This window comes from Pseudomonas extremorientalis (genome assembly GCF_001870465.1).
Taxonomy (GTDB): Bacteria; Pseudomonadota; Gammaproteobacteria; order Pseudomonadales; family Pseudomonadaceae; genus Aquipseudomonas; species Aquipseudomonas extremorientalis.
In genome coordinates this window covers 171907-229577 of the sequence record NZ_MDGK01000011.1, presented here as the reverse complement: position 1 = coordinate 229577, position 57671 = coordinate 171907, and the positions used below count along the sequence as shown (strand labels likewise).

At 59.2% G+C, this 57671-nt stretch carries 35 protein-coding genes and 1 pseudogene (2 of these 36 only partly in view); 13 read left to right on the top strand and 23 right to left on the bottom strand.

The features are described from left to right. A protein-coding gene (gene ligD / locus BFN10_RS03180) for a DNA ligase D (protein ID WP_071488430.1) crosses the window boundary here: on the bottom strand, positions 1 to 2372 show its 5' portion. The gene continues 94 nt to the left of window position 1, outside the view; 2372 of the gene's 2466 nt are visible here — the first part of the coding sequence; the start codon lies at positions 2370 to 2372; its stop codon lies off the left edge, out of view. A 3-nt stretch (positions 2373 to 2375) separates the two neighbouring features. Next, positions 2376 to 3209, bottom strand: a complete 834-nt coding sequence (gene ku, locus BFN10_RS03175) for a non-homologous end joining protein Ku (protein WP_071488429.1) — start codon at positions 3207 to 3209, stop codon at positions 2376 to 2378. 185 nt (positions 3210 to 3394) lie between these two features. On the opposite strand from ku, the gene BFN10_RS03170 reads away from it, so the two are divergent. Together BFN10_RS03170 and BFN10_RS03165 are read left to right on the top strand one after the other, a co-directional pair. Next, on the top strand, positions 3395 to 3709 hold the full coding sequence (locus BFN10_RS03170; protein ID WP_071488428.1) for a hypothetical protein: 315 nt from the start codon (positions 3395 to 3397) through the stop codon (positions 3707 to 3709). A 12-nt stretch (positions 3710 to 3721) separates the two neighbouring features. Next, positions 3722 to 4879: a PQQ-dependent sugar dehydrogenase gene (locus tag BFN10_RS03165; protein WP_071488427.1), complete on the top strand. Its 1158-nt coding sequence runs from the start codon at positions 3722 to 3724 to the stop codon at positions 4877 to 4879. Positions 4880 to 4950: 71 nt separating this feature from the next. Here BFN10_RS03165 and BFN10_RS03160 read toward each other — a convergent pair whose 3' ends face one another. Both BFN10_RS03160 and BFN10_RS03155 read right to left on the bottom strand, forming a co-directional pair. Next, positions 4951 to 5430, bottom strand: a complete 480-nt coding sequence (locus tag BFN10_RS03160) for a nuclear transport factor 2 family protein (protein WP_071488426.1) — start codon at positions 5428 to 5430, stop codon at positions 4951 to 4953. A 52-nt stretch (positions 5431 to 5482) separates the two neighbouring features. After that, positions 5483 to 6046, bottom strand: coding sequence for a TetR/AcrR family transcriptional regulator (locus tag BFN10_RS03155; protein ID WP_071488459.1), 564 nt, complete (start codon positions 6044 to 6046; stop codon positions 5483 to 5485). Positions 6047 to 6171: 125 nt separating this feature from the next. On the opposite strand from BFN10_RS03155, the gene pssA reads away from it, so the two are divergent. Both pssA and BFN10_RS03140 read left to right on the top strand, forming a co-directional pair. Continuing rightward, on the top strand, positions 6172 to 7515 hold the full coding sequence (pssA, locus tag BFN10_RS03150) for a CDP-diacylglycerol--serine O-phosphatidyltransferase (RefSeq protein WP_071488425.1): 1344 nt from the start codon (positions 6172 to 6174) through the stop codon (positions 7513 to 7515). A gap of 312 nt (positions 7516 to 7827) precedes the next feature. Further along, positions 7828 to 10836: a hypothetical protein gene (locus BFN10_RS03140; RefSeq protein ID WP_130898156.1), complete on the top strand. Its 3009-nt coding sequence runs from the start codon at positions 7828 to 7830 to the stop codon at positions 10834 to 10836. A 51-nt stretch (positions 10837 to 10887) separates the two neighbouring features. On the opposite strand, the gene efeO (BFN10_RS03135) is transcribed toward BFN10_RS03140, so the two are convergent. Genes efeO (BFN10_RS03135) through efeU form a run of 4 tightly spaced genes read right to left on the bottom strand, consistent with a single transcriptional unit; the run spans position 10888 to position 15112 of the window. Further along, positions 10888 to 11706, bottom strand: a complete 819-nt coding sequence (gene efeO / locus BFN10_RS03135; RefSeq protein WP_071488422.1) for an iron uptake system protein EfeO — start codon at positions 11704 to 11706, stop codon at positions 10888 to 10890. Positions 11707 to 11734: 28 nt separating this feature from the next. Next, positions 11735 to 13039, bottom strand: a complete 1305-nt coding sequence (gene efeB / locus BFN10_RS03130) for an iron uptake transporter deferrochelatase/peroxidase subunit (protein ID WP_071488458.1) — start codon at positions 13037 to 13039, stop codon at positions 11735 to 11737. A gap of 14 nt (positions 13040 to 13053) precedes the next feature. Next, a complete protein-coding gene (gene efeO, locus BFN10_RS03125) occupies positions 13054 to 14256 on the bottom strand; it encodes an iron uptake system protein EfeO (protein ID WP_071488421.1) in 1203 nt (400 codons plus the stop codon). Between the two features lie 10 nt (positions 14257 to 14266). Continuing rightward, positions 14267 to 15112, bottom strand: a complete 846-nt coding sequence (gene efeU, locus BFN10_RS03120) for an iron uptake transporter permease EfeU (protein WP_071488420.1) — start codon at positions 15110 to 15112, stop codon at positions 14267 to 14269. A 167-nt stretch (positions 15113 to 15279) separates the two neighbouring features. Here efeU and BFN10_RS03115 point away from each other — a divergent pair, with 167 nt between their 5' ends. Together BFN10_RS03115 and BFN10_RS03110 are read left to right on the top strand one after the other, a co-directional pair. Beyond that, positions 15280 to 16296 carry an AraC family transcriptional regulator gene (locus BFN10_RS03115; RefSeq protein WP_071488419.1) on the top strand — a complete coding sequence of 339 codons (1017 nt, stop codon included), beginning with the start codon at positions 15280 to 15282 and terminating at the stop codon, positions 16294 to 16296. Between the two features lie 96 nt (positions 16297 to 16392). Beyond that, positions 16393 to 21789 (top strand): hypothetical protein, encoded by a 5397-nt coding sequence (locus tag BFN10_RS03110; RefSeq protein WP_071488418.1) that lies wholly within the window; start codon positions 16393 to 16395, stop codon positions 21787 to 21789. Between the two features lie 102 nt (positions 21790 to 21891). On the opposite strand, the gene BFN10_RS03105 is transcribed toward BFN10_RS03110, so the two are convergent. Genes BFN10_RS03105 through mexE form a run of 3 tightly spaced genes read right to left on the bottom strand, consistent with a single transcriptional unit; the run spans position 21892 to position 27740 of the window. After that, positions 21892 to 23307 carry an efflux transporter outer membrane subunit gene (locus BFN10_RS03105; protein WP_071488417.1) on the bottom strand — a complete coding sequence of 472 codons (1416 nt, stop codon included), beginning with the start codon at positions 23305 to 23307 and terminating at the stop codon, positions 21892 to 21894. Then, positions 23304 to 26483 carry an efflux RND transporter permease subunit gene (locus tag BFN10_RS03100; protein WP_071488416.1) on the bottom strand — a complete coding sequence of 1060 codons (3180 nt, stop codon included), beginning with the start codon at positions 26481 to 26483 and terminating at the stop codon, positions 23304 to 23306. The genes BFN10_RS03105 and BFN10_RS03100 overlap by 4 nt, the downstream gene beginning before the upstream one ends. A 15-nt stretch (positions 26484 to 26498) precedes the next feature. Then, a complete protein-coding gene (gene mexE, locus BFN10_RS03095; RefSeq protein ID WP_071488457.1) occupies positions 26499 to 27740 on the bottom strand; it encodes a multidrug efflux RND transporter periplasmic adaptor subunit MexE in 1242 nt (413 codons plus the stop codon). 455 nt (positions 27741 to 28195) lie between these two features. On the opposite strand from mexE, the gene BFN10_RS03090 reads away from it, so the two are divergent. Then, positions 28196 to 31222 (top strand): glycosyltransferase, encoded by a 3027-nt coding sequence (locus tag BFN10_RS03090; RefSeq protein ID WP_071488415.1) that lies wholly within the window; start codon positions 28196 to 28198, stop codon positions 31220 to 31222. 27 nt (positions 31223 to 31249) lie between these two features. Here the strand turns inward: BFN10_RS03090 and BFN10_RS03085 are convergent, their stop codons facing one another. The 5 genes from BFN10_RS03085 to BFN10_RS03065 are packed head-to-tail and all read right to left on the bottom strand — an operon-like array spanning position 31250 to position 38785. Next, complete coding sequence (locus BFN10_RS03085; RefSeq protein WP_071488414.1) at positions 31250 to 32863, bottom strand: dipeptide ABC transporter ATP-binding protein; 1614 nt, start codon at positions 32861 to 32863, stop codon at positions 31250 to 31252. After that, positions 32860 to 33759 (bottom strand): ABC transporter permease, encoded by a 900-nt coding sequence (locus tag BFN10_RS03080; protein WP_071488413.1) that lies wholly within the window; start codon positions 33757 to 33759, stop codon positions 32860 to 32862. Before BFN10_RS03080 ends, BFN10_RS03085 begins: the two co-directional genes overlap by 4 nt. 3 nt (positions 33760 to 33762) lie before the next feature. Next, positions 33763 to 34713 carry an ABC transporter permease gene (locus BFN10_RS03075; protein ID WP_071488412.1) on the bottom strand — a complete coding sequence of 317 codons (951 nt, stop codon included), beginning with the start codon at positions 34711 to 34713 and terminating at the stop codon, positions 33763 to 33765. Further along, a complete protein-coding gene (locus BFN10_RS03070; protein WP_071488456.1) occupies positions 34710 to 36320 on the bottom strand; it encodes an ABC transporter substrate-binding protein in 1611 nt (536 codons plus the stop codon). The genes BFN10_RS03075 and BFN10_RS03070 overlap by 4 nt, the downstream gene beginning before the upstream one ends. Positions 36321 to 36364: 44 nt before the next feature. Then, positions 36365 to 38785, bottom strand: coding sequence for a TonB-dependent receptor plug domain-containing protein (locus BFN10_RS03065; RefSeq protein ID WP_071488411.1), 2421 nt, complete (start codon positions 38783 to 38785; stop codon positions 36365 to 36367). Between the two features lie 238 nt (positions 38786 to 39023). Here BFN10_RS03065 and BFN10_RS03060 point away from each other — a divergent pair, with 238 nt between their 5' ends. Then, positions 39024 to 39485, top strand: coding sequence for an anti-virulence regulator CigR family protein (locus tag BFN10_RS03060; RefSeq protein ID WP_071488410.1), 462 nt, complete (start codon positions 39024 to 39026; stop codon positions 39483 to 39485). Positions 39486 to 39610: 125 nt separating this feature from the next. Here BFN10_RS03060 and BFN10_RS03055 read toward each other — a convergent pair whose 3' ends face one another. Then, positions 39611 to 40027, bottom strand: coding sequence for a VOC family protein (locus BFN10_RS03055; protein WP_071488409.1), 417 nt, complete (start codon positions 40025 to 40027; stop codon positions 39611 to 39613). A gap of 206 nt (positions 40028 to 40233) precedes the next feature. On the opposite strand from BFN10_RS03055, the gene BFN10_RS29645 reads away from it, so the two are divergent. Both BFN10_RS29645 and BFN10_RS03045 read left to right on the top strand, forming a co-directional pair. Then, positions 40234 to 41076, top strand: coding sequence for a contact-dependent growth inhibition system immunity protein (locus BFN10_RS29645; protein ID WP_231999498.1), 843 nt, complete (start codon positions 40234 to 40236; stop codon positions 41074 to 41076). A gap of 229 nt (positions 41077 to 41305) precedes the next feature. After that, on the top strand, positions 41306 to 42166 hold the full coding sequence (locus BFN10_RS03045) for a LysR family transcriptional regulator (protein ID WP_071488408.1): 861 nt from the start codon (positions 41306 to 41308) through the stop codon (positions 42164 to 42166). 1 nt (position 42167) lies between these two features. Here BFN10_RS03045 and BFN10_RS03040 read toward each other — a convergent pair whose 3' ends face one another. Then, complete coding sequence (locus tag BFN10_RS03040; protein WP_071488407.1) at positions 42168 to 43625, bottom strand: MFS transporter; 1458 nt, start codon at positions 43623 to 43625, stop codon at positions 42168 to 42170. Positions 43626 to 43847: 222 nt separating this feature from the next. Between BFN10_RS03040 and BFN10_RS03035 the strand changes: the two genes are divergently transcribed. Further along, positions 43848 to 44606, top strand: coding sequence for an SDR family oxidoreductase (locus tag BFN10_RS03035; RefSeq protein ID WP_071488406.1), 759 nt, complete (start codon positions 43848 to 43850; stop codon positions 44604 to 44606). A 1182-nt stretch (positions 44607 to 45788) separates the two neighbouring features. Here the strand turns inward: BFN10_RS03035 and BFN10_RS03030 are convergent. From BFN10_RS03030 to BFN10_RS03005, 5 genes are all read right to left on the bottom strand, one after another. Next, entirely contained in the window at positions 45789 to 46145 is a 357-nt protein-coding gene (locus BFN10_RS03030) for a type II toxin-antitoxin system RelE/ParE family toxin (RefSeq protein ID WP_071488405.1), read from the bottom strand. A 2-nt stretch (positions 46146 to 46147) separates the two neighbouring features. Beyond that, entirely contained in the window at positions 46148 to 46438 is a 291-nt protein-coding gene (locus BFN10_RS03025; protein WP_071488404.1) for a type II toxin-antitoxin system ParD family antitoxin, read from the bottom strand. 777 nt (positions 46439 to 47215) lie between these two features. Next, positions 47216 to 48637, bottom strand: coding sequence for a hypothetical protein (locus BFN10_RS03020; protein WP_071488403.1), 1422 nt, complete (start codon positions 48635 to 48637; stop codon positions 47216 to 47218). Next, complete coding sequence (locus BFN10_RS29150; protein WP_162276385.1) at positions 48634 to 49821, bottom strand: caspase family protein; 1188 nt, start codon at positions 49819 to 49821, stop codon at positions 48634 to 48636. The genes BFN10_RS03020 and BFN10_RS29150 overlap by 4 nt, the downstream gene beginning before the upstream one ends. Beyond that, a complete protein-coding gene (locus BFN10_RS03005) occupies positions 49818 to 51179 on the bottom strand; it encodes a hypothetical protein (protein ID WP_130898154.1) in 1362 nt (453 codons plus the stop codon). Before BFN10_RS03005 ends, BFN10_RS29150 begins: the two co-directional genes overlap by 4 nt. Before the next feature lie 499 nt (positions 51180 to 51678). Here BFN10_RS03005 and BFN10_RS03000 point away from each other — a divergent pair. Together BFN10_RS03000 and BFN10_RS02995 are read left to right on the top strand one after the other, a co-directional pair. Beyond that, a pseudogene (locus tag BFN10_RS03000) lies at positions 51679 to 51922 on the top strand (tyrosine-type recombinase/integrase); the annotation flags it as partial. Between the two features lie 452 nt (positions 51923 to 52374). Next, positions 52375 to 57671, top strand: partial view of a DUF3320 domain-containing protein gene (locus BFN10_RS02995; protein WP_071488398.1) — the 5' portion only. It continues 286 nt past the right edge of the window; only the first 5297 of its 5583 coding nucleotides appear in the window; its start codon is at positions 52375 to 52377; its stop codon lies beyond the right edge, outside the window.

Sequence of the window (57671 nt, the reverse complement as noted above, 5' to 3'; positions counted from 1 at the left end):
TCCAAGCGCTGCTGCAGATTGGCGACGGTCCATTGTTGGGCCCCGCGCAATCCCTTCAATTCCTCGCGACTGACCGGTACCGACACCGGCAAACCTGGCCGCGCCCTTACAGAATAAGCGGCCACGGTACTGGCGCCCCTTGCGTTGCGCAGGTAGTCGATGAAGATCTTGCCCACCCGGTTTTTTGGCCCTGACGTCGCGGTGAAGCGTTCAGGCAGTTGCTCGGTCATGAATTGGGCAATCGCTTTGGCGAATGCCTTGACGGTGTCCCAGTTGTCCCGGCGCGCCAGCGGCACGATCAGGTGCAGGCCTTTGCCGCCACTGGTTTTGACGAAGGCTTGCAAGCCCAATTCGTCCAGGACCGAAAGGGTGAGTTGCGCTGCTTCCTGCATGCTTTTCCACGGCAGCGCGGGGTCGGGGTCGAGGTCGAGTACAAACAGGTCCGGGGTTTCGATCTTGTCGACAGTGGCGCCCCAGGTATGAAACTCCACGGTGCCCATTTGCACCGCCCCGAGCAACGCCTCGGCACTGTCGACTTCCATCAGGCGCGCATGGCCGGGATCGAGTGCCTGTTCCAACTGCTTGATGTTAGGAATGGCCAGGCGCTCCGAATGTTTCTGGAAGAACTGCTCGCCCTCGATGCCTTCGGGTGCCCTCAGCAGTGACACGGGACGGTGACGCAGAAAAGGCAGGATCCACTCGCTGATGCTGTTGTAGAACTGCGCCAATTGCTCCTTCTGCATGCCGCTCTGCTTATCGATCACGCGGTCCGGGTGGGTAATCTTCACGGTGCCGGTGGTTTTTTTCGCAGATTTCATGGATTTGACCGTGCGCGGTTGCTCATGAATGACCTGTGCGGCCGGTTTGTCGGTGCGCATCGCGACAAACGCCGCCTGGCGGATCACCCCCTCACGGGTCCATTCGGCAAACTGCACTTCGCCGACCAGTGTCGGTTCCACCCAGTGCACGTTACGGGCCTGGGCGCTGGTCAGGGCTTTTTCAAGGGGCGATGACTTACGCTCCAATGGCCTGAGTTGCGCATGGATCGCCTTCAGTGACGCTTGATCAAACCCGGTGCCCACGCGTCCGGCGTACACCAATCCCGAGGTGTCATTCACTGCCAGCAGCAGTGCACCGAAACCGCTGCGCGAACCCTGCGGCCGGGTGTAGCCGACGATCACGAATTCCTGGCGCAGGCGGCATTTGAGCTTGACCCAATCGGTGTTGCGACTGGACACGTACGGGCTGCCCAGGCGCTTGCCGATGACACCCTCGAGGGCCAGGTCACAGGCGCTTTCAAAGATGTCCTGATGATGGGCAGTAAAGGCTTCGGAGAAGCGTAATAGCTTGCTTCTGCTGCCGGACAACGCAGTCTTCAGCGCTGCACGGCGATCTTCGACGGGGGCCTGGCGCTGATCCTGGCCATCCAGGAACGGCGCATCGAACAGGTAGTAGACAATGTCCAGGCTGCGCCCGATATCAAAGGCGTTTTGCAGCGCCTGGAAGTCCGGCAGGCCATCGCCGTTGAGGCTGACCACCTCGCCGTCGAGCCAACTGTCCTTGAGTTTGAGGGCGTGCAAGGCCTTGGCCTGGCGCGGCAGGCGGTCGGTCCAGTCGTGGCCGTTGCGCGTGAACAGCCGCACCTCGCCGTCGCGGATGCGCGCGAGCATGCGGTAACCGTCGAACTTGATTTCGTACTGCCAATCGCCCTCGGGGGCGCGATCCACCAGGGTGGCCAATTGCGGAGTGAAGTGTTCGGGGAGGGCGACGCTGGTTTTCCGGGCTTTTGCGCGAGATTTGGGCTTACCCAGCGAGGCGTCACTGAGCACGCTGTCAGGCTGGGCCTGGACAATATCGTAGTCTTGGGCGGGTCGTGCCTGCGCGTCTTTTTCCTTGATCAGCAGCCATTGTTCCTTATCGCCGCTGCCTTTCAGGCGCGTGCGGACCAGTGCCCAATCGCCGGACAACTTTTCGCCGACCAGGGTGAACTTGAGCTTGCCGGCGGCGTAAGCCTTGCGGGGATCGTCATGGGGTTGCCACACACCGCGGTCCCACACGATGACGTCACCTGCGCCGTATTGGCCCGCCGGGATACTGCCTTCGAAACTGCCGTAGCTGAGAGGGTGATCTTCGACATGCACGGCCAGGCGCTTCTGCGTCGGGTCCAGGCTCGGGCCTTTGGGCACTGCCCAACTGAGCAGTACGCCATCCAGTTCCAGGCGGAAGTCATAGTGCAGGTTGCGCGCGTCATGTTTCTGGATCACGAACGACAGCGCCGAAGCGTTGCGTGTTCCTGCGGGCGCACTGCCCGCCGGTTCACCGGTGACGCCGAAGTCGCGCTTGCGGTTGTATTCGCTGAGGGGCTTTGGCATGGCTTATGACGCCTTGGTGGCTTTCTTCGCGGCGGGCTTCTTGGCGGGTTTGCCGGCCAGGCTGCGCTTGAGTAACTCCGTCAGGTCGATCACATCGGCGGACTTACGCTCTTCACTGTCTTGGCTGGTTTCCACATCCTCGATCTTGCCGGCCTTGGCCTTCTTGGCCACCAGCGCCATGATCTTTTCCTGGAAGCTGTCGCGATATTCATCGGGCTGCCAGTCGGCGCTCATGTCGTCGACCAGGCGCTTGGCCATGTCCAGTTCACCCTTGGCCAGGCTGGGTTTGGTCACGTCGCTGCCCAGTTCCAGTTCGTCCAGGCTGCGCACTTCGGCGGGCCAGCGCAGCATCACCAATACCAGCGCCGACTCCAGCGGCATGAGTGCCGCCAGGTGCTGCTTGGTGTGCAGGACCACGTTGGCCAGCGCGACTTTTTTGGTCTTCCTCAGTGTTTCCCGAAGCAGCGCATAGACCTTGCCACCGCGCTTGTCCGGTGCCAGGAAGTAGGGCGTGTCGATGTTTTGCAACGGGATCTGGTCACTGGCGACAAACGCGATGATCTCGATGGTCTGGGTCGACTTGGGGTGGGCCGAGCGGATTTCCTCTTCGCTGAGCACCACGTAGCGGCCTTTCTCGAAGGCCACACCCTTGACGATGTTGTCTTTGGTGACTTCCTTGCCAGTGGTCTTGTTGATGCGCTTGTAGCCCACCGGGTCCATGCTGCGCTTGTCCAGCCAGTCGAAGTCAACGCCCTGCGATGACGTGGCCGAGACCAGCGACACGGGGATGTGCACCAGGCCAAAGCTGATGGCACCTTTCCAGATAGCTCGTGGCATCGGTGCGACTCCTTGAGTAGAGGGGGTGTTCTGGTGACTCGGTGCCGATGTGAAAAGTTTCCCCTGGCAGATGCGCGGACAGATCGTGTTACACCTGATGAGAAACTATTTACTGTCGAAAGCCGAACCCAAGGCGTAGCGTGTTATCGAAAGCACGTACTCCTCACTCCCGAGAGGCTTTGTCAATGAACACTTGTATGCGACACGTTGCAGCGCTGCTGTTGGGTCTGGCCCTGATCCCCGTGGCCCAGGCACAAAACCTGCCCGGCAGCAACAACGCCAACAACGGCCCGATCCACCGGGCCAACCCCAACAGCATGCAGGGCACCCAGCCCAACGCGCCGGCGGTTCGCGGGATTCAGACCGGGCCGACCACGCGCACGCCGACCCTGGAAAACGGCGGCATTGGCAACAGCTATCCCAAGCGCGACGCTGCGCCCAGCCGCCCGGCCACCGAAACCAAAGCCCCCACTTATGATGCCAACGGCAATCGCCGGTAAGGATTCCGTCTTATGTTTCTACGCAAAACCCTGCTAGCCGCGCTGTGCGCAACCTCTCTACTGCCGTTGACGGCCAGTTTCGCAGCCGATGCCCAGCAGTTCCCCAGCGAGCAAGGCAGCATCACCGTCACACCGATCGCCAAAGGCCTGGACCATCCTTGGGCCGTGGCTTTTCTGCCGGACAAGCAAGGTTTCCTGGTCACCGAACGGCCTGGCCACCTGCGTTTTGTCAGCCCTGACGGGAAATTGTCCGCGCCACTGACGGGCGTGCCTGAAGTGTGGGCCAAAGGGCAGGGCGGCTTGCTGGACGTGGTGCTGTCGCCGGACTTCAAGCAGGACCGCATGGTCTACCTTTCCTACGCCGAAGGGGGCGGCAAGGGCGGAACAGCCGGTACTGCGGTAGGGCGTGGACGTCTGGCGGCTGACCTCAGTGGCCTGACCGACTTCAAAGTGATCCTGCGCCAGGAGCCGAAGCTGTCCACCGGCAATCACTTCGGTTCACGCCTGGCCTTCGACCGCGACGGTTATTTGTTTGTGACCCTGGGCGAAAACAACGACCGCCCGACCGCCCAGGACCTCGACAAACTGCAGGGCAAGGTGGTGCGCATCTACCCCGACGGCCGCGTGCCGGATGACAACCCCTTCGTCGGCCAGCCAGGCGTGCGCCCGGAGATCTGGTCCTACGGCCAGCGCAACCCCCAGGGCCTGGCGCTGAATCCCTGGAGTGGCACGATCTGGGAAAATGAACATGGGCCACGCGGGGGGGACGAGATCAATATCATCGAGCGTGGCAAGAATTACGGCTGGCCGTTGGCGACCCACGGCATCAACTACTCTCTGGCACCGATTCCCGAAGCCAAAGGCAAGACCGCAGAAGGCACCGTGCCGCCCCATCATGTCTGGGAAAAATCACCGGGTATCAGCGGCATGGCATTCTACGATGCAGACCGCTTCAAGCCTTGGCAGCACAATGTGTTCATCGGCGCGCTGGCCAGCCAGGAACTGATCCGCTTGCAGTTCGACGGTGACAAGGTGATTCACGAGGAGCGTTTGCTGGGCGGTTTGAAAGCGCGGATTCGGGATGTGAGGCAGGGGCCGGATGGCTTTTTGTATGTGTTGACGGATGAGGATGATGGCGTGCTATACCGAGTCGGCCTCAATCAGGACTGAAGCCGACAACAACCTGTAGGAGCCCGGCTTGGCGGCGATGGCGATTTCAGCAACGCTATCGCCGCCACGGTTTACAGGCCCAGGTCAGACAGCCCCGGGTGATCATCCGGGCGCCGTCCCAGCGGCCAGTGGAACTTGCGCTCGCTTTCCTTGATCGGCATGTCATTGATGCAGGCAAAACGATTGGCCATCAGGCCGTTCTCGTCGAACTCCCAGTTCTCGTTGCCATAGGAACGGAACCAGTTGCCCGAATCGTCGTGCCACTCATAGGCATAACGCACGGCGATGCGGTTATCGGTAAACGCCCACAGCTCCTTGATCAGCCGATAGTCCAGCTCCTTGGCCCATTTACGGGTCAGGAAACCCTTGGCTTCTTCGCGGTTATGGGCGAACTCGGCGCGGTTGCGCCACTGCGTGTCGAGGGTGTAGGCCAGGGATACGCGGTAGGGGTCGCGGGAGTTCCAGCCGTCTTCGGCCAAACGCACTTTTTCGATGGCCGATGCGCGGGTAAACGGCGGCAGGGGCGGACGTGTTTCTGCAGTCGATGACATGGGGCAGTTCCTCAAACAATAAGGGTGTGTTGAAAGTTGCGCCGTCGTGCGATCAAAGTCCCAACAAGGTTTGCGCCATGCATTGCGCATTATCGGCAGCTGTTGAATCGCCCATCACCAGGGCAACGGTAATGGCGCCATCAATCAGGATCAGCAGGTGCGCGGCCTGCCGTTCAGGGTCGGGGGTGCCATGTGCTTGACACAGTTCGAGCAGGTACTCGAACAGTTTCTGTTTGTGGGCCTTGGCCAACTGGCGTACCGGGTCCTGCGGGTCGCCGGTTTCGCCGCTGGTGTTGATGAAGGCGCAGCCGCGGAAATCGGCGGAGCCAAACCAGGTTTTAAGTGCATCGAACACCGCCAGCAAGCGTTGGCCGGTGCCTTCGCTACATTCCACCTCTGTGCGCAGCCACTGCATCCAGCGCTCGTCACGACGCTGCAGGGCGGCAATCACCAAATCGTCTTTATTGGCGAAGTAGCGGTAAATGCTTTTTCGCGAGACACCCGCGGTTTTCACCAGGAAGTCCATGCCGGTGGCGGCGATGCCATGGCGATAGATCAACTTTTCGGTGACGTCGAGGATGATGTCGCGGGTTTCATTACTGATCATGTCGTTCATGCTGCCAAAAGTAGAACGATCATTCTTCTTGGTCAATTAAAATTTTTCCATGCGCCACAGCAAGACCTGGGCCCCCCTATGGTGTAAGCTCGGGGCCTCTTCGGATTCGACCCATTGCGAGCCTTATGCCGTCGTTCTTCAAACGCTCCCTGTTGCCCAAACTGCGCGGTTTCCCCCTGACTCCTGATGCGATTGACGTGCTGTCCGGCGCTGCTGCCTATCGCCGCTGCCTGCTGGAGAAGATCTCCCAGGCCACCCGGCGTATCTACATCGTCGCGCTGTATTTGCAGCAGGACGAGGCAGGGCAGGAGATCTACGACGCCCTGCACGCCGCCAAGGCGGCGCGTCCGGAGTTGGATGTCGTGGTGGTGGTCGATTGGTTGCGCGCCCAGCGTGGCTTGATCGGCGCCGGCAAGCAGCCGGGCAACAGTGCCTGGTACCAGGCCATGACCCAGAGCCACAGCAGTGAAGTGCCGGTGTATGGCGTGCCGGTGCAAACCCGCGAGCTGTTCGGCGTGCTGCACCTCAAAGGCTTTGTGATCGACGACACGGTGCTGTACAGCGGCGCCAGCCTGAACAACGTGTACCTGCACAAGTTCGACAAGTACCGCTACGATCGCTACCACCTGATCCATAACAAGCCGCTGGCCGATTCGATGCAGCATCTGGTGGAGCATGGTCTTGTGGCGTCCAAGGCGGTGCATCGCCTGGACCTGCCCAACCCGCCCACCACCCGCAGCCTGCGCAACGACATCGGCGACCTGCGCAGCCGTCTCAAGCATGCGACATACGACACTACAGCCGGGCAATTGCCCAACGGCCATCTGTCGGTCAGCCCGCTGTTGGGCGTGGGCAAGAACAATCCGTTGAGCCGAGTGATCCTGGAGCTGATCGCCAGTGCCCAGCATCAACTGACCATCTGCACGCCATACTTCAACCTGCCGCTGCCAGTGACCCGCGAAATCAACCGCGCCCTGGCGCGTGGCGTGAAGATCGACATCATCGTCGGCGACAAGACCGCCAACGACTTCTACATCCCGCCCAGCGAGCCGTTCAAGGTGATCGCCGCGCTGCCGTACCTGTATGAGATCAGCCTGCGCCGTTTCGCCAAGCGCCATCAGCGCGACATCGACCACGGCCAGTTGAACCTGCACCTTTGGCACCACGACGACAACACTTACCACCTCAAGGGCATGTGGGTCGACCAGCGCTACACCTTGCTCACCGGCAACAACCTCAATCCGCGCGCGTTCCGCCTTGACCTGGAAAACGCCTTGCTGATCGATGATCCCAAGAGCGAGTGGCTGGAGCCGAGGCGTACCGAGTTGGCGCAGATTTTCCAGCACACCACGCGAATCGAGCGTTACCAGGACTTGCAGGCGTTGCCGGACTACCCGGAGGCGGTCGGCAAGTTCCTGCGCCGGGTCAGCCGGGTACGAATCGAGCGGTTGTTGTATCGGATTCTCTAGAGTCTCTGCCCGATTTCATCGCTGGTTTTAGGCGTCGGCTTATAGAACGGCTGTCTTTTCCCCTCTTACAGTGCCTTCCAACCGTTCAAGGAGGCACGGCTTTTCCCTCAATGGATTTGCCACAAAGAGGATAGCAACATGCCATCTATTCTTGCCCAAAGCGGTTCGGTCATCTGCGCGCCAGCCACTCCGGCGCCTGACCTGGCGCCCATGTCCCAAGCCTCAATTTCCCTGGTTCCATCCAACCCCTGCGAAACTGCCCCTGAACGCCCCGGTACGCCCGCAATTGTGGTGCCCACCTGGACACTACCCATGTCGCCCAGTGCCGCCGGCACCGCCGGAGACTCCACCTTGGCTGAGCGTCTGGCACAGGCCCTCGACCGCGGCCAGAATAGTGTGGCAATCCCTAATGACAGCAGTCTCGGTGCGGCCTTGGCCCTCTACCGCCAGTTGCTTGATCAACCGTCTTCTCAGTCCTGGCTCTCGCTTAAAGGCTTGGCAATGGACACCCTGACACTGCGCAAGGATCGCGTAGAGGGTTTCACCGCCGCGGGGGGCATACGCACTCCCGTAGCGTTCAGCAGTACTGACGACAGTGGCTGGGGGAAGGCGAGCCGGCATCTACGGGCCATGCGCAATGTGCTTGACCCTGACGATAAGGGCTTGCCTTACGTCAGTCTTGATGAGCCTCGTATGCCCCTGCACGTCGTGCTGAATGCCTACGGCCTGGATCCCGGTGAATCCACTGAACAGAAGCGGGCACTCAAAGACCAGGTGGCGGCGAATGGCTTGACGGTACCCCCTCGGTTTTTGGCCGCGCTCGACGATGTGCGCGGCGTGATCAGTGACCTGGATGAGCGCGCCTTCCTGGCGAATTTGCTTGAAGAGCAGGTGCAGCAACTGGCGGATAGCCGTGCTACCGATTGGTCAACACTGAAGATCCAGCCCTCGCCAGCCTCTGCCAAGGGTATTGGGCCCCATTCCAGCTACGATGTTGCCCAATTGCTTGAGCATAAGGGGTTGGGCGTACCTCGTACGGCTGCGGCGACCCGCAACGTCATTCGGTGGTTGCGCACAGTCCTGCCACCGGCCCCGCCCTTGGGTAATTATTCTGGGTTGGTCCCGCTACAACCGGGCGATCCGGACTACAAGCCGCTGGCTACGCTCGCGATGTACACCCCGGCAACACTGAGTGCCGATCCCGACGCTCACCTTGGGAGGTTGAGCCAGGGCCCGGACGCTGTAGCGTTTGGCAACATCCTTGCTGCGGTGCTGCAAGGGCCTGCCGGTTCGATAGGCGGTTACGCGCTTTACAGCCCCAGCAATGCGGGACGCACCCTGGGTGAAGTCCGCCAGGCTCTGGAACAGTATTTGTGTGACAACAAGGCAATGGACGCAAGCGTTGCGTTCCTGGTGGCCCATGTGGCGCTGGCGAGGAAAGCCCCCGAGTTTCTGGTCCGGGACTTACCCGAGGGCATCAAGATCGGCACACCGGCCTGGACGGAATTGCGGCTTGGTTGCGCGATGGCTGAACGCATGTTGCCAGGCACCTCTCGGATGATGGATGAGCAGCAGGTCTGCGCATTGACGAGCCTGGAGCCTACGTCCGATGGTCAACGCACCCTCATGCAGGAGCAAGCCCTTGGCATATTGCTTGACTGGGGAGTGCTCAATGGTGTCATACCGGACAAGCCTCAAGGCCGGCATACTCAGGAGGATCTCAAGAAAACGTCGAGTGTGTTCTCGCGGCAACGGACACTGTCGGCTCGTTCGTTCAACCGTTTGAGCACCGCCTTGCCGTCGCGCAGGCAGATGGCGACCCAAGAGTTGCTCAAGGCCATGCCTCAGACCAGCCTCAGCCAATTGGAGGCGATGAAGGTTCATCTCCCCGACTCCGACGAACGCCGCAACCTGAGGCGCTCCGAACCGCGTACGCGCTCGCTGATCGAGGCTTACATGAGCGGCGATCTGACCAAGGACAGATGGGTCTTGACCACCGATATGTCCAACGCTGGCAAACGTTCGAATACCCCCTATAGGCATATTGATGAGTCCTCTACGAATTCGGCAACGGCTCGACAAAAGCTCAACGAAATCATCGAGCGGCTTCCCGCTTTGGACCCCTTGCTGGAAAGCGCCGTCACCCGTCACCACAACGATCAAAAGATGGGCTTTGTCACCAAGCTCAAACTGATGTTCGCGGGGTTGCCGTTGGTTGATCGCCAGCGCATCGAACTGGGCAGTGTGGAACTGTTCACGTTGCGCAAGGCCACCGGCAAACAGCAGGTGTGGGAGTCGGACCTGGACCGAGCGGCGGTGACCGCGCGGCAGGGGATATTGATGCGTGTCGTTCACGACAATACTGTCACCTATTACGAGGTGCTCTACAGCGCAAACATCATCAAGCACGACAGCCTTGAAGTAACGAATGCCCTGGATAAGGTGGCCTCAGACAGAAGCTACCTGGAAAAGTACAAATTGCTTGCAGACAAATACATCCGTCGCGGTCATGACGTCGGCCTGGATTTCAATGCGTATGCCAGCGGTGCACCGGCACGCGAAGGCGTCAGTTCTTCCGATGTCATTCTCGATAAAGTCGGTGTTACCAAGGGGCCGCGCCCACTCCCCGAAAACGTGACCAGGGAATCTTTTGTTCCTGATACCTATCAGTCAGACCGTATCGAGGACATTGCCGTTGAAATCACCGAGCGCAATTTCTACGAAAGTGCCGAGGACATGCTTGCACGGGCAAAGGGCCAGTTACCCGTGGAAAAAAGCCGCGAGGCCCATGCGCGGGATGTCAGCCTGCTGCTATCGCTGGTTCCCTTCGTCGGTGCCTATCAGGACTTTCGCGATGGTGATTTTGGCAAAGGCCTGCAAAGTTTGGCGTTGGACGGTGCAGGTTTGATGATCGGTGCGGGAGGCCAGGCACGGTCGCTGATCCGTTCGCTCAAGACCCTGGCAAAAAACACCAGTCGGCCGTCCATCGGCAGATTCAGCGCTCGCGTCACGCCGAGCACCCCAAAGGTTGCCTGGTCCTGGAATGAACCCAAGGTGCGCTTCAGCGACGCCGCGTTTGATTTTTCCAAGCAGACAGCACTGTTCTTTAACGCGGTCTTCAATCCGGTGGACGGTTATCCGCGCCTGATCAGTGCCGCGTCCAAAGGCCTGTCCAAGTTGTCCAGCCTGGGCGCTGTCAGTGCGGGCTTGAGCAAGGCAATGCCTCACCTGATGACGGTAGACGAAAAAATGCGCTGTTATTTTCTGGTCGGTACGGGCCTGGTAGACCCTACCAAACCGCCCGGATCGCAAGCTGCTTGAGCATAGCGACCGCTGCGCCGCTGATGGCTGAGCGGTCGCCGGGCCCCTGGGTCAGTTCAAACCCAACTTGCCGCGCAACGTGGACAGGTCTTCCGCCAGGGTATTGACCGGGCCCACCAGGGCCTTGCGGTCGGTTTCCTTGACCTTGTCATAGGTCTCGAAACCGCCGTCCTTGGTTTTGTACTTGGCGAGGATCTTGTCGACGCTGGCGAAGTTCTTGTCGACTTTGGCCAGGAAGGCCTTGTCTTGCTTCTCGATCTGGCCACGGAACAGGTCGACGATTTTCTTCGCTCCGTCGATGTTGCCCTGGAAGTCATACAGGTCGGTGTGGCTGTAGCGGTCTTCTTCGCCGGAGATCTTGGTGGCGGCGACTTCTTCCAGCAACGCTGCGGCGCCGCCTACGACTTTCTCGGGTGGGAAGGTCAGGCCGTCGACGCGGGTCTTGAGGTCGTTGACGTCGGTGTTGAGCTTGGCGGTCAGCGCTTCCAGGCCCTTGGTGGTGTTCTGCGAGAACAGCGCGTATTCGATGCGGTGGAAGCCGGTGAAATCTTCGGCGGTCACGCCTTTTTCGTGGTCGTCGACGCGGGAGTCGATGGACGCATCGAGGTCGCTGAACAGCTCGGCGATCGGCTCGATGGACTCATAGTGCACGCGGGTCGGCGCATAGAGCTTCTTGGCGGTGGCCAGGTCGCCCTGGTTGATGGCAGCGGTGAACGCTTGGGTCTGGGTGACCAGCTCGCCGATTTCCTCGGTGACGTAGATCTTGTAGTCCGACACCGGCCCTACCAGGTCCAGCGGCGCGGTGGCGGCGAACGCTGCCAGCGGCGAAAGGGTCAATAACAACGACAACGCAATAGTCGACTTTTTCATGGGACGGTATCCGCTCTGAGTGTGTTTTTCAGGTATTGGCAGTGGTTTGAGGGTGCGTTGCAGCGAGCAGCGCGCGCCCGAGGAAATCCTGGGCCCCGGTGACGCCTGGCAAGGTGAAGAAGTACCCGCCGCCGACCGGCTTGAGGTATTCCTCCAGAGGTTCGCCGTTGAGCCGGGTTTGCACGCTGATGAAGCCTTTCTCCAGGTCAGCCTGGTAGCAGATGAACAACAGCCCCATGTCCAGCTGACCATTCTTGTTGACGCCGTTGGAGTAGTTGAACGGCCGACGCAGGATCAGGTTGGCCTGGGTCTGCGGCGTGCGCGGGTTGGCCAGGCGGATGTGTGCGTCGAGCTTGGTCAGTTTGCCTTCCGGGTCCTTGCTGTAGTCGGGCACCTGGGTTTCGTTGTGGCCATCCATCGGCGCGCCGGTGGGCTTTACCCGGCCGATGATGCTTTCCTGCTCCTGCAGTGGGGTGCGGTCCCAGCGCTCGACGAAGTTGCGGATGATGCGCACGGCCTGATAGCTGCCATTGGCCGCCCAGGCCGGTTCGTCGCTGCCCGGTTGTACCCACACAATCCGGTTCATCGCCTTGTCGTCGTTGGAGTTCGGGTTGGCCGAACCGTCACGGAAACCGAGGAAGTTACGCGCACTCTGCGCAGGCTCGCCGGGCTTGGCAGGCGCCTGGGGCGGTACGCTGCCTTCCTGCTTCCAGCGCACCAGCAGCAGGTCGGGCAGATTTTTCACGATGTCGCGCAGGGCGTGGATATTGGTGTCGGGGGTGTTGGAGCTGAACTGCAGGCTCAGGTCGCCATGGCACTGCGCCGGCTCCAGCGCATCGTTGGGGAAGCCGACCATGCGAGTCAGGCGCTTGGGTTTGGCTTTGGCGAGCCCGAAGCGCTCATCGAACAATGACTCGCCGACAGAAACGGTGATGGTCAGGTTATCCGGCGTGACTACCGGGCCGAGGATGCCGGAGTCGGTGGGCGGTAGTTTCGGATCGACTTGCGGCACGGTGCCGCCGGTCATCAGGAAGGCGATGCGTTCGCTCAGGGTACGGAACAGGCGTTCCAGGTCGTCACGGTCGCTGGCCAGTACGTCGAACGCCACAATCATGCCGCAGGCCGGGCGTGGGGTGACGATACCGCTCTGGTGTTTGCCGAAGAAATCGTGGTGGTCCTGGGTCTTGTCACTGCGCGGCGCGGTGGTGACTTGCTCCGCCGCAGCGGCCATGGCCGGGCAAGTCAGGGCGCTGCCGGCAATCGCGGCACCGGTGGCGGCCATGCCCAGCAAGACACGGCGACGCTGAAGGTTGGTGTGTTCTGAATCACTCATGTGTGCGGTCGTCTTCACTGCAGGCCGGAAAGGCCAAGGGCGGGGTCGATTCCATCGAGTGCAACGGCCAGAGCCTTGGCCTTGTCGGCGATCTGCTTGCGCTGATCGGCGGTCACGCTGTCGTAGCGGCGGTACTGGCCGTCGACTTTCAAACCATTGAGCTCGCTGTCGAAGGCCGTCAGGGCGCTGTCGACTTTGGGCAGCAGGTCGGCGGCGGATTTGGTCAGCAGCGGACGCATCAGCTCGACAACCTTGTGGGCGGCTTCCAGGTTGGCGGCGAAACCCTCCAGGTCGACATGACTGTAGCGTTCTTCTTCACCGCTGATGGCGCGTACATCGGCCAGGTTGTTGAGGTTGCGTACCACAATGCCGACCAATTGCTCCGGCGGCAGGGATTGCGCCAGCAATTGTTGCTTGAGGGCGCTGACGTCGGTCAGCAGGCGCTGGGCAATCGGGGCCAGGCCGTCGAGGCTGCGTAGTTGGAACAGGCCGTATTCCAGGCGGTGGAAGCCGCTGAAGGCCGGGTCCTGTTCGCGTTTTTCAAAATAGTCGGCACGAGCGTTGATCGCGTTGTCCAGTTGCGCGAGGCGTTGCGATGCCGGAGCCAGGCGCTGGTAAGCCTCCCGAGCCGGTAGGTAGAGTGCTTGGGCCTGGGCCAGGTCGCCGCGGTCGATGGCCTGTTGCAACACGGTTACCGCCTTGACCAGTGCGCTGCCTTGGCCGCTCAAGTACACGCGGAATTCCGACAATGGGCCAATGAACGCCACCATCGACGGTTTGGCCTTGGCCTGGGCGTCGGACTCGGCGGTCGGTGTTACGTGCAAGGTGCCACGCGGATTGCTCAGCAGGCCACAGGTGATCGCGTAGTCACCGGGCAACAGGTTGGCGTTGATCACCTGGCTCAGGCCGGGAGCGATGTTTTCCCGTTCTTCGACCACCAGCACGCCGTCGAGGATTTCCCATTCCACCGCACGATCGGAGCGGTTGATGATGCGGAAGCTCGCGCGGCCGGCGGGGACCGTCAACTCATTCGGCTCGCAGGCGTGACCGTGAATGGTCACGGCGATTTCATTGTGGTTGGCCTGGCGTTTGCTGGCTGCCAGTTGCGAGGCGTAATAGAACAGGCCGCCGGCGGCGATCAGCACGACCACCGAGCCCGCCACGGCCCAGCGCAGGGCGCGGGGTGGCGAAGCCGGTTGAGGGGTTGGGTTGGACAAGAGACGGTCCTTACTGGCTGGAAACGGAGGAGGGTGTAACGGCCGGCTTGGGTGGCGCGGCGGGCAGGAAGAACATCACCAGGGCCACCACCAGGTAAATCAGGTAGGCGCCGAGGGTGCTGACGGTGGGCGCTTCCTGATAGCCGAACATGCCAGCGAGGACCGAGCCCAGTGGGCTGTCCATCGGCAGGGCGGCGCTGAAGTCGAAGAGCACGGTTTGCAGGTGGTTCCACACGCCTGCTTCGTGCAGGGCCTGTACCGAATTGGCGAGGATGCCGGCCGCCACCACCAGGATGAACAAGCCGGTCCAGCGGAAAAACGCACCAAGGTTCAGGCGCATGCTGCCGGTGTAGATCAGGAAACCGACGATGATCGCCAGGATCAGGCCGAGCAGGGCGCCAATCGGTGCGCCGGGGCCTTCACTCTGCTGGAACACCGCCAGCAGGAAGAACACGGTTTCCAGACCCTCACGGGCCACGGCGAAAAACACCATCAGGATCAGCGCAGTGACCTGGTGTTTGGAACCGGCCAACGCGTGATCGAGGGATTCATGCAGGGAATGCTTGATGGAACGCGCCACTTTACGCATCCAGAACACCATGGAACTGAGGATGCCCACGGCGACCAGGCCGACGATGCCTTCGAACAGTTCCTGTTGCTTTTGCGGAAACTCGGCGCTGACCAATTCCAGGCCGCCGCCGACCAGCAGGGCCAGCGCAGCGGCGAGAAACACGCCGATCCACACCGCAGGCATCCACTGGCCACGGCCGGTCTGTTGCAGGTAACTGGCGATAATGCCGACGATCAATGCGGCTTCAATGCCTTCGCGCAGCATGATGAGGAAAGGAACGAGCATTCGGCACCGCGTCACAACTAGATAGGAGGCTAAGTTGTAACATAATGATACTCATTGCTAAACAACAATTCTTGACGTTTGCTGAACATGGGCTGAACGGTGGTGGCGAATCGCAACCCACCTTATGATGCACGTCATTATTTGCGCCGCCGGATGCCCGTTTCCCCATGTCGGAAAAAGACACCATCTCCCTCCACCTCGTGCGTGAAGCCTTGCTGCAAAGCTGCGCGCCCGGCGCGGCCAGTGCCGAAGTGCTGCATAAAGCCGGGATTGAGCCGGCACTGCTGGCCGAGCCCAACGCGCGGGTCTCTGCCACCACCTACGCACGCCTGTGGCGCCTACTGGCGCGGCGCATGGATGATGAATTCTTCGGCATGGACCCGCGCAAGCTCAAGTCCGGCAGCCTGGCGTTCCTCTGCCGCGCCGCGATGGCGCAATCTACCGTCGCCACCGGGCTGGAAACCGGACTGGGGTTTCTGTCGCTGATGCTGGAGCGCCTGCCTGCCGAGTTGGTGCGTCAACAAAGCCTGGCGGAGATCGTATTGCTGGAGCCCGAGTCCGAACCCAATCGGGCCTTCACTTACTTTACCTATTGGATGATCGTGCACGGTGTGGCCTGTTGGCTGGCCGGGCGGCGGATCCCGATTCTGGCGATTGAGCTGCGTTGCTCAAAACCGGATTTCTGTGATGACTACCAGGTGATGTTCTCCGACAACCTGCGTTTCGACCGACCGCGCACGCGCATGATCTTCTCCGCCGACTGCCTGGACCTGCCGATCAAGCGCAGCACAGAGGAACTCAAGCGTTTCCTCGCCCACGCGCCTGCCAACATCCTGGTCAAATACCGCGACCCCGCCAGCCTCGCCACCCGTATCAAGCATGATTTGCGCCAGATGCCCCCGGACACCTGGCCGGAAACCGAAGGCCTCGCCGCCAGCCTGTGCATTTCCGCCTCGACCCTGCGCCGGCGCCTGGCGGAAGAAGGGCAGACCTACCAAGGGCTCAAGGACAGTGTGCGCAAGGAGTTGGCGATTGTGTGGTTGGCGGAGCCGCAGATCAGTTTTGCCGAGATTGCCGCACGGCTCGGATTTGCTGATACCAGCTCATTCTACAAAGCCTTTCGCAAGTGGGCCGGTTCCAACCCGGGGCACTATCGCAGTCTGATTTTGGATGGCGCTGGCTGAGGGCTGAGTACCACAAAGCACTGCGACTTATCCGATAGGAGCCGAGCGCTCAATCCGCAACTCTCAGGCAACTTTCCTCGCTGAAGAGTCTGTCAGATGCCGCTGTCGATAACCTCTCAATCTCTCACTGCCTGTGAATCAGGGTCGGGTAACGCTGCCGTGGCGCAGTTGCCAGTGACTACGAATGCAATACCTCGCAAGGACAGCGAAGCGCTCGGCAACGAGCTGAACCAGTTACGCACTCAGATAAAACGTGAGTCCGACGCCTATCAACACCATATGTTACGGGCGGCATACGAAGATGTTCGCCCGCGGCCGCTCAGCACCCGCCAGAAAATCAAGGACCTGTGGGTGAGTGTGCAAATGGCGGGGTCAGGGCACCAGCCGGGGCATACACCCAATCGGTCCCTGCAACAGGCGTGGAAGGCCAAAGAGCGGCTGGCCAGGTTGAACAACCGCTATATTCCCCTCGCCAAGGCTGAAGCGCTTGCGCAAATGGGCGAGCAACTGATGGACGCCGAGGACAGCCTGCGTGGGCTCACTGGCGATAAGGCCGCTGCGGTCAGCGTCCATGTCAATCGACTGAGAGAGCGTTTCGAGGCCGCCAAGTTTGCCTTCGCCATCGATGTCGGCGAAACCTTGGCAAAGGACACGGCGCCGCTACTGCCACTGTTCAACGTGCAGACCTATTTGGGATTACAGCAGGCCGGGCAGGGGATTCGGGATGCTGCTGATGGAATCAAGGGCATGTACAACAAACAGTGTGTGCGGCCCGACCTGCTGAAGGTCAAACAGACCCAGATGTACCACGAGGACGCGCTGCGGATGGCCGCAGTCGACCATGGTACGCATGTTGTCGATGATCTTCGGGAAAAACACGCAGAGGCCGCCCCAGCAGATAAACAATGGCTGGAGTCGTTCATGTCCCAAACCCGGCAGGTGCTGAACCGCATCGATGCCGCGTTGAGCCTGCCGGGTGCCGAAGGCGTCGAGTTGGAGGAAGTCAGAGTCCTGCTCAAAGACATGCTCGGCCAAGCCAGTCCGCCGACGTCGGGTCGTTACGCCACGGGCGCCAACGGTGTCTACTGTGAAACCACAGGGCCTGTTGAGGAGCAAGGTTACACCCCAGAGATGCAACGCTTGGGCATTGCCTTGGGCAGTTGGTTGCTCGGCAATGGGGTTCTACTGACGCAACGCGTGGGCGATGCTATCGGAGAACATCCTGTGCTTGCGTTGGGGGTGCTTGCCGCCTATGGCGGCATCAGTACTTTTTATAGCAACTGGTTCCTGCCAGCTTCTCCAGGACTGGAAGATAACGAACGGCGGACGCATTCAAGCGATCGCTTGCCGATGCTGGACGCAGAGGTGGATATCGCACTCGAACAGGCACTGCCTGATCACCCTGATGTATTGATCGGGCAAGTGTTGCTGGATCAGTTGTACACAGGGAAGTCTCGCGCCCCTCGCAGTGTGGATGATGGCAACCTTTCGGTTGCACGCACAGGCTCAGTCGACGCAATGCTGAAGCACCGTGCCCATGGCGAAAACCAGACCAATGGTGAGCTTGTGCGAACCGCTGGAGGCATCGGTGCCGAGGTGGATGACACGATGCTGGCAGGGGCGATTACCACTGGATTGCAGCGTTTCGAACTTCAGCAAACCGAGCTTCAAGCGACGTATAAGAAAAAATTGGCCAATAGTCTGGAAGCGAACATTAAAGACTCCGTCGATTGGATGACCAACCTTTACGCCCCCATTTTGGACCCGTCTACTGCATTGGACGAAATCATCAATCAGCGTATCAAGGCATTTGAAAGACAGACGGGAGAGACCCTGAGTCTGCAACCTGACAGCAGGATTACCGTTTGGTACAAGGATAATCAGTCAGCTAACCCGAATCATCATCTGGTGTCCGCAGTAGAACGGAAAAAGTATTTCACTCTCAAGCAGGTCGTCACCGGCATTCACTTGAGCGATATAAGTCTGATGCGCGGACATCACGGTCAAGTCTATAAAGTTTCCCGAGTTTCCCATCAGCAGCTGGTCGACTTTATTGATAAAAAATTATTGAAGCGGACATTGGAAGCTAACCTCTCCGATTATAAAACCCGGCCAGGCCTAGAGCAAAAATGGGTAGATTTCTATGATGGCAGGATCAAGAATGCTGCATTTAACTATCTCTCCAACACGTCCATTGAACATCCTGGTCATGTGTTGATGAGCCGATTTTTGAACGGAGAATTAAAGGCATCTGAGGTTGAGTTTCATGGCACGAAGGTCAGCGGTGTGTTTGCTGTCACTCACGGGCAGTCTGCGGTCATGTGCAGTGTGGATGACGACAACTGTTTTTACATCAGTGAAAAACGTAATAATTACTGGAAGTTCGGGGCGTCTTATACGGAGTTCATGCCTGTTTATCCAAACGATGAAAAATTCAAAAGGTGGATCCGTATAAAACTGCCCATCATTGAGCAAGTCAAGGCTGCCAGGAATCCACAGGCGTTTGAGGTCACCCGAACAAAGATGTCAACAAACGTCCAAATAGGAATGGGCCGCAACGGTGGTCGGGTCAAGATCAAACCCTTGACTTTTACGGCCCAGGAAAGCGCACAGCAACTGAGCGCCTCTTTGTTCAAGTCAAACATGGCTCGTGCCAAATCGGATATTGACACATTGATTTTTACCGATTGGGAGCACTTTTCGCTCGAAGCGCTGAATGCCCTCAACGAGATTCTGAAGGTCCAAGGCTTGTTATTAATGGTCGGCGCTCCCGGCACCGGCGCCGTATTGAAATCGATGATCTATGCCACTGGCCTGGGGTTGGCCAGTGCAGGCGCCCACGCATTGAAAGCTGAAATCAGCGACGATCCGACGGAGCGAGATACTGCCGAAAAGTCCGCTTGGGTTTCTCTTATTTCAACGGCTGTTTCACTCGGCATTCCTTTGGCGATTGGCGGAGCAAAAGGGGCATATACAGTGGCCTCGGCGGTCCATTATCACCGTTTTGCCAAGGAATACATTATTCGGCCTGACACGTTTCGCATAATAAAAGACGTGCTGGCAAGAAGGTACGGGATCAAGTTCAGCCCTGCCGCTTCTTCTTCCCACGCGCCGGCAAATACGGCTGCATTGCTCCCTAAAACTGCAGGCTCGCCACCTGCAACGGGCCAGGCTGTGGCATCAGGGGCGGCGCCAGGCGTCCAAGGGGTAGCAGGAAAATCAACGACCTGGAACCAAATGACCGATGCACAAAAGGTCAGTCACTTGTCGAATAAGTTAACGGCCTCCGGCATCGGCAAGAAGTTGATCGCGCGGACCAGTGAGCAGTCTGTCAGACAGTCGATTGCCAATAATCGGCGACAGGCTCTCACGACGGCGACAAATTGGAAGAGTGAACGTACTGAAATCAATCTCGCAAAAGCATTGCTTGAATCTGATTCAAAACGCGTCGATACCGTGGACCAGTTTATAAAACAACTGCACAAGCAGCCGCCGACCATTGAGACACGCGCCGTCAGTGGGCCACCTGTGCAGAGGGCAGCGGGGTGGATTGCGGCGTCCAGTAGCCCCTGGATACCGGAAGGGCGTTTGCAGCAGGTTATCGCTCAGTTTCAGCAGGCCGATTTGAGCAAGATCAGTGTGATTGATGATATTCACCGGGCAATTATCGGGACTTCCGAAGAAACGGTTCGCCTCAGTGGAGACGCTGGTCAGCTGGGTTCTGATATCGCTCATGGTGCATTTGTACACCAACTGAAGAACTCGGGTGCTCCAACGGGATTGTCCCGAGCTGAATGGTTGTTCGGGTTGACCCAGAGTTTCCAACCCTATGCGACTAATAACGATCCATTGGCAAGGACACTCTATGCGTTGGCACATCTTCAGGATACCGACAACGGATTCAGTGCCCTCGTCAAAACCTCAGAATCACGCTTATCACCGCCTTCTATATCAGTTAAAAAGCCACCGGCCCGCGTACCTGCGGCGCCCACAAGCGCGTCTGATGTTGATACCCGAATCGAGCCCTTTCGACAGATTGAAGGCAGCCCTTCACGAGCACTACCCGTTGAGATGCATGGGTTCATGGAAACATTGCGCGCCAATCCCAAGCTGCACAATGCTTTCATGGCTCCCGCGGGACAGTGCGCAAGCGCCGCGGAAACGGTCGCCGAATTCATGCGTACAAATGGGTTTGAAAACATCAGGTTTCGAGGGATGCTGATCTGGAGTTCGCGCAACCCGGACGGTGTATTCAACCATTTTTTACCTGTAGGCGACTTCCAGGGCAAAACCTACGCGTTTGATCTGACGGCGCCACAGTTTGCCAATAAAGGCATGCCCTCGTTGACAGACCCGATGATTCTGCCGGAGCCGGCATTAATGCAGGCCTATCAGGCTGCTACGAACAAAGCACTGATCAAGTACAAGGACTTTTCCAACCTGCGTTCGGCAGAGGCAGCTTTTTCAGATTTTTCCGCACCCGGGCCTAAGCAGTTTATCGAGGGCGGCCACCTGCTCAGTTACGGCTGGAGCAAGCCAACCCTCGCGCAACCGAATGCAGCGTCCGGCCCTACGCCGCTGGACAAAGTGAGCACTCCCGTACGTGGGATTGCTCGCGTGCGCGCCCAGGATATTGCGAACCGTAAACCTGGCCTTCAAGTACCCCTATCCAGCCCTGCACCGGCCCCCCTTGCTATTGATAATCCAGGATTTCAGTTATTGGGTCCGAAAAACTGGGGTTCACTGTCGGACAAGGACAAGATCGACTATCTGGTAAACCGACTGTTGCTAAGTGATGACGCCCGGGCGCTGATGGGTTCCACCGATAAAGCCAGCGTTGTTCAATCCATTCGTAACAACTTGACGCTGGACGGTCTTGGCGTCCCGCGCCAGCGCTTTGCCTGGGGGGCGTTACAGAGCGAGGTAGGCCATGGTTTGCGTCGCCTGGCACAGGACCGTGCCCGGTTGGAGGCAACCAACGCCGCAATGAGATCCCTGCTGGACAGCACCCCGGTGGTCCCTCGCGAGCTCAAACTGGGTAATCCCTACGAAAAGGCGGCGGAGTGGATTGTCGATACGAGTCGCTCCGATGGTTTAACGGCGGACGAGGTTCTGGGCGTGTTGTGGCGTAACCGAGACGCCGACCTGACTGACATTCACACGATTGATGAGATTCATGCACAGGTCTACAAACCCGGGCCGGGTGAGCCTTATCGTGACTTCCGCTCCAGCAGCGACCCTGTGTATATGGCGTCGGAGATCGGGCACGCGGGGTTCGTGAAGCTATTGCCTGAACTTGCTCAAAGCGCACAAGACGGCAAGTGGCTTCTGGCAGACGGCCTGTTCGCGGCAGCGGTCCGATTTCACCCCTATGGCGACGGCAATGGCAGGCTCGCGCGCGCGTTGTATGCATTGGCACAAATCAAAGCGGACGGACCGTTCTTCAAGGCATTGACACCTGAGGGGGAAAGCATTCTGAACCCGAGAATCTGATACAGCCCTTCACTGCTGCCCAGGCCAAAAAAAGCCCCGTGACCGAATGGACCACGGGGCAAAAAATTGGCTGGATGCGACCAACCAAAGGAGCTCTTTACCTCACTTGGCGCTGGCGACCACCGTGTCCGGCTGCCAGCCACCCCCCAGGGCCTTGTAGATCGCGACGATGCCGCGATACAGGTCCACTTCGGCCTGGGCCTGGGAATCTTCGGCGGCCAGGCGCTCGCGTTGCGCGTCCAGCAGCACCAGGAAGTCCACGGTGCCCTCGCGGTAGCGGATCGCAGCCAGGTCGGCGGCGGCGCGGCTGGATTCGCTTTGGCGGATCAGCGAAACCAGGCGTTGCTGACGCTTGCCGTAGTCGCTGAAGGCGTTCTCGGACTCTTCCAGGGCCAGCAGCACTTGCTGCTCGTAGGTCGCCAGGGCGCCATCTGCCTCGGCATCGGCGCCGCGCAAACGGGCGCGCACGCTGCCCAGGTCGAAGGCGGCCCAGGTGATGCTCGGGCCGAGGGCCCAGGCATTGGCGGCGGACGAGCCGATCTGGGAACCGCGCCCGGCGGTAAAACCGAGGAAGCCGCTGAGGCTGACCCGTGGGAACAGGTCGGCCTTGGCCACGCCGATACGCGCAGTGGCGGCGGCCAGTTTGCGTTCGGCGCTGAGGATGTCCGGACGACGTTGCAGCAGTTGCCCCGGATCGCCAATCGGCAAGGCCTTGGCAATCGCCGGCAGGTCTTTCGGGCTCAGGTCGACTGTCAATTTGTCGGGACGCTGGCCGAGGAGGGTAGCGATGCGGTTACGCTCGCGCACTTGTTCGGCCTGCAGTTGCGGCACGCTGGCCTCAACCGCTGCGAGGCGGGCGTCGGCACGCTCCACGTCGAGCTGGTCGCCCACACCGGCATCGCGCAGGCTGACGGTGATGGCGCGCGATTCCTGCTGGTTCTTCAGGTTGTCCAAGGCAATGCGTTCACGCAGTTGCGCGCCACGCAGTTGGCCGTAGGCATCCACCAGTTCGGCGATCATGGTGACTTGCAGCTGGTACAAGTCAGCTTCGGCGGCCTGCTGGTCGGCGTCGGTGGCTTCCAGGTTGCGCTGGATGCGACCGAACAGGTCGAGTTCCCAGGCCATGTCCAGGCCGAGGTCGTAACGCTCACTGTTGACACGCTTGGTGGTCTGGCCCGGGATTTGACCCTTGGCCAGGTCACTGCTGGCGCGGCTGGTGATGGTCGGCATCGCGTCATTGCTGGCGTCATCGCGGATCGCTCGGGCCGCCCGCAGGCGGGCAAAAGCGACGCGCAAATCACGGTTGCCTTGCAGCGATTGGGTCACCAACTGGTTGAGGGTCGGGTCTTCGAACTGCTGCCACCAAATGCCTTCGAACTTGGCGTGGTCATACTTTTTGGCGTCGGCAGCGGCCGTGATATTGGCCGCCTCCGGGGTCTGGGTTTTGTAGTCCGGGCCTACGGCACAGGCGCTCAGCGCCAGTACCAGCAGGCTCGGCAGGAATACGTTCACACTCATTGCTGTGTCTCCAGCTTCAAGGCCTTGGCCGCTTTGCGCGCTTCGCTGCGCTCCACAGAGCGACGGATCAGTACGTAGAACACTGGCGTCAGCAACAGACCGAAGAAGGTCACACCGATCATCCCGGAGAACACCGCCACGCCCATGGCATGACGCATCTCGGCACCGGCACCGCTGGACAACACCAGGGGTACCACACCCATGATGAAAGCGAACGAGGTCATCAGGATCGGCCGCAGACGCAGACGGCAGGCTTCCAGTACGGCAGCGAGCGGGTCGAGGCCTTCTGCCTGTTTGTCCTTGGCGAACTCGACGATGAGGATCGCGTTCTTGCACGCCAGGCCCACCAGTACGATCAAGCCGATCTGGGTGAAGATGTTGTTGTCGCCACCGGAGATGATCACCCCGGTAATCGCTGACAGCAGGGTCATCGGTACGATCAGGATCACCGCCAATGGCAGGCTCCAGCTTTCGTATTGGGCGGCCAGTACCAGGAACGCCAGCAGTACGCAGAGCGGGAACACGAACAGCGCAGTGTTGCCCGAGAGGATTTGCTGATAGGTCAGGTCGGTCCACTCGTAGGTCATGCCGTTGGGCAGTTCGTCTTTCAGCAGTTTCTCGATGGCCGCCTGAGCCTGACCCGAGCTGTAGCCCGGTGCAGCGTTGCCGTTGATTTCGGCGGTGATAAAGCCGTTGTAGTGCATCACGCGGTCCGGGCCCGAGGTGTCGCTGACCTTGATGAAGGTCGCCAGCGGGATCATTTCGCCTTTGTTATTGCGCACTTTCAGCTGGCCGATCTGGTCTTCATCGAGGCGGAACTGTTGCTCAGCCTGCACGTTGACCTGGTAGGTCCGGCCGAAGCGGTTGAAGTCGTTGGCATACAACGAACCCAGGTAGATCTGCAGGGTGTCGAAGATGTCGCTGATCGCCACGCCGTGGGTCTTGGCCTTTTCACGGTCGATGGCGGCATCGACCTGGGGCACGTTGACCGTGTAGCTGGTGAACAGGCCGAACAGCTCCGGCGTGGTACGGCTCTTGGTGATGATGTTCTGCACTTCTTTGTACAGCTCGTCGTAACCCAGGTTGCCCCGGTCTTCGATCTGCAGGCGGAAGCCGCCAATCGTACCCAGGCCCTGTACCGGCGGCGGTGGGAAGATTGCCATGTAGGCTTCCTGGATGCTGCTGTACTTGCCGTTCAAGGCACCGGCAATCGCGCCGGCGGACATGCTCGGGTCTTTACGCTCGTCGAACGGTTTCAAGGTCACGAACACAATGCCGCTGTTCGGGCTGTTGGTGAAACCGTTGATCGACAGGCCCGGGAAGGCCACGGCGGCTTCCACGCCCGGTTGTTTCAGGGCGATGTCGGACATACGTTTGATCACGTCCTCGGTACGGTCCAGGCTCGCGGCGTCCGGCAGTTGGGCGAAGGCCACCAGGTATTGCTTGTCCTGCGCCGGTACGAAACCGGTTGGCGTGTGGGCAAAGCCCAGCCAGGTCAGGACCATCAGCCCGGCATACAGGAATAGCGCGATACCACTGCCACGGATCACCCGGCGTACGGTACCGACGTAGCCATGGCTGGCCTTGTCGAAGAAGCGGTTGAACGGTTTGAACAACCAGCCACCCAGCAACTTGTCGAGGAACTTGGAGAACCCATCCTTCGGCGCGTTATGGCTCTTGAGCAACACCGCCGCCAGGGCAGGGGACAAGGTCAGCGAGTTGAACGCCGAGATCACCGTCGAGATCGCAATGGTCAAGGCGAACTGTTTGTAGAACTGCCCGGTCAAGCCGCTGATGAATGCCGCGGGCACGAACACCGCACACAGCACCAACGCGGTGGCGATGATCGGGCCGGTCACTTCGCTCATGGCTTTTTCAGTGGCCGGGAAGGGATCCAGGCCCAGCTCGATGTTCCGCTCGACGTTCTCCACCACCACGATGGCGTCGTCCACCACGATACCGATGGCCAGTACCAGGCCGAACAGCGACAGCGCGTTGAGCGAGAAACCGAACAGGTGCATTACCGCAAACGTACCGATCAACGATACCGGCACCGCCACCAGCGGAATGATCGAGGCACGCCAGGTCTGCAGGAACAGGATCACCACCAGCACAACCAGGATCAGCGCTTCGAACAGGGTATGCACCACCGCTTCGATGGAACCACGCACGAAGATGGTCGGGTCATAGACGATGCTGTAGTCCATGCCTTGCGGGAAGCTCTTTTTCAGCTCTTCCATCTTGCCGCGCACTTCGTTGGAGATCTCGATGGCGTTGGAGCCAGGGCGCTGGAAGATCGGGATGGCCACGGCCGGCTGGTTGTTGAGCAACGAGCGCAGGGCGTATTGGCTGGAACCCAGCTCCACCCGAGCGATGTCTTTCAATCGCGTGATTTCACCGTTGGCGCCGGAGCGAATGATGATGTTCTCGAACTCTTCCTCGGTCACCAGGCGACCCTGGGTGTTCACCGACAACTGGAACGCGGTGGCGGTCGGCGCGGGTTGCGCACCCAGGGCACCGGCGGCCACTTGACGGTTCTGCTCACGGATCGCGGTCACTACATCGGTCGCAGTCAGGTTGCGCGAAGCGGTCTTGTTCGGGTCCAGCCATACGCGCAGGGAGTAGTCGCCCATGCCGAACAGCTGCACGTCACCCACACCGCCGAGGCGCGCCAACTCATCCTTCACGTTGAGCAAGGCGTAGTTGGACAGGTAGAGCATGTCGTAGCGCTGATCCGGGGAGGTCAAGTGCACCACCATGGTCAGGTCGGGGGAGGCCTTGTCCACGGTGATACCGATGCGCGTCACTTCCTCAGGCAGTTTCGGCTGAGTCCGGGTCACACGGTTTTGCACTTGCACCTGCGCGTTGTCCAGGTCGGTGCCCAAGGCGAAGGTGATGGTCAGGGTCAGCTTGCCGTCGGCGGTCGACTGCGAGGACATGTACAACATGTTCTCGACGCCGGTGATCGCTTGCTCCAGAGGAGCGGCCACGGTTTCACCGATGACCTTGGGGTTGGCGCCCGGGAAGTTGGCGCGCACCACCACGGTCGGCGGCACCACTTCCGGGTATTCGCTGATCGGCAATTGGAACAGCGAGATCGCACCAGCGATCAGGATCAGCAGTGAGAGCACCGCTGCGAAGATCGGCCGCGAAATGAAGAACTTGGAAAAATTCATCTTGAGTCGTTTCCCTTAACCGCGTGGAGCTGCAACGGCTGCGAGCTTGGGCGCGGTTTTTTCCGGCGCCACTTGCTCCAGGTTGCTGGCTTCAAGTGCTTGTCGTTGTTGGGCCAAGGCGGCGAGGGTTTCCTTGCTGGCCATCGGAATGGTTTCCGGGGCGACCGGCGACCCTGGGCGCACACGCTGCAGGCCCTTGACGATAATGGTGTCGTCCTTGTTCAGGCCACTGCGCACGATGCGCAAACCTTCGATCTTCGGCCCCAGTTCCACTGCGCGATAGGCCGGCTTGTCGCCTTCCATCACCAGCACGAACTTCTTGCCCAGGTCGGTGCCCACGGCTTCATCGTTGATCAGCACGGCAGAGTAGGTGCCGCTGCCGACCAGCTTCAGGCGGGCGTAGAGGCCAGGGGTGTATTCGCCCTTGCTGTTGTCGAACACGGCGCGACCACGGATGGTGCCGGTGGCCGGGTTGACCTGGTTGTCGACGAAGTTCATCTGGCCCAGGTGCGGGTTACCGGTCTCGTTGGACAGGCCCAGGTAAACCGGAGTGGTTGCACCGCGACGGCCTTGGCGGGCCAGCTCGGTGTATTTGAGGAACACCCGCTCATCGGCGTCGAAGTAGGCGTAGACCTTGTCGGTGGAAACCACGCTGGTCAGCGCGGTGACGTCGGCGGTCACCAGGTTGCCGGCGGTGATTTCGGCACGGCTGACGCGGCCGCTGATCGGCGAAGTCACGCGGGTGAAGCTCAGGTTCAGCTTGGCCAGGTCCAGCTGCGCCTGGATCCCGGCGACGGCGGCGCGGGCTTCCTGGGCGGCGGTGGTGCGCGAGTCGGCCAGTTCGGCGGAGATCGCATTGCTCTGGCGCAGGCGTTCGCCACGTTGCGCTTCGTTATCGCTGCGGGTCGCGGCAGCTTTGGTTTGGGCAAGCTGGGCTTCAAGGCGACGCACTTCGGCCTGGAACGGACGCGGGTCGATCTGGAACAGCAGGTCGCCTTTCTTCACCAGCGCGCCTTCGGTGAAGGCCACCTGGTCGATCTGGCCGGACACGCGCGGACGGATCTGCACGGTTTCCGGGGCTTCCAGGCGACCGGTGAATTCATCCCACTCGTTGACCGGTTGTTCCAGCACCTTGGCCACGCTGACTTTGGCAGCTGGCATGGCGGCCGCTTGTTCCGGGGTTTTACCGCACGCGCTCATCACCACTACCGCCAAAATGGCCAAGGGGAAGCGCAAATGTTTGAGTGACTGTTCCATGAGGTGCATCCGCCAATGTATTTGAGATGGGCGGATCATGCGCGGCGCTGTGCTATGTCACGAATCGAATGAAGCAAAGGTAACTATCATTCGGAATGATATAAGCGCGAGATTAGCCCTCTAGCATGGGGGTTTCGTTAGGGGGCTATCAATAGGCGTGATGACAAAGGTCTTTTGCGTGGTCTGTAAGGACAGGCGACCTTCAGGTGCGCTCAGTGCCCTTGATGCCTGCCTCAGCTCGTACAAAGGTGCGGAAAATGTGATTCCACGCAAAGGTCGAGCCGGTCCCTGCTGTTTTTCGCCTTTGATATGTATTCCTACATTTGCGTTTGGAACCAGCAAATATCGAACTCCACGAAAGGAGTCGCACTGCCAGGAAACATCGAGGGCTGTGCAGGCAACCGATCAGATCGGTTGAATACCAGGACCTTTAAGGAAGAAGCTCAGGAGAGACTATGCATTCATTTTTGAACGCCGCATTGGTTACATCGCAGCCGCCATTCAAACCCCTCACTCAAGCGTCGAACGACAAACAGATTGCCAATCAGGGAATATCGGGCACTCGAAGCACTGATTCACGGTCCGACTCTCCGACTATCGGCGTGGCTTCTTTGCTTGACCCTGCCGAGATTATCGCTGGAACTGACGCTCCAGGTGCGCCGCGAGCAGACCTTTCCCTCGATCAAAGAAGGCGGCTTGCCCAGAACTACACCCATCGAATCAAGACGCAGATAAACAATATCGAGACTGGTTCTGAAGGTGAAAGAAATGTCAGGTATCAACACCTCAAACCTTTCTTGACACCGGCAGGTTATTTCAGCGGTGCTTTGTTGGCGGCAGGTTGCGACCCCCATCAAAAAGTAACGGTCACCCTGAAAACGTACACGGGCATGGGAAAACCGGAGCATCTGAGCAGCGCCGAAAAGAGAACCTATTTTGCTTGGGAGTTGGCCGCCGGTGCCCTTGAGCACGATAGAGTTGAGCGCGGTGGTCCCGTGAACTTCAGTTTTTTGCACATCGAGCCGGCAGATGAAGAACATGTAGAGGCCCTTGAGTCACTCGGGAAAGTGCTGCAAGCCAGTTGGGAGGCCGATGTCGCCAAGCCTATGCGCGACGAATCAGGTACTAGAGCCCAGCGTGCCGGGAAGGCGGATGCTTATGCCTTGCAGAGTATCTTAAACAGCCTGATGAGCGATAAGGCGCAGGGCGGGAATTTAAGCGCTGAGGCCAAAGAAGCGGTGCGTCGAACAGTGCAGGAGAATGGACAGGTCATTGTTCCCAATATCTACGGCTACCCATTGTCTGGGTATGCTTTTATTGCTTACACGCCCTATGAGGGCAATTTTGAACATCGACCCAACAAGGGGTTGATGATTGATCTGGAGCATGGAAAAGCACATGAAATCCAGGGCGATGACGATTTTGCACAATGGGCTAAACAAAATCGAGATGACCTCAATCGCAGCTTCAATGCACGTGATAAGCAAGGGGGCATAGATGTTCATTGGCCGCGTGCAAGTGATGTGCTGGATACATTGATTGCGGGTGGTGGGGCGACCTATGAAGGTTATAAGAGTCTGGTTGCTGACCAAGCGATTCCGGTGAGAGAGCTCTTTAACTATACGCGTGCACGACGCAGTGATTACCGGCTTAAGTTTGGACGGCTGAAGGGTAATAACGGTAAGGGGGTTGCCTCCAGATTCCAGGCTGTTAACGCAAACAATGCCCGATGGGCTGACCAGACTGAGGTTTTTGGTTCATCTCAACAGTCGTGGAAAGAGGCCAAAGATTTCTGGGGTAACACGTTCGGTTATGTACCGTTGGTCGGCAATACGGGGAATATCGTTTTTGGTATTCATGACGGAATTTATGGGAAAACTGCCAGCGATCGCGTTCAGGGCAATGCTGTGGCCGTTATATCAGGCTTGCAGTTGATACACGAGGTGGCTCAAGGCATGACGGATGCGAATGTTGCGCTGCAAGAAGGCCTGGAACGTTACTCCGTTGGCAAACATTACCGCTGGGACTATGACGCGCAAACAAAAGATCTTCAGTTTGTAAGTACGCCAGTGGTCATGAACGCGGAAAAACTCGAGCCCCCCGCACAATACCCTGGGATGCGAGAGATAATGTTTCGGGGCAGAAAGTACTTTGCTGCAGAACAACCTGATATGGCTGATGGGCTCAGCTATCATCTGAGAATCCCAGACCCCAAGGATCCCGCAAAATTGGTCAGTGGCGCTATTGTCGCTAATCCTGACGAGGCCGGTGCCTGGCGAAGAACTGGGGTAGAGGGGGGCGGACGAGGTGAAGCAGCCGGAAAGCTCGAGACGTCAACGGTATTCAGGGGAATCCATGAACACACTGCCACGCGCGCCATCAGCTATATGGCCGAAGTTGACGGTTATTGGAAATCCGTTGAGTTTGATCTGCAACATAATACCTGGAGACTCGCGAGCACCCATCGACTACTGAAATGGGAGGAGGGCAAAGGGTTCAAGTATGCGCAACCCGAAGCGTTCGCCGGGGTGACGGATGAACAACGTCTTGCTTCTCTAAAGCAATTTGGCATTGAGGAGTTACCCACCCTGCCTCGTATTGAGGCGGCTGCAGGTCAAGTCGAGATCCCTAAACAAATTCATCAAATATGGATGGGCGATGCCGAGAAGCTGATGGAAAGAGCTAAGGTGATTGAAAAAAATGCAGCGCTCGCAAAAGAGCAGGCTGGCTTTTCAACCACTGTACACGTGTTATTGGATGGCATGCATGCCAACGAACAGTTAGCCGTGTTAAAAGAGGCGATGCCATCAGCGACCATCATTGATATGCGTCAAGAGCCATTTTTCATTGAATTTCAGAAAACAAAGTTTCATGAGCCCTTTGCACTGCTTGCCCGCGAGGGCAGTGATCGTAACCTATCGGCCGCCAGCGATATACTGCGTTATCCGATGATGGAGCATTTTGGAGGCATTTATCTCGATACAGATGACGAACTCCTAACTGGTTTCGGTACGTCAGTCTATAAGGTTGCACCGGGTGACTTGCTATTGAATGACGTTGTCAATGAACCCATGCTGGGGATGAAACTTGACTTTAACTCAAGCAATTTCGGCACGTTGAAAGGTAACCCCTTGTTGAAAAAGATCCAGGAAGAAGGCTGGGCCCGTTATCAGGAGAATCCCGGTTTCTTTAAAGATCGCCCACACGGAGCTATAACAGAAGCGCAGATCGACGACATGACCCAGTACATGACGGAGGAATCAAGAGTTTTTGGTCCAGGTCTTTTAAATGATGTGGTGCGCAAAGAGCATCCAAAATATCAAAGATATATATCAGCTTTTTCTTCGATCAATGACATAGCTGAAAAAGGAGTTGTGTTGTCAGTCGAACCTGTCGTGAAATGGATGGCCGAGGCAAATGCCCATTTTGCTCCGTTGGCAGAGCATATCAGTATTAATAGCGACCACACTTGGATTGAGTAACCCGATGCAGTCTGGGACAGGTCCTCTTCACGCTGCCTGAGTCGTAACGTGCCGGCCGGGGATGGCAGCAATCAATTCCCGCGTGTACTCACACCCCGGGTGACTGAATATCCGCTCCACCGAGCCGTGTTCAATCACCCGTCCATTGCGCAACACCAGCACCTCATGGGCAAAGTTGGCCACCACCGACAGGTCGTGGGACACCAGCACATAGGCAATGCCCATCTCCCGTTGCAGCTCCTCCAGCAGCTCAAGGATGCGCGCCTGCACCGACACATCCAGCGCGCTCACCGGCTCGTCGAGCAACAACAGGTCAGGCTTTAACGCCAGGGCCCTGGCGATGGCGACGCGTTGGCACTGGCCGCCGGACAGCTCTCGCGGCAGCCGATCCAGGTAGCTGACCGGTAAATGCACGCGGTTGATCAACTCCCGCGCCGCCTGCTCCAGCGCGGCGCCCTTGAGCCGCCCGAAGGACACCAGCGGTTCGACGATGCTGTCGAACACGGTGAAGCGTGGGTCCAGGGCGGCAAATGGGTTCTGTTGCACCAGTTGCAGGCGTTGGCGCAGTGGGCGGAAGTCGCGCCAGTTCAGGTGGGTGACGTCCTGTTGCTCGAACCAGACCTGGCCCTGCGTCGGTTTTTCCAGGCCGAGTGCGATGCGCAGCGCGGTGCTCTTGCCCGAGCCGGACTCACCGACGATGGCCAGGGTCTGGCCGGGATACACCTGCAGGTTGAGGTCCTCAAGGGCCACGAACGTTGATTCTTCGCCCTTGACCTTGGGCAGCGCAAATGTCTTGCCGACGTTTTTCAGGCTCAGGATCGGGGCCTGGGTCGAGTCAATGCGCGGCAAGGGCTCGCGCCGTTTGGCAAACGCCGGAGCGGCGGCTATCAGTGCCCGGGTGTAATCGTGTTGTGGCGCGCCAAGGATCCGGCCTGGCGTGCCCTGTTCGACCACTTCACCGTGTTGCATCACCAGGATCCGGTCGGCGCGGTCGGCGGCCACACCGAGGTCATGGGTGATGATCAACAGCGAAATCCCCCGTTCACTCACCAGGCGTTGCAAGTGGTCGAGGATCTTGCGCTGCACCGTCACGTCGAGGGCACTGGTGGGTTCGTCGGCGATGATCAAGCGCGGGTTGCCCGCCAGGGCAATGGCGATCAGCACGCGTTGGCGCATGCCGCCGGAGAGTTCATGAGGGTGCTGGCGCGCACGCAGTACGGGCGTGTCGATGCCCACCTGTTGCAGCAGTTCGACAATGTCCGCATCGACGCCAGGGTAGCGTTTGCCCCTGGCCAGGATCAGCGCCTCGGCGATCTGCTGGCCCACGCGCAGGGTCGGGTTGAGGCTGACCGTCGGATCCTGGGGCACCAGGCCGATGGTGCGGCCGCGCAATGCGCGCTTTTGGCGTTCACTGGCGTGGGTCAGGTCGTGGCTGTCTACCCACAGCTGGCCGGCGGTGATCTGCGCACTGTCCGGTAATAGACCGAGGATAGCGTTGGCCAGGGTCGATTTACCGGAGCCGGACTCGCCGACAATCGCCACGGTTTCGCCCTGGGCGATGTTCAGTGACAGGCGATTGACCGCCGTGTGGCCGTGCCGATAGCTGACGCTGAGTTGACGAACATCTACTAGAACGCTCATCGCTGGATCTCCTCGAAGGTGCGGGCAATATGGTTGAGGCTGAACACCACGGCCACCAGGAACAGTCCGGGCAGCAGGGAAACCCAGGGAGCGGTGATCAGGAAGTGTCGACCGTTGGCGATCAAGGTGCCCCATTCCGCAGCCGGTGGCGCGGCGCCGAAACCGAGAAAGCTCAGGCCTGCGGTGGCCAGGATCGCCGCGCCGAAGTCCAGGGTCGCCAGCACGGCCACCGGCCCCCATGCGTTAGGCAAGATGTGCCGCAGCAAGGTGCGCCCCCAGCTGGCACCGCCCAGGCGCGCGGCCTCGACGTAGGGCAGGGTCTTGACCCGCAGCACCTCGGCGCGGGTGGTGCGGGCAAATCCCGGAATAATGCCGATGCCCACGGCAATCGCCACCGGCACCGTGCCGAAGCCGATGGCCGTGACAATCGCCAGAGCCAGCAGCAGGCCGGGCAGGGCCAGCAGTACATCGACAAAGCGCATGATCACCGCGTCGATGCGCCCCCCGGCAAAACCCGACAGGATGCCCAGGCCCAGCCCGCCCAAGAGGGCGATGCCCACCGCAAGGAACGCCGCCAGGACCGATAGGCCGGCGCCATGCACCACCCGCGTATAGAGGTCGCGTCCCAGCTCATCGGTGCCAAACCAGTGGATCAGGTTGGGCGCGCGCAGCTTGTCGATGGGCGAGGTGGCGTAAGGATCGAAGCTGCTCAACACGTGCGGCGCCACAGCCGCCACCCATGCAAACACCACCACCAGCAGCGCCAGGCTGAACCCCGGTCGGCGCAACAGGGGCAACACCGTCGCCGCCACGCGTTGCAGGCGGCTGCGGCGGCGCCACGGTGCAGGGCTGGCCGGGAGGGTATTGCGGCCCAGGTTCTGCTCAAGGACAGTCATGGTCTAGGACACCTTTGGGATGTGGGAGATGCGCGGGTCGAACCACGGGTACAACAGGTCGACCAGCAGGTTTACAAGGACAAAAGCCGCCGCCGACACCGAAACGATCGCGAGCACTACCGGAATGTCCTGGCGCAGCACCGCTTCCTGTGCGAGGCGGCCAATGCCGGAGCGCGCGAAGATGGTCTCCACCAACACCGCGCCCGACACCGTATTGCCCACCTGCAACCCGATCAGGGTGAGGATCGGCAGCGCGGCATTCTTGAAGCCATGGCGTGCCTGCACCTGGCCACGGCTCAGGCCCTTGGCGTACGCAGTGGTGATGTAGGACTCTTTCCAGACCCCCTGGAAACTGCGTTGCAGCACCTGGGCATACACCGCTGCACTCGGAATCGCCAAGGTGACGGCGGGCAACACCAGGCTTTCCAGGCCCCGGCTGCCGGTGGCCGGGAACCAGCCGAGGCCGAAGGCAAACACCTGGATCAGCAACAGCCCCATCCAGAACACCGGCACCGAAAACCCCAGCGACGGCAGGCGCGCCAAGGCTGTTTTCAGCGGTTGCCAACGGATATAGGCGGTCAGGTAAGCCAGGCCGATTCCACCGAGCAGCGACAGCACAATGGCCAGGCCCGCCAGGGACAGGGTCTGCGGCAGGCGTTCGGCAAGCAACTCGGCCACTGGGCGATTCAGTGAAAGCGACTGTCCGAAATCCCCCCGCAACGCCCCCAGCAGCAGGTCGACATACTGCTCGAACAGGCCTTTATCCAGGCCGTAGTAGGCCCGCGCCTTGGCCAGGTCCTCCACCGACAGCGCGTCGGCCTCCATGCCCGACGCGCTGAGCATGATCGACAAGGTGTCGCCCGGCAGCAGATACAGAATGAAATAGGTGATGCTGTAGGCCCCCCACAGCACCAGCAGCGCCTGGCCGATACGGCCGATCAGATAGCGGCTCATGGCGTGCCGATCTCGATATCACCGAGCAGCGCAAAGCCCTCGGCGGTCCAGCGGAAATTTTTTACCTTGGGCGAGGTCGCCGCCTGCCACACGCGCTCATACACCGGGAATGCCGAGCTTTCATCGATGAGTAAATCCTGCAGGCTGCCGTAGGCGGCAGCGCGTTGCGGGGCTTGGGTGGCCGTGATGCCGGCGTCGAACAAGCCCTTGGCCTGTTCCAGCACCGCCGGTTCATAGGTGTTGGTGGCCAGCGTGGAACTGTTGGCGCTGCGTGGATCGAGGATGGTCTGCAGGATGATCGGGTCGGCGCGGGTCATGTAGTTGATGGTCAGGTCATAGTTGCCCGCCGAGTTGTTGGCGACCCATTCGGCGCGGGTGACCACGCTGAGTTTCAACTCGATGCCGACCTTGCGCAGTTGGTCCTGGATCAGCACGTCGCCCGCGGTCTCGGCCGGGGTGATGTTGTAGCTCAGGCTCAGGCGCTTGCCGTTCTTTTGCCGGTAACCATCCGCACCCTTGGTCCAGCCGGCTTGCTCCAGCAGTTGCTCGGCGCCTGCCGGGTCATAGGCCAGCTTGGCGCCCTGGCTTTTGAAGTACGGCGTGGTCACATCGAAGATGCCATCCACCACCGGGAACTCAGCGTTGTAGACGGTGCTGGCGTAGCTCTTGCGGTCGAGGGCCTTTTGCAGCGCCTGGCGCACGTGCCGGTCGGCCAGGACCCGCTCGCCACGGGTATTGGGGTACAGGTTCAGCGCCGGCCCCGGCAGCGAACGGCTCTGAATGGTCGCGCCCTTGGACTGGAACAGCTTCAGGTCGACCTCCGAGAACGGGTTGCGCGGCCACAGGATGTCGGCCTTGCCTTGCAGGAACAGGCCGTTGCGCACGCTTTCTTCGGGGATGTAGCTGATGTCCACCGCGTCCAGGTGCGCTTCACCCTGGTTTTTCATATTGGCCGAGGCCCAGGCGTAGCCCTTGCGCTTGGTCAGGTGCGCACCGACTTCCGGCGTGTAGCTGGCCAGTACGAACGGCCCGGTGCCGATGATCTTGCCCAGGGAGCGTTCCTTCACGCTCAGCGCGTAGGAAGCCGGCGCGAGGATCGCCAGGTTGGTGGTGGAGGTAGCTTGCAGGAAACCTGCATTGGGCTTGGACAGCACCAGCTTGACGGTGAAGTCGTCCACCACCTCGGCGTGGTCGAAGCCTGCCAGGTAGGTGGCGCCGAAGGTGGCCGGCAATTCGGTGGCCAGTGCCTTGTCGCTGTCGAAGGCGGTTTTCACCGCCTTGGCGTCGAAGCGCTCGCCGTTGCTGAAGGTTACGTCCTCACGCAGGTGGAAGGTATAGGTCAGGGCGTCGTCACTCACTTCCCAGCGTTTGGCCAGCCACGGAATGATCTGGCCGGTCTGCGGGTCCTGGTCGGTCAGGGACTCGGCCACGTTGCGCAGCAGCACGCGGTGCTCCAGCCAATAGACCTGGAACGGATCGACGCTGACCAGGGTGGTGTTATCGCCGAAAAACGCGATGTTCAGGGTCTTGCCCGCCTGGGTGTCATTCCCGGGCGAGCAGGCGGCAAGGCTCAGCGCCAGGGCGCAGGGGGCCAGCAGACGGCTCATCAAGTTGGCGGTATTCAATGGTGTGCCCTCATGTGGCGTGTGGATCAGAAGTCGTAGGCGAGCTTGGTGTACCAGTAGCCGCCGCCGGGGTAGAACGGCGGGTTGCCGTAGGCCGCGAGGCCGAGGTTGCTGTACACCGCGTGTTTGTCGGGGCGCATGTCGAAGATATTGGTGCCGCCGATGCTCACGGTGAGGCTGTCGACGAAGGTGTAGCTGACATCCAGATCGGTGATCCACTTGGCGCCGAAGCTGCGGTCGCCGGAGGGGTTGACGGCCAGGGTCTTGACCGCGCCGTAGCGCGCGGTTTGCAGGTTGACGGCCAGGTCCCGGACCTTCCAGTTGGCGCCAAGGATCCACTTGGTCTTGGGTGAGGCGTCGGTCAGGTCGCCTTCGCGGTCGCGGCCGACCAGGGTCACGCCGGAGCCGGCCAGTGCCGCCGGCGTACCGCGAGTGCCTTCAATCGTGGTCTTGTTCCAGTTGAAGCCCAGGCTCCAGCGCACATCGCCCCATGCCTCCAGCGGCGTGGTGTGGTCGGCCACCACGTCCAGGCCTCTGGTGCGGGTGTCGAAGGCGTTGGTGTAGTAGTTGACCCAGGTACCGGTGGGTACGCCCTGGGCGGCGAGAATGGCGTTGATCGCGCCGTTGCCACGGTCGTAGATATTGCTGGTCAGGGCGATGCGGTCATCGATGTCGATCAGGTAGGCGTCGGCGGTGACGCTGGTGCGTGGCGCTGGCTGCCAGGTCAGGCCCAGCCCCAGGTTGCGCGATTTCTCCGGCTTGAGGTCATCGCCGCCCAGCGCCTTGGCCAGGTTGCTGCCGGAAGGCGTCAGGCGCGTCACGGCCGGCACCACGTTGCCGTTCACATCGGTCGCCACGCGGTTGTCGGCCACGGTGTAGCCGATCTGGGTCAGGGAGGGTGCGCGGAAACCGGTGCCCACTGTGCCGCGCACAGCCACGCTGTCGGTGAGTTCGTAGCGTGAGTTCACTTTCAGGCCGAAGGTGTTGCCCGAGTCATCGTCGTAGTGCTCGACCCGCCCGGCGACGTCGAGGAACCAGCGGTCCGTCAGGTCGAAACCCAGGTCCAGGTAACCGGCGTAGTTATTGCGGATCAGGCTGACTTCATCTTCCGGACGAATCGTCACCGCCGCCTGTGCGCCCGATGCGGCGGGGTAGGTGCCGGTGATATAGGCCTCGCGCTCGCCGGCAAACGTACTGAAATGCTCCCAGCGGTGTTCCAGGCCGGCGGAGACCTGCACCGGCGGCGTCAGGTTGAACAGGCTGTCGTAGCGGCGGGTGAAGTCCAGGTTGTTGACCCACTGCTCGAAGCGGAAGGTCGCCAGGTTGTCGAATTTGGTCGGCGACGCGGTGCCCAGCGACGGGTTGATATTCAGGTCGCTGGAGTGGTGCACGTTGTTGCGCCCGTAGGTGGTGCTCAGGTCCCAGTTCCAGTCGGCCACCAGGCCCTTGCCGCCGAACAGCAACTGGTAGTCGCGGTCCTTGATGTTGTTGAGCGGGAAGTAACCGTCGGGAAACACCTCGGGCACTGCGGCGGTGCCAGTCGGCAGGCGAAAGTAGTTGGCGGCCTCGGCATCGCGTTCGCCGTAGGTGGAGAACGAATACAGTGTCAGGTCTTCCAGCGGCAGTTCGGCGTTGTAGGCCAGGTTGAAGGCCTTGAGGTCCGGGTCGCCGTTCTTGATCGCCACCCGGTCCCAGGCCGCTTCCTTGGCTGGGTCAGCGAACGCCCGCACGCTGCTGTCGGCCTTGTCGTTCCACGATGCGCTGCCACGTTTGCGCGCATCGGCGGAGAAGTGAAAGAAGCCGCCCTGGCCCAGTTCGAAGCCCTGGTCACCCGCGACCTTGATGGTCTCGCCCTGGCCGGAATACAACTGACCGTAACTGGTCTCCAGGTGGCCGCCGCTTTTCCCGGACTTGAGGATGATGTTGATCACGCCAGCGACTGCATCGGAACCGTACTGCGCGGCAGCGCTGTCCTTGAGCACCTCGATATGGTCCACCGCGCTGACCGGGATCAGATCGATGTCCACCGCATTCGCACCGCTGTTATCGATGGAACCGCGCTGGCCGGTGGCGCCGTTATGCCGGCGTTTACCGTTGACCAGCACCAGGGTGTAGGCCGGCCCCAGGCTGCGGTTGCTCAGCGGGCGGGTCACCGAGTTATAGCCGGCGATGTTGGTGCCGAAGTTGAACGACGGCAGCAGTTTGGCGATGGCTTCGGACAACTCGGCGCGGCCGGTCTTGAGCAACTGGTCGCTGTTGATCACATCGATCGGCGCCGGGCTGTCGGCCACCGTGCGTTGCTGGCCACGCAGACCGGTGGAAATCACGGTGACAGTGTCGAGCTTGGCGTCTTCGGCAAAAGAGGGCGCAGCAGTCAGGAGCAGGGAGCCGGTCAGGAGTGAAAGAGGTAATTTCTTGAGGGGCGTGGGGAAGGCGATGTCTGGCATGGAGGTAACCTGGAGGGTGTGGGTGCGTCCTCCGCCAGGTATGGGGTCGGTCTGTGAAATGAAGATATATCTATAAAAAACCTTGTGGAAAGTCTTTTTTGGAATAAGCTAATTATCAGTTAATATTATTTATATCTTAAATAAAATTACCTATTTTTATTATGTGAAAAACAGGCACGCTGCTTATCGCCAATGTCGACTACATTCCAAGGGAGGTTCCCTTACGGAGAAGACGATCATGTTCAAACCCCGCACGCTGGCGGTTGCTGTTACGTGCCTCGCTTTGGTCCTGGGCCCGGTGGCGGCGGTGGCCGACCCTGGCAACGGCAAGGGCCAGGGTTCCGCAAAGGGCAACGCACAAGGCGGCCAGGGTCATGGCAACCAGGGCCATAAGGACAAAGGCGCAGACGCCGATGATAGTGGGCACGGCCCCAGTATCGACCGTGGCGGCATCCTGGGGGTGCTTGGTGGCTATCGTGACTATTGGAGCCCAGGCCCATCACTGCCGCCTGGCATACAGAAGAAGTTAGCGCGAGGCAAACCGCTGCCTCCAGGCATTGCCAAGAAGCTCGATGGGCGCCTGCTGGGCAGGCTGCCGCATTATGACGGCTACGAATGGCAGCAGGCGGGCACCGATCTGATCCTCGTGGCTATCGCTTCCGGCCTTATTTATGAGGTGCTCGAGGGGGCTTTCGATTAGGACGCCGAAGCCTGACGGTGGGGCCGCCGTAACGCGGTCGAACAGATTGAATTTACCGGGAAGGATGCGTGCACAAGTTCACTGGCACAGTCGGATGATGACTCAGGCTCGACGCTTTCCAGCCATCAAGCCTGCACCGCAGGGCCTTTCAACTCGATCTGATTATCATCAGGATCATTGAGATACATCGATAACCCGGTTCCCTCCGCGCCATACCGCATCACGGCCGCTTCAGCGGATACCCCGGCTGCCGCCAGGTGCTGGAGAATGGCCTGTTCATCGAACGGCTCGACCCGCAGGCAAACGTGATCGACATTGTGTCTTTGCTTGCCCGCCGGCTCCCCACCCTGACGCCCGATCGGTCCGTTCACATCAACCAGGTCAATCATGGATGTGCCAGCACTCAGGTGAATCATGCCGAGGTCGTCACGGCGTTTTTTGACATCACACCCCAGCACGGATGTGTAGAACGCCAGGCTGCGCTCAATGTCCTTGACCCGCAAAACAACATGATCGATACGTTGAAGGGTAAAACTGCGCATTTCCATCACTCCTGATTCTTGCCGTTGTCGAATGGGACATTGTTCAGGGTAGCCGTGTTCAGGGTAGCCGCAGTTTGTCTTATGTTTCTGCCTCGCATTGCCAAATGCACCTGTTGGGTCAGCCACAACGACCGGCAACGAGCCTGTGATGCGCATCGCCTCGGCACCTCGGATACGCCAACGCCAGCGGGAGCTATCCGAATTCCTTGCCCGATTCAAAGTTACAGGCCTGGCAATCAGAGATCATAAACTCCGTAAAGAATATGCCTGAGGGATCGGCCAAAGCAGCCGCGGAGAGTGCACTCAAGGCTGGCAGGGTCGAAGGCTGGATAATCAATGGCCGCAATAGTCTAGAGGCAGATAACGTGAAAGAGTGGTCGTCGCTGTGCAGGTCGAAGGCGGGGGGCGTCGTTGATCTACGGGAACAACGCGTGCTCGCCATGGACGACGGCGCGTACAAGATTTCAGATAATCAATATTTTTTTGCTGACGCCTGTTCTGTTGAGGGAGAGGAAAAGATGAATGATGTCGTTAAAACAGCCTGGGCGGATGCCGGCGTCAATAAGGAGCTTTTTTACGTCACTACTTATTCTGGCTATCGCAGCAGTCGCGCTGACCCACAAGGTGTCGAGCACCAGTCCGACACCGAGATCGATGATCACGTGTTGGGCACCCTGGTGCTGGATGCGTTGGCCCATAGCCGATTCGTGCTTCCCGAGCCACGCAGCGATGTCTGGATTCACCCTGAAGCGACATTCGATATGGACCTGTACGACCGTGACCTGTCCACTCAGCGATATGATCAGTGGGTCAGTCGGACGCTGGAGCGCTGGGGCTACAAGAGCAAGCGTGCTTTATTCAAGGACATGAAGAAGTGCAGTATCGAAAGGAAGGAAGGTCACATAACCTTTCGCCCCAGTCATCACGAAAAGTTGGAGGTTTGGACCAGCAAGGGAATCAATGACGCGCGCCATGTGCATATTCCCAGTGACAGCAGTCCTTCTGAGGTAGGGGCCGCTTTACGTTTGGCATTTAGTCGGTGTACTTAGTAGCTGAGGCGTTGAACGAGTTCGGTTGCTTCACCCAGCGATTGTATCGCTTGAGTGATCATCATGTATGCCCTGCAACTCCAGCATGAGCGACGGCGACAAAGTCTACATTTGCAGTCCCCGGTTGGTGTTTCAACGAAGGTGTATGCAGAGCAGTATGTCGGCCTTGGGATTGCTACGGCAGTGCCATTGCTGCACTCTCACTGCTCATTTTTGTACGGGGTAACGCATGGACTGGAGTGATGTGCGGGTCTTTCTTGCGATTGCCCGTAGCGGGTCGCTGGGCGCTGCCGCCAAGCAGTTGGGTGTCAGCCATCCGACCGTGGGGCGACGCTTGCAGGTGCTTGAGCAGTCCAGTGGCCAGCCCATTTTCCTGCGTACCACCCAAGGTCTGGTCCTGACCGACAGCGGAGAAAAGCTGCTCAGTCTGGCGCAGGAAATGGAACAAAGTGCCTTGGCAATCGAAAGGCGCCTGGCGGGGGACAGCGCACAGCCAGAAGGTGTGTTGCGCATTTCTTGCGCCGACTGGTTCGCCTGTTATGTGCTGGCCCCGGTCCTGAATGAACTGGGACGACGTTATCCGCTGATCGTGCCCGAGGTCATCGCAGGGCATCGACTGTTTGACCTGGCTCGTCGCGATGCCGACATTGCCTTTCGGATCGTTCCTTTCACCGAACCCGATATTGTCCACCGCAAACTGACTACCTTGAGCTACGGGTTATACGCGGCCGTCGGATCCGCTGACCCCGAGCCGCAGGGCGACGGGGTGGGTTTGATCACCATGAGTGTTGCCCAGTCTCACTATCCCGATGTGCAATGGCTGCAGCAGCGTTACCCTCTGGCCCGTAAGGTGTTCACCAGTAGCAGCCGCACAGTCCAGGCGCACATGTGCGCGCAAGGGCAGGGTGTCGCCGTATTGCCCCGCGTCCTGGGCGACCAGTTGACGGCGCTGCGGCTGATTGATCCGCATGAACCGCCACCGGGTCGCGACATCTGGATGGGTTACCACCAGGACATGCGGCAGATGGACAGTCTTCGTGCCCTTGCCGACCTTGCCTCGGGCATGATCGGCTCGCAGCAGGGCCGATGATTCATTCTACTGGGCGCCGGGCTGCCGTTTGCAATTGCGCAGCCGGTTGGCGCGCCAGGCTTAGGCTGAGTCCCGCGCCCAAGGCCAGGCATGCCGCGATGCAGAGTATGGAAACGGTGAAGGCGTGAGTGAGGGCGGCCGCGTCCGTATCCGTGCCCAGAAGGGTGTAGAAAATGCCGCCTATTATCGCCACGCTCAGTGATGTGCTGATTTGCAGGGTAGAACTGGCAATGCCCGCAATCATGCCGGAATACGCGGGCGCTACGCGTCCTGTGATCATTCGCATCAATGTCGGCAGGGCCAGTCCTTGTCCGAAACCGATCAGAAACAGAATGACGGCGAGGGGCTGCTCAGGGGGCGTGACGGCCATCGGTGTGTGCGCCACGAGCCAGGCCAGGAGCACGAACCCCAGCACCTCAAGCCCCATTCCGACGGGGTTCACGTAAGCCCCCAGGAAACGCCTGAATTGAGGGGTGGAAAGCGGGCCCAGCAAAAATCCCGCGCCAAAAGGAAGGAAGATCAGGCCTGCATTGAGTGGGCTCGTATGCAGCGCTCCCTGTAAATACATGGAAAACAGCAGGAAAAACACGCCGATCGCGTAGAAGGTCAGGGCGACGAGCAGTGCCCGGCCCAACCCAGGCGTGCGCAATGCGACAGGATCAAGCAACGGTGCGCCTTGCGCCTGGTGCAAACGGGCTTCGTAGCGCCAGAACAGCCAGCCCAGCAGCGGTACTGCCGCAAGCGACAGCCAGGCCCACAAGGGCCAGCCGGCTTCACGCCCTTCGATCAATGGAACGATCAGCGCCCCAAGGGTCGCCATGGACAGGACGGTTCCACCCAGATCCAGCTTGCTTGTCTGTTGCGCGCGGGTTTCCCTGACCACGGGAATGGCGATCAGAATGACCAGCAACGCAATCGGTAGATTAACCAGAAATATCGCCCGCCACCCCAAGCCCATCAAGTCGAGCGATATCAATATCCCGCCAAGTGCCTGGCCGGCTACCGACGCCAGTCCAAAGACCGCGCCATAGAGACTCAGCGCCAAGGGCTTTTCGGACTCGGGAAATATAGCCTGCGCAGAAGCGAGTGCCTGGGGCGCCATGACGGCAGCCGTCACGCCTTGCAGCGAACGTCCGGCGATCAACACCCAAGGTGACTCGGCGACGCCGCAGATCAGTGAGGCAACTGCGAAACCAACCAGGCCAAGGAAAAACATTCTCATGCGACCGTAGATATCACCCAGCCGTCCGCCGGTAATCAGTGTCACGGCATAAAGCGCCGCGTACGAGGAAATGATCAACTGTTCGGCGGAGGAGGCCGTGCCGAGCGATTGCTGGATAGAGGGCAGCGCCACGTTCACGATGAAAAAATCCAGCGGCGGTAAAAACGCACCGACCAATAAGATGGCGAACATCAACCAGCGCCGCGGTTCCGGTGGGGCGATTTTTGTCTGTGGCATAAGGTCTCCTGCCTGGAACCCTTCGGTTCCAGAATATTCACGATGGCGGGTCATGCTCCGAATCAATGGGGCCCAATCTAAACGATCAAACTTGGGCTGACGCCTCACAAAATTGAACGGCCAGCGTTCATTAATGGCAGTGCCGTCGAGTGCCTGATTCCTCTCAAAATGGCCGCACTGTGGTTCCAGTCGGTCCACACAAACGAGACTGAGGAGTCAGATATGTCAGGTAAATTCGCTGGTCAGGTGGCAGTGGTCACCGGCGCATCCACCGGGATCGGGTATGCGATTGCGCAGGGTTTGATTGCAGAGGGTGCCACGCGTGTTTACATCACTGGGCGTTCAGCAGCCACCCTGGAGGCTGCAGTGGCCAGGCTTGGCGATAGAGCGATCGCGGTTATTTCCGATGTCGCGCGCCAGGCTGATCTCGATCAGCTCAAGGCGACGATTGAGGGGTGCAACGATCAGTTGGACGCAGTGTTTGCCAACGCGGGTATTTGCGAAAAGAACCCGCTGGGCGAGACCACCGAGGCGGCGTACTTCAACCTCTTCGACATTAACGTGAAGGGCGTGTTTTTTACTGTGCAGACGTTGATGCCTTTGTTGAAAAACGGCGCTTCGATTGTGCTGACGGCGTCTATCTGCTCCAGCAATGGGATGGAAGGACTGAGCCTCTACAACGCATCCAAGGCTGCCGTGCGGTCCTTCGCCAGGACCTGGGCCAACGAACTCAAAGGCCGCAAGATCCGAACGAATGTCCTGAGCCCTGGCTTCACCCGTACCCCCTTGATGGACAACGGCTTGAAGATGAGCGAAAGCGACATTGCCGCGCTGCGCCACCATGTCGAGCAGATCACTCCGCTGGGGTACATGGCCCAACCTGAAGAAATCGCCTCGTCAGCGCTGTTCCTCGCATCCGCCGATGCGAAATATGTCAACGGGGTGGAACTGATGGTCGACGGCGGGCTGTCGCAGATCTGACCTCCCGATCAAACCAGGTGCAACCCTTGCAGAGGGTTGCTTTTGTCGCTTTTGCGAAGCCCCCGCAGGACACCTCAACATGAACAGTGAAGAATTGAACACCCGACTGGACACCCTGGAGGTCGCGCCGCCATCGAGTCGCTGATCAGCGCCTACGCCAATGCCTTCGATCGCATCGACGTGTCGCTCCTGAGCGGAATCTGGCACGAAGGTCGACACTGAAAAAGGCCCGGTCCAAGTCAGCGGGTTGTATCACGACAGGTTTGAACGTCGGAACGGAAAATGGGCGTTCCTGTCACGTCGTTTTGAACTGCATTTCCTGACACCGTTGAACGGCTGGGTACCCGTAGCGGGTGAGGAGAGGTTTGCACCAAGCGAAGATCAGAACATGAGTAAACTCAGAGAAGGTTGATTTGCGGAATGTTCAGGATGTGACAATCAACTTAACGAGCCAAAATTTGCCGCTGATTCGGTTTTGAACTCAGGGGATCCAGACAAGCTGCGGCGCACTGGGTTAGTCGGTCATGCATGTTATTAAAGGTTTTTTTGAAGCTTGATGGGGACTTCGATTACAAACTGTCGGGGTCCCCAAAAAACATTTTGACATGGCTCTAGGATGGTAGTTATAGCGTGAAAATCTCGAATTATGCCCCCAGTTTTGCCCCCAATTGCACCGGGTGTTCGAGCGATCGCGAATGGCGATTTCTGACGCGGACCTGGGTGGCCGTGGCTGGTATTCAGTGGGCCTCCGTATACTGGCTGAGCAACCCGAATGTGGCAAATCCATGGTCGTTCGGAAGAGGGATGTGGGTTATGAGTTGATATCCCTAAGCGGATTTTTCGGATCTGTCTCTCTGCACCTATCCAGAAATTGGCTCGCGAGATGCTCAGGCTCTGCGCGATGTTGCAATGGCGCGGTCGCTAGGGGGATCGATCCGCGTGTCCATCGGCAGTTGGAGCGTAATGCCGGGCGCCTAGACATGGAATCAGCATTGAAAGTGGTGGGCAACGTTGAACATCGTGTTTCTGGTCGTGGATCTCGATAGTCCGGTCGGGCCTAGAACCTCGCGCTTCAATTGGCCGCCGAGTCGGCTGGCAGCGTGGGGGCTCAGGTTGAGATGTAGAGGGCCCGTCTTACCTTCGTTGTTCTTGGCCAGTTATGCTGTTGGGCCCGCTCGGTGATCAGTCATTAGGCAAGTGCAACTGCACTTCCATGGCGTCATGGAGGAGTCTGACGACCTCGATCACGTCGTCGTTTGCCACACGATAGAACACGATATGACGTGGGCTTTTGACCGTTCCATTGGTGTGTTTGGCCTGCTGTCGTGAATAGATGAGGTGATAGCCGCGAAGGCCCGGTGCAAGCTCATCGCGGTCGTGGCTGCCAATGCGATAAGGCGTGTCGGCAAGCGCTTGCAGCGCCGCGAAGATCAGTGCCTGGTAGCGCTGGCGTGCTTGATCGCCGAACTGCGTCTGGGAGCGCCTGAGGATGTCGACAATGTCGGCGCGCGCCGCGTTGGAAATCCGATATTGCGGCATGCTCAGCGTTTCTTGCGCGCGGGGAGGGTTGCCTCGAGGCTCAAGCCCTCGAGGTAGTGCTCCAGATCCCCTTCGTTCACCTGAGTAAAGCGCCCGTGTTCAAGATCCATGATGCCAATCGAGGTCGCCTGACGCAGGGCTTCAATTTTGGCGGTGTCTTCGGCGATGCGCTGCTCCAATAAACGTAAACCTTCTCGCATCACTTCGCTGGCATTCTGATAACGGCCGGACTGCACCAGATCCTGGATAACCTGTTCTTGGTGAGGGGTAAGTACAACGTTTCTCGTTGCCATAATGATCTCCAGCTTTCGGTAAACAGTTTCTTCCGATCATTGGCATATTATGCCATTTTGATTGCGAGCACATGGTTTGGAATTTTAATCTGACGGACTGTGTCGTACGGCGTCATCCTTTGCTCCATTCGAAAAAAGGCTGTCGCAGAGGGGCGTTGTGCGTTATTGCCAGCGCAAGATTGACCCAGTTACCGACATTTCACTGACCCTGGCTTCTACCTTGTGAACCATTACCAATGTTAGATTTTTGCCGATTGGTGTTGGGTCAGCGTGGCATCGGCAGCTGGGTCAATTCGTCGTCAGCACTAGCAGCCCAAGGCGATATTTGCGATGGAAGCGCCAGGTTCGGCGCACTCTTGGATAACTTGGGCTTTGAAGGACTTGCTGTAGGTGCGGCGCTGAGGGTGCATGAGAAATCCGCTTGATGGGCCAAAAATGGTGTCCACTTAATTAGGTGGACACCATGGCCTTCAGCAGTAGCGCGAGGAAGATGTGTTTACCGGACCGTTACGCAAGACTGAAGGCCCGAACGATCAATACCGAGAGCAGGACAGCCGATCTCGACAACCCACGATGACGCAGAAGCTCCCGGCAAGGGAGGCCTGCCAGGGCCGGACGGAATCCAGAAGGAAGCCCGCTAGGTGCTGAGGGGGGGCGGCGGCGGCCGGGCGAACGAAATCGGAGGGGCTGCTGATCACTATTACATCGTTCGCACATGGATAACGGTTTTACACCGCGGATGCCCCAGGACATCGATTCGGACGAACCTGGTCGCGGTTATGGGGAAATCAATACTGTTTCATCGAGGACCTGCTGTAAGAAAAGCGTCTTGGCAGCGCTTCCTGATATTGTCTGTTGGGGAATAGATAATGGTGCTTTTACGCTTCGCGAGAGCGTTATTGTTTTTGCTCGCCATTGCCGGCGCGAAGCTTTGCCATTCGGCTCACGGGGCCTTAATGTGTCCTCAAGGGCTGGATGCTCCACGATTTTCACGCTTGATAGCCTCATGGCGGGGATATGGCGTATTTCCCGGTTCTGTTCAAATGTCGTGTGGACTGGTAAAGGCTTGTCAGGTGATTTGCCCGTAAAGCCGAAGCTCAGTCCAGACGGATGTGCGGAAGCAACCATCATCCGCAGCGTTTTCGCGGTCTGGGCGCTCAGTGGTTGCTCAGCTTTTTCCGCCAAAGCCAGGAGATCACTAAGCAGGGTGTTCGCTTCTGCAAACAACGGGATACCTTGCTCCAGAAATGAGGCGAGTGTCTCGGCAGCAAGGTTGCAGGCCTCGGCCATGGGCAAGCCACGTTGGATTCGACAAGCAGCGCGAATTAGCTTTGCATCGGGAATTCTGTCATTCCAGTTCGTCAGGTTATCCAGCCACCGGGTAGGCATACGCTCCCAATCTCGTTTTCGAAGCAGGTAATAGGCTGCCGCTGTAGCCGCAATGGGATCTATGATCTTCCCCCTCAGTAGCCGATGGGCCAGGTCGCTGCCGGGATCCAGCATCGACTCCAGTTGGCCTAGTTTTCCTGCCCGCAGGAACTCCATGATGGCCTCGGCATTAGGGCTGTAGCTGCCCACTATCACCCGGGGAGTTAGTACGCCAGACAATGTGCGCAGCGACGTAATGAGTACGCTGGTTTGCTCATTAGGTATCGACACGACTTGAGGTGTGTCACTGTCCAAGCGAACGACGAGAGCTCTTGGATGTGGCGAGCCCCGGAGCTCTAACTGGATTGCCTCCCGTGAGTGAGGCATGTCTGATAGTTGCTCATTGATGTCGATTTGCATCCAACGAGGAGAATCAGGTGTTTTCTCCCAGAGTTGAAACCAGGCGTTTTTCATGCCTGGCTGGTTCATCAAGGCGCCTCCGTGCCGTTTTAGATCGAGACGTATTGCCGACCAAGCCATCCAGTCTGATGTCGACGTGTCTTCCCCAATATTGAAACTCACCTCGTCTAACCAAGCGTGATCACCGGTTTGAAGTAGAATTGTTTCACTGGTGCCATTTGGCAAGGTCAATCGCGCGAACAGTGGTGCATCGTTATATTCGTAGTGAAATTCTGTCACGCGAGCAGTGTTGACTGCGCCTGTAGCTATCACTTGACCGCGTGCATCGATGACGCTCATCGGGAGGAATGATCCAAAGTACCCGCGCTCGCCCTGTATATGGAGTTTTACCCGCAGATGTCGCTGGCTCATGGCTGTACCTCCACAGGAAGAAAGTAGAGAGGCGGTTCTAGGTGCTGTGTCCCGCTGGAGTACGGCTGGTGCATCACTGATGCAATTCGCACTTCATACATGCCTTTGCTGGCTTCAGTACACCAAATGCCTTCGCTCAGGCCGCCCGTAATCGGCGGTGATGAAGCATCAACGAGGTTGTGGATTTCATAGCTGCTGATGATGCGAAGAACCTCGGGCGTTAGTTCGATTTCGACTTTGACCTTCGGTACATCGTTGGTCACATGCAGAGGCGCATCCATGGAACCTGATGGGTGGGGCGCGCAGGCTTGAGGGGCACCACCACGCTCCTTGTTAATCATCGCGAGCAGTTTAGGCATTGCCTGTACCAGTGCGCTTCCATTGATTACCCAATTGGAGGTGCCAGATTGCGGTGCACCACAGTAGCCGTTCAATGCTCGCAGCAAAGCATCGGTGAAGCGAGAAACGCCGTTGCTGTCTCCATATGCCTTCTCGCCCTCTGCGGTTGACTCGATCCAGGTTGTGCCGCGATTAATGTTTTCTGAGGAGACGCCATCGTCCAGTAAGGCCGCTGGTCGTGAGCTTAGGCGTTCGCCGACACTCCGATTATAGGTACGGCAAGCGTCGACGAAGATATAGAGTTGTGCTTGGACTTGTCGCCAGAGCGCGCGCACAGTGTTGGATATGTCGAAACTGCCGGTCGCGAAAGGACGATTCTGTTTTTCTCCATGATCATCGAGCAGGAGGAAGTGTTCCGGACCATTCCCCATAACGCCGTGGCCGCAGAAGTAAAGGATACCGACGTTGTCTGGGTTCCTTTGTACTTCTGCCAGCCAGCGGTCAAAAGCGAGACAGACATTGGGGAGGGAGGCGCGTTCGATGTCGTGTACGGCCCCGATCGCATTGATCTGTGCTTGCTGTTCAGATGAGATCAGAACCTCCAGCGTCGTGAGCGGGGCTCTTGGGTTATTCAACCCACCGTTTAGTGCTGTGCCATTGCCATTGAGTATCCAGGTGGCCAGTTGCATTGCGGAGATAGCGGGGGATCGCAGTGAATTGAGTCCAAGGTGGACCCGATTGCGGGGCTCTGGACCACCCAGCAAATGGCGATAGTAACCGACACCGATGATCAGGACGTGTGTGGCGGGTTCATCGTCAATAGGGCGTAGCCGAATCTGCGTCATCGTTGAGCTTCCCCCAGGCGTTGGGCTAATCGTTTGTAAAAGCTGGGCCATTTAAAGTAGCCTGAGTGAGCACCTGTAACGGGGAAGCCCGTGTTGTACTTGAAGTCGTGGACTGTGCCAGGGACTGCGGCGGTAAAAACTGGCAAGACCAGAAAGCCTAGCACGTCGTTGGTGTCGACAATGTTCAGCCAGCTCTTCGCCCTGACTGGCGATTTAATTGCTTCACGAGGGATGGCCGTCCGATCTACACGGCCAGGGCTGTTCCATAGAAGTGACATTTCCTCAAACAAGCCGACCTGAGATCCGACTGTTACCCAGGCATCGATCTCGAGGTCAGAGTTGCTGGCGTAATGAGTTAAAATGTCGTAGACGATCTCGCCACCGAAGCTATGGCTTATCACGACTAGCGGCTCGTTTGTGCTGCGTGCTAGCTCCGCGGCTTCAAGGAGCGTTTTCAGAACCGTTGCTGCAATTGGCCCGGGTTGGCTGCCATCCTTACGTTCTGCGAGATAGCTGAAGGCGTCACCGACAAACGTCGCGAGTTTGTGCGTTACGGGGCGGCGAAAGGCTCCGACAACCGCGTGAGATAACTGATCGGGGCCCAGTAGCTTAAGTCGTTTGGCACCTTCCTCCAGCATTGCCCATAAGCTGGCACCGCCAAATGTCTCCTCTTTGCCGATGGGCGGTGGTGGACTGACGAGTTCGAAAATCTGGTCCAGCACATTCTCTTTTGTTGCCTGCGCAAGCCAGGGATCAGAGGTAATGGTGAGGCGATCTTGGGCGAGTTGATAAGCCTTGGCGACCTCATGTATGTCAGCTTCGTCTCTGGCGTCTTGAATGACTGCGTCGAATAGCAAGTCGATAGCCACATCTGGGTGTTTTCGGGCCACGGAGTGCAGTGAGTCACCGGACGTCACTGAGCCTGTGGCTACGGCAATTCCTAGGGATGGAGGTAGTGCGTTTTCATCCGAACCAAAGGTCTCAACTTCATTGCCTTTGGGAATCACGGCTAGGTCACGCCAGAAACTGACACCATCCCCACCCCAGTAGGGGGCGAAGACTGGGTGTTTCGGATTGATGCCTATGACTGGAGCAACGATCTCCTTGAGGAAGGCTGCACGAATGATTTCTTCCCGCTTATAGTCGGCATCTTGGCGATTGTTGACACCGTGAACAAATACGAATGGCATTGAGAATCCCTCCTGATGCTGTTTTGGCTCCACGTTACCCGGCAACTGAACCACATGTATGGGGAAATATCTATTTGTCGCCGATAGGGGATTGAGATTGGCAGTGATCACTTCATCGTCAGGTACTTCTCGATCGGCCAAGTCAATGCAAAATGCCTCGACGGTCAATCCGCTTGCATGGTGCTCACTCGCAAGAGCATGTGCTGAGCGTAGTCGTGGGGTGATTATCAATATATGAACATTCCTTGCCGACGGGCCTCTGCAGCTACAGCAAACGGTCTCGACCTCGACCCGCCTCGTAGATCGTCCGACAGTTCTCTGCCCTACGGGCCAACTCGACAGCCTCCCGCTTGAACTCGGGACTGTATTTGTTACGCTTGGACATGAACACTCCTTCGGCTCGATGTGAGCTTACTCGAAAGTGTCCGTGTCAACGGGGTAGAACCCTGGAGCGCTTACGACAAAAAATCTAACGTCGTGTCCGGCATCAGTTGGTCCACTACAATGTGCGATTCAAAGACTCTCAGGCAAGCCGAAGAACATTTTGACTGGGCCCTAGCGCAGTATTTTCAGGTCGGAAAAACTAAGCTATGCCCCCAGTTGTGCCCCACGTAGCGCGGGATATGTGGGCGATCGAGATTTGCGATCTCTGAGGCAAGCAATGCGCCCAGCCAAGAAACACCTGCTTGCGCACCACAGCGAACTCAAAAAACGCATCAGCGAGAACACCCCCAACGCAGCGTTGAAGCGAATGGGTTACGAGAATCTTCTAAGTGGCCACGGCATCCGCGGAACCATTTCGATAGAACTGAAAGAGATCGGCTACCCCAAGATCTGGGTGGATACGCAGTTGTTCCCATGCTTATCCGAATAAGGTGGGTTCGGCCTATAACCATGCCAAATATCTTGAGGACGAAGAAGGCCAATCCAGTCGTCAAGCTCTGTCCGGGGGTAATGTCGCCGTGGTCGCGATACAGTGAGCATGAGGAAAACCATAGTCATGCGTGGTCGTCCTTGGTTGTAACGGGTTGTGCGAAAACGTCGGCAAGGGCACACCGAGGAAGGCGCAGTAAAGCCTATCGAATGGTGTGACAGAGGAGGCGGCATGGACACACGTATCCAGCCCTCTACATAAATCGATTGCTCGACATCAAATCACCGTACTGGAAGTGCCTCCCAGTAGATTAATATGGATGCTATCTGGAACAGGCGCACGCAGTTTCGATGTTGGAAGGGGATTTCTGGGCGCAACGTGGCTCCTGGCCTTATCGGCAGCCAACGTATGTCCGCCCTAGATGCGAAAATAGACTGATCGCCCAATGAAGGGCTCGTTCGGCGGAAATGGTCCGCCAGGGACATCACGATGGACAGTAAGACAGAAGCAGCGACGCCCGACTCGACCATGGATGCATCGATTTTCCAGAGCGCGCTCCCCAACGCCGAGAAGCTTGAGCAGGCGCGTACACAGTTGCTTGACCTCTCAGCGCGAAATCGACTCCTTAATATGCCGCGATCGAGCCGTACCTCGGCGATTGCGGTCGTCGATGAGAAGACATCCGAGGTCTATCGTCTCCTCGTTCGGGAGGGAAAAGCGTTTACCTTCCTGGCCGGCAAGGCGGCAACTGATGAGTCCGATAATGATTCGGCAGCCGACGATGCAAAGCCGGCCAAAGACTCCGATGAAATCGGCCAGCTTGCCCAACCCGACGACAGCGTCGACGAGAGGGGCGTGCTCACCCGTCACAGCGATACAAAACTCCAGACTCGCCTCACGGGCAAGGGTCTGCAAAAGCATCTGCTCGAGCTCTACCTGAACTCAAAGACACTCGAGGAAGAGCAGGGCGTCAACGTCCTCTTTGCCTCCCTTGGCGCCCTCAAGTGGATCGATCCGAACAATGCGGCCAACGTTCGCCATGCGCCCCTGATCTTAATTCCGGTCGAGTTGAACCGCGGAACGGCGGGCGAGAAATTCCGACTCAAGGCCCGCGCTGAAGATGTTGCATCCAACCTGTCGTTGGAAGCGTACCTGGACCGCATCCACAAGCTTCGTATGCCCGCCTTCGAAGTCAGCGACAGCTTCGACATAGATGCCTATTTTGCAGAGGTCGCGGCTGCGGTGGCCGACAAGCCCCAGTGGGAAGTGCTGCCGGATGAGATAACCATCGGGTTCTTTTCGTTTGCCAAATTCCTGATGTACAGAGACCTCGACCCTGCCGTGTGGCCCAAGGGCAACACACTCGTCGATCGCGCACTCATCAAAGGCCTGCTCTCAGACGGCTTCCCAGATGGAGAGGGAATGCTCGACGAGAATGCCAACATCGATCCGGTCATCCCGCCGGCGGACATGCTCCACATTCTCGATTGCGACAGTTCGCAAGCCATTGCCATCCATGAGGTGCGTCGCGGTCGCGACATGGTCATCCAGGGCCCTCCTGGCACCGGCAAGAGCCAGACGATCGCCAATATCATTGCGTCGGCTATCAAGGACGGCAAAACGGTCCTGTTCGTGGCCGAGAAGATGGCTGCTCTGGAGGTGGTAAAACGGCGCCTTGACGAGAAGGGCGTGGGCGATGCGTGCCTGGAACTCCATAGCAACAAGGCCAATAAGCGCGCGGTACTCGATGAGCTGCGACGCACCTGGGATCTCGGAGCCCCGAAGCCAGCTCCCACGGGAAGCCTGATTGCTCGCCTGACCGAAGCACGGGACGAGTTGAATGGCCATGTGGCCCGGCTGCATGCCGTCGACCCAGCATCCAGTCTGTCCTCTTTCCAGGTCATGGGCCATCTCGCACGCCTGAGGCAAGCGGGGGTGATGCCCAATGATGTCGTTCTGGAGGAGATCGAAGCTTGGGGGGCGGATGGTTTCGAACGGCGTCATGCGCTTCTGAATGACTTGGTCACACGGATCGAGATCATCGGCAGACCCGACGACCACGCCTTTACCGGGGTGGGCATTGAAGCGATGCTGCCCACCGATCGTGAGCGTCTCGTTGCCCGTATCGAAACACTACGCGGCCAGCTCGAGAACGCCCGGCAGTACATGAATGCTACAGCCAGTTTGCTGGAAGCCCAGCCTCCGTCCAGGCTTGACGAACTGGTCGCTGTCAGCGCCCTCGCCCGGCGCATCAGTGTGGCGCCTGTGCTTGATGCCGACGCCATGGCAGATGACGGTTGGTCGAACGTATCGGCGGTCGATACATTGCTGGCGTTGGGTCATCGCTATGCCGCCTTGCGCCAGTCGCTGTCGAGCGAAGTCAATGTTGAGGCGTGGGATGAGGACACTCACGAAGTGCAGCAGGCGCTCACCGAATGCCCTGGTGACTTCGATGCGGACGCTGTTCGCCGCCTCTGCGCCGTCCGCGACGCCATCCCTGCGTTATTGCAGGCGGGCCGCGGTCTCGCTCACGCACTGGGCCGCGAATGCACGCCGACCGCTGGGGAATTTGCCCGCCTCGCCAAGATCGGCGAGCGGGTTGCAAATGCGCCACCGGCAAGCCCCGAAACGTTCGCTTCCGAGCTATGGGACGGCGGCGTAGAACGGGCCGGGCATATCGCCCAGACCGCTGCCAACCTCGAAGGGTTTCGTACGTCACTGGCAGGTCAGCTCCACGAGCTCGCCTGGGATATCGACGTGGGTCCCGCCCGCGCCGCGCTCGCGGCCAAGGGCACGAGCCTGTTCCGCTTCCTCAGTGGCGACTGGCGTGCAGCCAATAAGCTCATGCGCTCGGTCCTGGTTCAGCCCGCCCAACCTCTCCCGGTGACCCTGGCTTCTCTCGATACCCTGATCCGCGGTCAGGAAGCGCGGCGCGTGCTGCGCGATGAAGACAGCTTCGGCAAGGCTGCCTTCGCTGAAGACTGGCAAGGCGATCGCTCGGCCTCCGCGCCGCTGGTGGCTCTGGTTGAATGGATGCGGTCCCTGCGCGGGCTCGGGGCAGAACCCCGCCTCATCGCTTCCCGCGGTCCTGAGAAGGATGATGTCGGCAAGCGTTCGAAGCACGTAAGCCTTTTGCTCTCCCAGATAGTTCCCGACCTGTCCGGCGTCCATACTGATTTTCTTGCACAGGCAACGAAGGTGTTCGGTGACGCCACCGCGCCTGAACAACTCGACCTCGAGTCGTTGTTGCAGCTCGCCGTCCGCCACACGAATGCCTGGTCGACGGCCAGCCGCTTCCTGATTCAGCCCCCCACCAGCGCAGCATCAGCCTGTGCCATTTTTGAAAGGCTGGACGCGGGACGCGAGGAGCGCCAGGGCGTACGAGATGGGTATAGCCTCGGCCACGCGCTGTTCGGCTCCGCGTGGCGAGGGCTTGACAGTGATTGGGACGCCCTCTCGACAGCCGCTGGTTGGCTGAAAGTCAATGGAGACATCCGCGCGCTGGCCGGTCGAGTCAACGAGCGTGAGGCGCTCATTCCTCGCGCCAAGGCTCTTGATGAGCAGGCCGCGCATCTCGCCACGGCCTTCCACTCCATTGCAAATGAGCTTGCACTCGATCTGTCAGCCAGTGTCGGTGCGCCGCGGATCTATGAGGTGCATTTGGACTCCCTGGCAGCACGGCTATCACGCTGGGTTACCGAACAGGAAGAACTGCACCGGTGGTTGGCCTATCGCGATCGTGCTGCACGAGCCATTCGCGACGGTTGCGCGGATGTCGTCGCTAGACTTGCCGATGGACGGCTATCGACGACGAGCGCGGTCGCTGCGTTCGAGTTCGCTTATTTTGAAGGGCAATACCGTCGGGTGCTGAAGGCTGAACCGGCTCTGGGCCGCTTCGATGGCGTCGCCCACGGCCATATCGTCCGCGAGTTCGCCGACCTTGACCGCCAGCGCATCGCAGCGGCGGCAGGCGAAGTCGTTCAGGCTCACCACCAGAATGTTCCTCGAAGGGACAGTGGTTCGATTGGCCCACTCGGGGTGCTTCGGGGGGAAATTCAGAAGAAGAAGGGTCATATGGCCTTACGAAAGCTGGTCGAACGCGCGGCCCCTGCGCTCACCGCCCTGAAGCCGGTCTTCATGATGAGCCCGTTGTCGGTCGCGCAGTTCCTGCCGCCGGGCGCACTGGAGTTCGACCTGCTCGTGATGGACGAAGCGAGCCAGATCCAGCCGGTCGACGCCCTGGGTGCGGTGGCTCGCGCCAAGCAGGTAGTTGTGGTCGGTGACCCTCGTCAGCTACCGCCAACCAGTTTCTTTGCCAAGCTCACCAGTGGCGATGAAGACATCGACGAGGATGAGCCAACGAAGGTCGGCGATGTTGAAAGCATCCTTGGCCTGTTTACCGCACGCGGCCTGCCCATGCGCATGCTCCGCTGGCATTACCGTAGCCGCCACCAGTCGCTCATTGCGGTCAGCAACCGCCAGTTCTATGAAAACAAGCTGTTCATCGTGCCCAGTCCCTGGACTCAGGAGGGTGGGCGGGGCCTGCGCTTCCACCCTGTTCGGGATGGCGTCTTCGGTTCACCGGTCAAGAGCGTCAACGGGCCGGAGGCCAGGGTCGTCGCTGAGGCCATCGTCCAGCACGCCCGACTGCACCCGAAGCTGTCCTTGGGTGTGGCAGCGTTCTCCGCATCGCAAAGCCGCGCCATCTTCGACGAGCTTGAAGTGCTGCGTCGTGGTTTGCCAGCGGAGGTGGAGGCCTTCTTCAACCGCCGCAACAGTGAGCCGTTCTTCATTAAGAACCTTGAAAACGTTCAGGGTGACGAGCGGGATGTCATCTTCATCTCGGTTGGCTATGGACCGACCGTACCGGGCGGCAAGGTACCCATGCGTTTCGGGCCTCTCAACAACGAGGGCGGCGAGCGCCGGCTCAACGTGCTGATCAGCCGTGCCAAGCAGCGATGCGAGGTGTTCTCCTCGATCACCGATGAGGACATCGATCCTGCATTTTCCGCCAGCCGCAAAGGAATCGAGGCGTTCCGCATCTTTCTCCGCTATGCCCGCACGGGGAAGCTCGACACGGCGGCCGTCACGGGGCGGGACTTCGATTCCATTTTCGAAGAGCAGGTTGCAGCAGCGCTCGAGGCTCGGGGATACAGTGTCCAGCGTCAGGTGGGCCTGGCCGGGTTCTACATCGACCTTGCGGTGACTGATCCGGAGCGCCCAGGTCGCTTCCTCCTGGGCATCGAATGCGATGGCGCGTCGTACCACAGCGCTCAGTCCGCCCGGGACCGTGACCGCCTCCGCCAGCAGGTTCTGCTTGATCATGGCTGGAACCTCCACCGCATCTGGAGCACCGATTGGTTCCAGCGTCCCCAAGAACAGCTCGACCTTGTCTGTCGGCAGATCGATGCTGCGGGTGCTGCGTTCGACGAGCGCATAGCCGAGGAAGTCCTTTCAGTTGAGCAGGCTGTCGCTGCAGCCGCCATCGAACGGGAAGTGAGGGCTGAAGACGGTGATTTCACCTTCGAACCGTATGTCGAAGCGAGCCCACAGCGGCCAACACATCGTTCGGAAGAAATCCACGAAACTCCGACAGGCATTCTTACCGAGATAGCGGTTGATGTTGTGCGCATCGAAGGGCCCGTGCATACCGATGAGGTCGTGTCCCGTGTCCGTGACGCCTGGGGCGTCAAGCGAGCTGGAAGTCGCATTCAGGACGCCGTCGAAAGGGCAATCGATGTGGCTGTCCGCCAGAACTCCGTGGTTCGGGACGGCGCCTGGCTCGC

Coding starts and splice junctions, on each gene's coding strand:
- ku (WP_071488429.1), bottom strand. CDS start 3,209: ATGCCACGAGCTATCTGGAAAGGTGCCATCAGCTTTGGCCTGGTGCAC.
- BFN10_RS03170 (WP_071488428.1), top strand. CDS start 3,395: ATGAACACTTGTATGCGACACGTTGCAGCGCTGCTGTTGGGTCTGGCC.
- BFN10_RS03165 (WP_071488427.1), top strand. CDS start 3,722: ATGTTTCTACGCAAAACCCTGCTAGCCGCGCTGTGCGCAACCTCTCTA.
- BFN10_RS03160 (WP_071488426.1), bottom strand. CDS start 5,430: ATGTCATCGACTGCAGAAACACGTCCGCCCCTGCCGCCGTTTACCCGC.
- BFN10_RS03155 (WP_071488459.1), bottom strand. CDS start 6,046: ATGAACGACATGATCAGTAATGAAACCCGCGACATCATCCTCGACGTC.
- pssA (WP_071488425.1), top strand. CDS start 6,172: ATGCCGTCGTTCTTCAAACGCTCCCTGTTGCCCAAACTGCGCGGTTTC.
- BFN10_RS03140 (WP_130898156.1), top strand. CDS start 7,828: ATGTCGCCCAGTGCCGCCGGCACCGCCGGAGACTCCACCTTGGCTGAG.
- efeO (WP_071488422.1), bottom strand. CDS start 11,706: ATGAAAAAGTCGACTATTGCGTTGTCGTTGTTATTGACCCTTTCGCCG.
- efeB (WP_071488458.1), bottom strand. CDS start 13,039: ATGAGTGATTCAGAACACACCAACCTTCAGCGTCGCCGTGTCTTGCTG.
- efeU (WP_071488420.1), bottom strand. CDS start 15,112: ATGCTCGTTCCTTTCCTCATCATGCTGCGCGAAGGCATTGAAGCCGCA.
- BFN10_RS03115 (WP_071488419.1), top strand. CDS start 15,280: ATGTCGGAAAAAGACACCATCTCCCTCCACCTCGTGCGTGAAGCCTTG.
- BFN10_RS03110 (WP_071488418.1), top strand. CDS start 16,393: ATGCCGCTGTCGATAACCTCTCAATCTCTCACTGCCTGTGAATCAGGG.
- BFN10_RS03105 (WP_071488417.1), bottom strand. CDS start 23,307: ATGAGTGTGAACGTATTCCTGCCGAGCCTGCTGGTACTGGCGCTGAGC.
- BFN10_RS03100 (WP_071488416.1), bottom strand. CDS start 26,483: ATGAATTTTTCCAAGTTCTTCATTTCGCGGCCGATCTTCGCAGCGGTG.
- mexE (WP_071488457.1), bottom strand. CDS start 27,740: ATGGAACAGTCACTCAAACATTTGCGCTTCCCCTTGGCCATTTTGGCG.
- BFN10_RS03090 (WP_071488415.1), top strand. CDS start 28,196: ATGCATTCATTTTTGAACGCCGCATTGGTTACATCGCAGCCGCCATTC.
- BFN10_RS03085 (WP_071488414.1), bottom strand. CDS start 32,863: ATGAGCGTTCTAGTAGATGTTCGTCAACTCAGCGTCAGCTATCGGCAC.
- BFN10_RS03080 (WP_071488413.1), bottom strand. CDS start 33,759: ATGACTGTCCTTGAGCAGAACCTGGGCCGCAATACCCTCCCGGCCAGC.
- BFN10_RS03075 (WP_071488412.1), bottom strand. CDS start 34,713: ATGAGCCGCTATCTGATCGGCCGTATCGGCCAGGCGCTGCTGGTGCTG.
- BFN10_RS03070 (WP_071488456.1), bottom strand. CDS start 36,320: ATGAGCCGTCTGCTGGCCCCCTGCGCCCTGGCGCTGAGCCTTGCCGCC.
- BFN10_RS03065 (WP_071488411.1), bottom strand. CDS start 38,785: ATGCCAGACATCGCCTTCCCCACGCCCCTCAAGAAATTACCTCTTTCA.
- BFN10_RS03060 (WP_071488410.1), top strand. CDS start 39,024: ATGTTCAAACCCCGCACGCTGGCGGTTGCTGTTACGTGCCTCGCTTTG.
- BFN10_RS03055 (WP_071488409.1), bottom strand. CDS start 40,027: ATGCGCAGTTTTACCCTTCAACGTATCGATCATGTTGTTTTGCGGGTC.
- BFN10_RS03045 (WP_071488408.1), top strand. CDS start 41,306: ATGGACTGGAGTGATGTGCGGGTCTTTCTTGCGATTGCCCGTAGCGGG.
- BFN10_RS03040 (WP_071488407.1), bottom strand. CDS start 43,625: ATGCCACAGACAAAAATCGCCCCACCGGAACCGCGGCGCTGGTTGATG.
- BFN10_RS03035 (WP_071488406.1), top strand. CDS start 43,848: ATGTCAGGTAAATTCGCTGGTCAGGTGGCAGTGGTCACCGGCGCATCC.
- BFN10_RS03030 (WP_071488405.1), bottom strand. CDS start 46,145: ATGCCGCAATATCGGATTTCCAACGCGGCGCGCGCCGACATTGTCGAC.
- BFN10_RS03025 (WP_071488404.1), bottom strand. CDS start 46,438: ATGGCAACGAGAAACGTTGTACTTACCCCTCACCAAGAACAGGTTATC.
- BFN10_RS03020 (WP_071488403.1), bottom strand. CDS start 48,637: ATGAGCCAGCGACATCTGCGGGTAAAACTCCATATACAGGGCGAGCGC.
- BFN10_RS29150 (WP_162276385.1), bottom strand. CDS start 49,821: ATGACGCAGATTCGGCTACGCCCTATTGACGATGAACCCGCCACACAC.